The organism is Mariniluteicoccus flavus (assembly GCF_054776655.1).
On record NZ_BAAHBN010000003.1, the window covers coordinates 311661 to 369331 of the forward strand.

The 57671-nt window shown below is 70.8% G+C and carries 53 protein-coding genes (2 of these 53 cut by a window edge); 39 read left to right on the top strand and 14 right to left on the bottom strand.

The genetic code is table 11. The features are described 5' to 3' along the window. From dnaE to ACYVAG_RS07595, 4 genes are all read left to right on the top strand, one after another. Window positions 1-75, top strand: the 3' portion of a protein-coding gene (gene dnaE, locus ACYVAG_RS07580; protein WP_460768469.1) for a DNA polymerase III subunit alpha. Its footprint begins 3486 nt before the window's first position; only the last 75 of its 3561 coding nucleotides appear in the window; its start codon lies off the left edge, out of view; it ends in the stop codon at window positions 73-75. Beyond that, entirely contained in the window at window positions 63-803 is a 741-nt protein-coding gene (locus ACYVAG_RS07585; protein ID WP_460768470.1) for a hypothetical protein, read from the top strand. Before dnaE ends, ACYVAG_RS07585 begins: the two co-directional genes overlap by 13 nt. 194 nt (window positions 804-997) lie before the next feature. Then, window positions 998-2602, top strand: coding sequence for an aa3-type cytochrome oxidase subunit I (gene ctaD, locus ACYVAG_RS07590; RefSeq protein ID WP_460768656.1), 1605 nt, complete (start codon window positions 998-1000; stop codon window positions 2600-2602). 28 nt (window positions 2603-2630) lie between these two features. Continuing rightward, window positions 2631-2897 carry a hypothetical protein gene (locus tag ACYVAG_RS07595; protein ID WP_460768472.1) on the top strand — a complete coding sequence of 89 codons (267 nt, stop codon included), beginning with the start codon at window positions 2631-2633 and terminating at the stop codon, window positions 2895-2897. Between the two features lie 209 nt (window positions 2898-3106). On the opposite strand, the gene ACYVAG_RS07600 is transcribed toward ACYVAG_RS07595, so the two are convergent. The 6 genes from ACYVAG_RS07600 to ACYVAG_RS07625 all read right to left on the bottom strand — a co-directional run bounded on the left by ACYVAG_RS07600 (window position 3107) and on the right by ACYVAG_RS07625 (window position 9602). Continuing rightward, the gene (locus ACYVAG_RS07600) at window positions 3107-3322 is read right to left on the bottom strand and encodes a hypothetical protein (RefSeq protein ID WP_460768473.1); all 216 of its coding nucleotides are present in this window, start codon (window positions 3320-3322) and stop codon (window positions 3107-3109) included. A 22-nt stretch (window positions 3323-3344) separates the two neighbouring features. Further along, window positions 3345-4169 (bottom strand): DUF554 domain-containing protein, encoded by an 825-nt coding sequence (locus ACYVAG_RS07605; protein WP_460768474.1) that lies wholly within the window; start codon window positions 4167-4169, stop codon window positions 3345-3347. An 84-nt stretch (window positions 4170-4253) separates the two neighbouring features. Further along, window positions 4254-5348 (bottom strand): substrate-binding domain-containing protein, encoded by a 1095-nt coding sequence (locus ACYVAG_RS07610; protein WP_460768476.1) that lies wholly within the window; start codon window positions 5346-5348, stop codon window positions 4254-4256. Between the two features lie 58 nt (window positions 5349-5406). Further along, window positions 5407-6678, bottom strand: coding sequence for a multiple monosaccharide ABC transporter permease (mmsB, locus tag ACYVAG_RS07615; protein ID WP_460768478.1), 1272 nt, complete (start codon window positions 6676-6678; stop codon window positions 5407-5409). Next, a complete protein-coding gene (mmsA, locus tag ACYVAG_RS07620; RefSeq protein ID WP_460768479.1) occupies window positions 6675-8318 on the bottom strand; it encodes a multiple monosaccharide ABC transporter ATP-binding protein in 1644 nt (547 codons plus the stop codon). The genes mmsB and mmsA overlap by 4 nt, the downstream gene beginning before the upstream one ends. 99 nt (window positions 8319-8417) lie before the next feature. Continuing rightward, the gene (locus ACYVAG_RS07625; RefSeq protein WP_460768480.1) at window positions 8418-9602 is read right to left on the bottom strand and encodes an ROK family transcriptional regulator; all 1185 of its coding nucleotides are present in this window, start codon (window positions 9600-9602) and stop codon (window positions 8418-8420) included. A gap of 103 nt (window positions 9603-9705) precedes the next feature. Between ACYVAG_RS07625 and hisD the strand changes: the two genes are divergently transcribed. The 6 genes from hisD to ACYVAG_RS07655 all read left to right on the top strand — a co-directional run bounded on the left by hisD (window position 9706) and on the right by ACYVAG_RS07655 (window position 17137). Further along, window positions 9706-11028 carry a histidinol dehydrogenase gene (gene hisD, locus ACYVAG_RS07630; protein WP_460768482.1) on the top strand — a complete coding sequence of 441 codons (1323 nt, stop codon included), beginning with the start codon at window positions 9706-9708 and terminating at the stop codon, window positions 11026-11028. A gap of 4 nt (window positions 11029-11032) precedes the next feature. Beyond that, window positions 11033-12139, top strand: a complete 1107-nt coding sequence (locus ACYVAG_RS07635; RefSeq protein ID WP_460768658.1) for a histidinol-phosphate transaminase — start codon at window positions 11033-11035, stop codon at window positions 12137-12139. Beyond that, entirely contained in the window at window positions 12139-12777 is a 639-nt protein-coding gene (hisB, locus tag ACYVAG_RS07640; protein WP_460768483.1) for an imidazoleglycerol-phosphate dehydratase HisB, read from the top strand. Before ACYVAG_RS07635 ends, hisB begins: the two co-directional genes overlap by 1 nt. After that, the gene (hisH, locus tag ACYVAG_RS07645) at window positions 12774-13406 is read left to right on the top strand and encodes an imidazole glycerol phosphate synthase subunit HisH (RefSeq protein ID WP_460768485.1); all 633 of its coding nucleotides are present in this window, start codon (window positions 12774-12776) and stop codon (window positions 13404-13406) included. Before hisB ends, hisH begins: the two co-directional genes overlap by 4 nt. Window positions 13407-13571: 165 nt before the next feature. Then, window positions 13572-15275: a hypothetical protein gene (locus ACYVAG_RS07650; RefSeq protein WP_460768487.1), complete on the top strand. Its 1704-nt coding sequence runs from the start codon at window positions 13572-13574 to the stop codon at window positions 15273-15275. Then, on the top strand, window positions 15272-17137 hold the full coding sequence (locus ACYVAG_RS07655; RefSeq protein WP_460768489.1) for a hypothetical protein: 1866 nt from the start codon (window positions 15272-15274) through the stop codon (window positions 17135-17137). Before ACYVAG_RS07650 ends, ACYVAG_RS07655 begins: the two co-directional genes overlap by 4 nt. Here ACYVAG_RS07655 and ACYVAG_RS07660 read toward each other — a convergent pair whose 3' ends face one another. The 4 genes from ACYVAG_RS07660 to ACYVAG_RS07675 are packed head-to-tail and all read right to left on the bottom strand — an operon-like array spanning window position 17138 to window position 21024. After that, window positions 17138-17683 carry a hypothetical protein gene (locus ACYVAG_RS07660; protein ID WP_460768491.1) on the bottom strand — a complete coding sequence of 182 codons (546 nt, stop codon included), beginning with the start codon at window positions 17681-17683 and terminating at the stop codon, window positions 17138-17140. A gap of 22 nt (window positions 17684-17705) precedes the next feature. After that, entirely contained in the window at window positions 17706-19082 is a 1377-nt protein-coding gene (locus ACYVAG_RS07665) for a polysialyltransferase family glycosyltransferase (protein WP_460768493.1), read from the bottom strand. Then, entirely contained in the window at window positions 19079-20038 is a 960-nt protein-coding gene (locus ACYVAG_RS07670) for a glycosyltransferase family 2 protein (RefSeq protein WP_460768495.1), read from the bottom strand. The genes ACYVAG_RS07665 and ACYVAG_RS07670 overlap by 4 nt, the downstream gene beginning before the upstream one ends. Next, window positions 20035-21024, bottom strand: coding sequence for a glycosyltransferase family 2 protein (locus ACYVAG_RS07675; RefSeq protein WP_460768497.1), 990 nt, complete (start codon window positions 21022-21024; stop codon window positions 20035-20037). Before ACYVAG_RS07675 ends, ACYVAG_RS07670 begins: the two co-directional genes overlap by 4 nt. Window positions 21025-21284: 260 nt before the next feature. Here ACYVAG_RS07675 and ACYVAG_RS07680 point away from each other — a divergent pair, with 260 nt between their 5' ends. The 16 genes from ACYVAG_RS07680 (at window position 21285) to ACYVAG_RS07755 (ending at window position 39107) form a co-directional block, all read left to right on the top strand. Continuing rightward, entirely contained in the window at window positions 21285-22220 is a 936-nt protein-coding gene (locus ACYVAG_RS07680; RefSeq protein ID WP_460768499.1) for an N-acetylneuraminate synthase family protein, read from the top strand. Window positions 22221-22224: 4 nt separating this feature from the next. Beyond that, complete coding sequence (locus ACYVAG_RS07685) at window positions 22225-23184, top strand: hypothetical protein (protein ID WP_460768501.1); 960 nt, start codon at window positions 22225-22227, stop codon at window positions 23182-23184. A 397-nt stretch (window positions 23185-23581) separates the two neighbouring features. Continuing rightward, window positions 23582-24166 carry a GNAT family N-acetyltransferase gene (locus ACYVAG_RS07690; RefSeq protein ID WP_460768503.1) on the top strand — a complete coding sequence of 195 codons (585 nt, stop codon included), beginning with the start codon at window positions 23582-23584 and terminating at the stop codon, window positions 24164-24166. A 9-nt stretch (window positions 24167-24175) separates the two neighbouring features. Then, the gene (gene priA / locus ACYVAG_RS07695; protein ID WP_460768504.1) at window positions 24176-24907 is read left to right on the top strand and encodes a bifunctional 1-(5-phosphoribosyl)-5-((5-phosphoribosylamino)methylideneamino)imidazole-4-carboxamide isomerase/phosphoribosylanthranilate isomerase PriA; all 732 of its coding nucleotides are present in this window, start codon (window positions 24176-24178) and stop codon (window positions 24905-24907) included. A 94-nt stretch (window positions 24908-25001) separates the two neighbouring features. Beyond that, window positions 25002-27326 carry an HAD-IB family hydrolase gene (locus ACYVAG_RS07700; protein WP_460768506.1) on the top strand — a complete coding sequence of 775 codons (2325 nt, stop codon included), beginning with the start codon at window positions 25002-25004 and terminating at the stop codon, window positions 27324-27326. 5 nt (window positions 27327-27331) lie between these two features. Next, a complete protein-coding gene (locus tag ACYVAG_RS07705) occupies window positions 27332-28381 on the top strand; it encodes a GNAT family N-acetyltransferase (protein WP_460768507.1) in 1050 nt (349 codons plus the stop codon). After that, window positions 28378-29124 (top strand): YebC/PmpR family DNA-binding transcriptional regulator, encoded by a 747-nt coding sequence (locus ACYVAG_RS07710; RefSeq protein ID WP_460768508.1) that lies wholly within the window; start codon window positions 28378-28380, stop codon window positions 29122-29124. Before ACYVAG_RS07705 ends, ACYVAG_RS07710 begins: the two co-directional genes overlap by 4 nt. A gap of 74 nt (window positions 29125-29198) precedes the next feature. Then, complete coding sequence (gene ruvC / locus ACYVAG_RS07715) at window positions 29199-29825, top strand: crossover junction endodeoxyribonuclease RuvC (RefSeq protein WP_460768659.1); 627 nt, start codon at window positions 29199-29201, stop codon at window positions 29823-29825. Next, window positions 29822-30424, top strand: a complete 603-nt coding sequence (gene ruvA, locus ACYVAG_RS07720) for a Holliday junction branch migration protein RuvA (protein WP_460768510.1) — start codon at window positions 29822-29824, stop codon at window positions 30422-30424. The genes ruvC and ruvA overlap by 4 nt, the downstream gene beginning before the upstream one ends. A 19-nt stretch (window positions 30425-30443) precedes the next feature. Continuing rightward, window positions 30444-31484, top strand: a complete 1041-nt coding sequence (gene ruvB, locus ACYVAG_RS07725) for a Holliday junction branch migration DNA helicase RuvB (protein ID WP_460768511.1) — start codon at window positions 30444-30446, stop codon at window positions 31482-31484. A gap of 129 nt (window positions 31485-31613) precedes the next feature. Then, complete coding sequence (gene yajC, locus ACYVAG_RS07730; protein WP_460768513.1) at window positions 31614-32021, top strand: preprotein translocase subunit YajC; 408 nt, start codon at window positions 31614-31616, stop codon at window positions 32019-32021. Window positions 32022-32111: 90 nt separating this feature from the next. Beyond that, complete coding sequence (gene secD, locus ACYVAG_RS07735; protein WP_460768661.1) at window positions 32112-33737, top strand: protein translocase subunit SecD; 1626 nt, start codon at window positions 32112-32114, stop codon at window positions 33735-33737. Beyond that, the gene (secF, locus tag ACYVAG_RS07740; RefSeq protein ID WP_460768514.1) at window positions 33734-35005 is read left to right on the top strand and encodes a protein translocase subunit SecF; all 1272 of its coding nucleotides are present in this window, start codon (window positions 33734-33736) and stop codon (window positions 35003-35005) included. The genes secD and secF overlap by 4 nt, the downstream gene beginning before the upstream one ends. 4 nt (window positions 35006-35009) lie before the next feature. Next, window positions 35010-35564 carry an adenine phosphoribosyltransferase gene (locus tag ACYVAG_RS07745; RefSeq protein WP_460768515.1) on the top strand — a complete coding sequence of 185 codons (555 nt, stop codon included), beginning with the start codon at window positions 35010-35012 and terminating at the stop codon, window positions 35562-35564. Then, complete coding sequence (locus ACYVAG_RS07750) at window positions 35561-36694, top strand: potassium channel family protein (RefSeq protein ID WP_460768517.1); 1134 nt, start codon at window positions 35561-35563, stop codon at window positions 36692-36694. Before ACYVAG_RS07745 ends, ACYVAG_RS07750 begins: the two co-directional genes overlap by 4 nt. A gap of 172 nt (window positions 36695-36866) precedes the next feature. Continuing rightward, window positions 36867-39107, top strand: coding sequence for a RelA/SpoT family protein (locus ACYVAG_RS07755; protein ID WP_460768663.1), 2241 nt, complete (start codon window positions 36867-36869; stop codon window positions 39105-39107). 10 nt (window positions 39108-39117) lie between these two features. Here the strand turns inward: ACYVAG_RS07755 and ACYVAG_RS07760 are convergent, their stop codons facing one another. Further along, entirely contained in the window at window positions 39118-40362 is a 1245-nt protein-coding gene (locus ACYVAG_RS07760; RefSeq protein ID WP_460768518.1) for a DUF349 domain-containing protein, read from the bottom strand. A 100-nt stretch (window positions 40363-40462) separates the two neighbouring features. On the opposite strand from ACYVAG_RS07760, the gene yczE reads away from it, so the two are divergent. From yczE to aspS, 6 genes are all read left to right on the top strand, one after another. Continuing rightward, window positions 40463-41092, top strand: a complete 630-nt coding sequence (gene yczE / locus ACYVAG_RS07765; protein WP_460768520.1) for a membrane protein YczE — start codon at window positions 40463-40465, stop codon at window positions 41090-41092. A gap of 118 nt (window positions 41093-41210) precedes the next feature. Next, window positions 41211-41897 carry an MBL fold metallo-hydrolase gene (locus tag ACYVAG_RS07770; RefSeq protein ID WP_460768521.1) on the top strand — a complete coding sequence of 229 codons (687 nt, stop codon included), beginning with the start codon at window positions 41211-41213 and terminating at the stop codon, window positions 41895-41897. Then, the gene (hisS, locus tag ACYVAG_RS07775; RefSeq protein ID WP_460768522.1) at window positions 41894-43222 is read left to right on the top strand and encodes a histidine--tRNA ligase; all 1329 of its coding nucleotides are present in this window, start codon (window positions 41894-41896) and stop codon (window positions 43220-43222) included. The genes ACYVAG_RS07770 and hisS overlap by 4 nt, the downstream gene beginning before the upstream one ends. Next, window positions 43219-43782, top strand: coding sequence for a YcxB family protein (locus ACYVAG_RS07780; RefSeq protein ID WP_460768524.1), 564 nt, complete (start codon window positions 43219-43221; stop codon window positions 43780-43782). Before hisS ends, ACYVAG_RS07780 begins: the two co-directional genes overlap by 4 nt. A 22-nt stretch (window positions 43783-43804) precedes the next feature. Beyond that, window positions 43805-44401: a hypothetical protein gene (locus ACYVAG_RS07785; protein WP_460768525.1), complete on the top strand. Its 597-nt coding sequence runs from the start codon at window positions 43805-43807 to the stop codon at window positions 44399-44401. 339 nt (window positions 44402-44740) lie between these two features. Further along, window positions 44741-46543, top strand: a complete 1803-nt coding sequence (gene aspS / locus ACYVAG_RS07790) for an aspartate--tRNA ligase (RefSeq protein ID WP_460768527.1) — start codon at window positions 44741-44743, stop codon at window positions 46541-46543. 94 nt (window positions 46544-46637) lie between these two features. Here the strand turns inward: aspS and ACYVAG_RS07795 are convergent, their stop codons facing one another. Together ACYVAG_RS07795 and ACYVAG_RS07800 are read right to left on the bottom strand one after the other, a co-directional pair. Further along, complete coding sequence (locus ACYVAG_RS07795) at window positions 46638-47174, bottom strand: YbhB/YbcL family Raf kinase inhibitor-like protein (RefSeq protein ID WP_460768529.1); 537 nt, start codon at window positions 47172-47174, stop codon at window positions 46638-46640. Window positions 47175-47255: 81 nt separating this feature from the next. Next, window positions 47256-48710, bottom strand: a complete 1455-nt coding sequence (locus tag ACYVAG_RS07800) for a purine-cytosine permease family protein (protein WP_460768531.1) — start codon at window positions 48708-48710, stop codon at window positions 47256-47258. A 55-nt stretch (window positions 48711-48765) separates the two neighbouring features. Between ACYVAG_RS07800 and ACYVAG_RS07805 the strand changes: the two genes are divergently transcribed. Continuing rightward, window positions 48766-50136, top strand: coding sequence for a replication-associated recombination protein A (locus ACYVAG_RS07805; protein ID WP_460768532.1), 1371 nt, complete (start codon window positions 48766-48768; stop codon window positions 50134-50136). Here the strand turns inward: ACYVAG_RS07805 and ACYVAG_RS07810 are convergent. Continuing rightward, complete coding sequence (locus tag ACYVAG_RS07810) at window positions 50111-51856, bottom strand: hypothetical protein (RefSeq protein ID WP_460768534.1); 1746 nt, start codon at window positions 51854-51856, stop codon at window positions 50111-50113. The genes ACYVAG_RS07805 and ACYVAG_RS07810 overlap by 26 nt on opposite strands. Window positions 51857-51938: 82 nt before the next feature. Between ACYVAG_RS07810 and ACYVAG_RS07815 the strand changes: the two genes are divergently transcribed. The 6 genes from ACYVAG_RS07815 to ACYVAG_RS07840 all read left to right on the top strand — a co-directional run. Next, window positions 51939-52355: a DUF948 domain-containing protein gene (locus ACYVAG_RS07815; RefSeq protein ID WP_460768535.1), complete on the top strand. Its 417-nt coding sequence runs from the start codon at window positions 51939-51941 to the stop codon at window positions 52353-52355. Then, the gene (locus tag ACYVAG_RS07820) at window positions 52355-52633 is read left to right on the top strand and encodes a hypothetical protein (RefSeq protein ID WP_460768537.1); all 279 of its coding nucleotides are present in this window, start codon (window positions 52355-52357) and stop codon (window positions 52631-52633) included. The genes ACYVAG_RS07815 and ACYVAG_RS07820 overlap by 1 nt, the downstream gene beginning before the upstream one ends. Before the next feature lie 8 nt (window positions 52634-52641). After that, entirely contained in the window at window positions 52642-55332 is a 2691-nt protein-coding gene (gene alaS / locus ACYVAG_RS07825; protein WP_460768538.1) for an alanine--tRNA ligase, read from the top strand. 135 nt (window positions 55333-55467) lie between these two features. Next, a complete protein-coding gene (ruvX, locus tag ACYVAG_RS07830; RefSeq protein WP_460768540.1) occupies window positions 55468-55962 on the top strand; it encodes a Holliday junction resolvase RuvX in 495 nt (164 codons plus the stop codon). Further along, the gene (mltG, locus tag ACYVAG_RS07835; protein ID WP_460768541.1) at window positions 55959-57077 is read left to right on the top strand and encodes an endolytic transglycosylase MltG; all 1119 of its coding nucleotides are present in this window, start codon (window positions 55959-55961) and stop codon (window positions 57075-57077) included. Before ruvX ends, mltG begins: the two co-directional genes overlap by 4 nt. Continuing rightward, on the top strand, window positions 57071-57671 hold the 5' portion of the coding sequence (locus ACYVAG_RS07840) for a shikimate dehydrogenase (protein WP_460768542.1). The gene runs 278 nt beyond the window's last position; only the first 601 of its 879 coding nucleotides appear in the window; the start codon lies at window positions 57071-57073; the stop codon falls past the right edge of the window. The genes mltG and ACYVAG_RS07840 overlap by 7 nt, the downstream gene beginning before the upstream one ends.

Sequence of the window (57671 nt, forward strand, 5' to 3'; positions counted from 1 at the left end):
GGCCTCCGTGTCACCCCTTCGCCACCCCTGATGGCCGACCTCAAGGCATTATTGGGGCCGTCATGTCTCACCTGAACCAGTCGCCGAACGGGCCCACCGCGCAGAGCCCGTCACAGAGCCCCACGTCGGCCACCTCGGCGAACGTCCACGACGCCGCCCAGCCGTCGATCCAGCACGTCGGTGACTCGGTCACGACGGGCACGCTCCCGGTCATCACGCCGGAGCGCCGGGGGCCGATCCGCGAGCGTCCGACCAAGCAGCCGTTGGGTCTGTGGCTCGGTGTCCTCGGCGTCGTCACCGTGGTGGGCGGCGCGATCGCCGGCCTCGTCTGGAAGCTCGTCGTGCCGTTGACCACCTACGCCGTGAACTCCGATGGGGGAGCGGTGACCAGCGAGCGCGGGCTCGCGAACTATGTGGCGGGCGATGTCTGGTTCACCGGCCTCGGGCTGGTGCTCGGGCTGGGGCTCGGGCTGCTGGTGTGGCGATGGTTCGCGGGCGTGGGCTGGCCCGTGGTGGTGATCGCGGTGTTCGGCGCCACGGTGATGGCGCTGAGCTGTTGGCAGACCGGCTGGTGGCTCGGGCCGGGCGCCTTCGAGCCGCGCCTCGCGAGCGCGTCTCCCGGTGACGTGCTGCCCATCGAACTGACGGTGCGGGCCCCGGCCGCGGTCCTCGCGTGGCCCTTCGGCGCGGTGCTGCCCATCATGCTGCTGTCGTCCCTGCTGCGTGACCCCGAGGAGAGCGGTGTGCGCCCGCCACCGAAGGCCAGGAAGCCGAAGAAGCAGGTGGGTCCCGAAACCTCCTGAGCGGCCCCGGTCGGCCATGGCGTGTCGGCGGGGGGAGGCGTACGGTGGTGCCATCGGGGCGCCCACGGCGGACACGACCAGGCGTCTGGCCCCGCAGGCAGTCTCGCGCTCGCCCGCGTCAGGGAGTCAAAACCATGGCCCTCACCGCCCGTGTGGCGGTGCCCGTCGCAGCCCCGCCCCGCACGCTCGGGCGCATGCTGATGACGCTCGTCACCACCACCGACCACAAGCTCATCGGCAAGATGTATCTCGCGACGGCGTTCACCTATTTCGTCGTCGGCGGGGTGATGGCCCTGGGCATCCGCGCCGAGCTCGCCTTTCCCGGCATGCAGCTGATGCAGCCCGACACCTTCAACCAGCTGTTCACCATGCACGGCACCGTGATGTTGCTGCTGTTCGCCACGCCCCTGTTCGCCGGCTTCGCCAACTTCGTCATGCCGCTGCAGATCGGCTCGCCCGACGTGGCGTTCCCGCGGCTGAACGCGTTCTCGTACTGGATCTATGTCGTCGGTGGCCTGATCGTGATGTCGGGGTTCCTCACCCCGGACGGCGCGGCCAGCTTCGGCTGGTTCGCGTACGCGCCGCTGTCCGACGCGGTGAACTCGCCGGGGGTGGGCGGCGACCTGTGGCTGGTCGGGCTCTATCTCGTCGGCCTCTCGTCGATCCTCGGCGCGGTGAACTTCATCACCACGATCACGACGTGCCGCATGCCGGGCATGACGATGTTCCGCATGCCGATCTTCACGTGGAACACACTCGGGACGTCGCTGCTGGTGCTGATCGCCTTCCCCGTGCTGGGGGCGGCGCTGCTGACGCTGGAGGCAGATCGCCGCCTGGGGACACACGTGTTCGACGCCGCCAACGGCGGGCCCATCCTGTGGCAGCACCTGTTCTGGTTCTTCGGCCACCCCGAGGTCTATGTGGTGGCCGTGCCGTTCTTCGGGATCATCACCGAGATCATCCCGGTGTTCTCGCGCAAGCCGGTGTTCGGCTATCTCGGCCTGGTCATCGCCACGTTCGCGATCTGCGCGCTGTCGGTCACCGTCTGGGCCCACCACATGTTCGCCACCGGCGCGGTGGCGCTGCCGTTCTTCACGTTCATGAGCTATCTGATCGCCGTGCCGACCGGGGTGAAGTTCTTCAACTGGATCGGCACGATGTGGCGCGGGTCGATCAGCTTCGACACCCCGATGCTGTGGGCTGCCGGGTTCCTCACGACGTTCCTGTTCGGCGGGCTGACCGGGGTCATCCTCGCCTCGGCGCCGCTGGACTTCCAGGTCACCGACACCTATTTCGTCGTGGCGCACTTCCACTACGTGCTGTTCGGCACCGTGGTGTTCGCGATGTTCGGGGGCTTCTATTTCTGGTGGCCGAAACTCACCGGCCGCATGTTGGACGAGAAATGGGGCAAGGTCCACTTCTGGATCCTGTTCCCCGCCTTCCACATCACGTTCCTCGTGCAGCACTGGTTGGGGGTGGAGGGCATGCCGCGTCGCTATGCGGACTATCTCCCGAACGAGGGCTTCACCCTGCTGAACCAGATCTCGACGGTCGGGGCCTTCATGTTGGGCGTCTCCTTCCTGCCGTTCTTCTGGAACCTCTGGATCACGCGCCACTCCGCCCCCGTGACGGTCGACGACCCGTGGGGCTGGGGCAGGTCGCTGGAGTGGGCGACCTCGTGCCCGCCGCCGCGCCACAACTTCACCACGCTGCCGCGGGTGCGGTCGGAGTCGCCGGCGTTCGAGCTGCACCACCCCGGAATCGGGACGGACTCCCACGAGCAGGGGGCACTGGAATAGGGCAGTTCAGTCAACAGGAGCAGGAACCATGAGGAAGACCGTACAAATCACGCTGCCGCACGACGGGGGCCCGGTGATGGTCGACGCGCTGAGGGCGGAGGCCGCGCGGCGCTTCGGCCACGGGGACGCGTACGCCGTGGGTGACCCGGCGGTCACGAGTCGCGACGGGTCGCTGGTGGTCATCGCGCAGGTGTTCGGCGACACGACGCCCGACCACCCGACGCCGGAGTTCGTCCCGACGGTGACGCGGTGGGACGACGACGGGGGCGCGTACGCGGACACGGACGATCTGTAGGGGCGCGGGCCGAACGTTCTCCGAGCGAGCGCCAGCGAGACGAGGAGGGGCGCCCGAACGTTCTCCGAGCAGCGTGGGAATCAGCCAGCGTGACCCCGGGAGTGGCTTCGACTCGTTCCTCGCTCAGCCAGCGTGACCCCGGGAGTGGCTTCGACTCGTTCCTCGCTCAGCCAGCGTGACCCCGGGAGTGGCTTCGACTCGTTCCTCGCTCAGCCAGCGTGACCCCGTGGGTGGCTTCGACTCGTTCCTCGCTCAGCCAGCGTGACTCCGGGAGTGGCGTCGACGCCCAGCGCGGTCGCGGCCTCGCCACCGAAGTGGGTCTCGCCGTCGGCGTGGGCGTACGCGTGCAGGGTGTGGGCGACCCCGGCCGCGGCGAGGGCGGCGGTGGCCGGCGTACCGGCCCCTACCCTGGACTTCTTGGCCATCAGGAACCTCCGGGACGTGGGGTCAACGCAGCACGATGACGAGTTGGACCAACGCCGGCGCGACGAGCAGCGCCGGCAGCAGGTTCCCGACCGGCAGCTGGCGGATGTTCAGCAGCCGCAGCGACAGCCCGATCAACATCAGGCCGCCGGTGGCCGTGAGTGCGAGGAGGTGCGGCTCGGGCAGGAACCCGCCGAACAGCCAGCCCAGCACCGTCAGGAGCCCCTGCACGACGCCGACGATGATCGCTGACACCATCACGCCGAGGCCGAGCGACGCGGCGAAGGCGATCGCGGCGAACAGGTCGAGCACCGACTTGAGGATGAGTTGGTCGGCGCCGCGCCCCAACCCGTCGGAGAGCGCGCCGAGGATGGTGAGCGGGCCGATGCAGAAGACCAGCGACGCCGAGACAAAGCCCTGGATGAATCGTTCGCGCGGGTTGAGGTGGGCGGCCCCGGTGGCCGGATCGACTTCGTGGGCGGCCTGGGCGGTGGCTGATGCGGCGCCGGAGGCGTCGTCGTCGCCCGACCGCCGCGCCAGGCGTACGCGGAGCCAGTCGCCGAGGCACTCGAGCCGGCGTTCCAGGTCGACGAGCGAGCCGATGATGCCGCCGAGCAGCAGGGAGCCGAGCACGATGAGCACGGGTGCGCTGGGGCCGACCGCCCCCTTCAGCACCGCGCTGGTGACGTCGACGGCTGACAGCGCGCCGATCAGCAGCGTGACCAGGCCGAGGGCGTCGGTGACGGTGTCGCGGGTGCGCTGGGGGAGTCGGTGGCCCAGCAGCATGCCGATCGCGGATCCGGCGATGATCGCGACGACATTGACGACGGTGCCGAATCCGATGAACATGGCGCGATTCTGGCACGCGTACGCCGGGGACGACGCGAGGTCCGGACCGTGGCGGTCCGGACCTCGCAGGTCAACGTGCGGGGATCACTTGGCCAGCGGGGCCAGGAGTTTGTCGTCCTTGTAGACGTCCTTCGCGTTCTCCTTGGTCACGATGACCGGCTTGAGCAGGAACGCGGGCACGACCTTGACGCCGTTGTTGTAGGACTTGTCGTCGTTGACCGGCAGCGGCTTGCCGGCCTGCAGCGTGTTGACGAAGTCGATCGTCTGCTTCACGAGGGCGGTGGTGTCCTTGTAGATGGTCGAATACTGCTCACCGGCGACCATCGACTTCACCGATTCGACCTCGGAGTCCTGGCCGGTGACGACCGGGGTCTCCTTGCCGGCGGCCTTGACCGAGGTCAGCGCGGCGCGGGCCAGGGTGTCGTTCGGTGACAGGACGCCGTCGAGCTTGTCGGTCGCATAGTTGCCGGACAGCAGCGTGTCCATGCGCTTCTGGGCGTTCTCGGCCTTCCAGTCCTGGGTCGAGGCCTGGGCGAAGGACGCCTGGCCCGACTTCACCTGGAGGGTCTTGTCGTCGATCTTCGGCTTCAGAACGCTCATGGCGCCGTCGAAGAAGACCTGCGAGTTGGCGTCATCGGGGGAGCCGGCGATGAGCTCGATCTTGTAGGGGCCGCCGCCCTTGCGCGCCTTGAGGCCGTCGAGGAGCGACTGGCCCTGGAGCTGGCCGACCTTGAAGTTGTCGTACGCGACATAGTGGTCGACGGCAGGCGTGTTCTTGAGCAGGCGGTCGTACGCGATGACGGTCGCGCCGGCGTCCTTCGCACCCTTGAGCTGGGTGCCGAGCTGGGAGCCGTCGACGGCGCCGACGACGATGACCTTGGCGCCCTTGGTCGTCATGGCCTGGATCTGGTTCTGCTGCTCGGCGACACCGCCGTTGGCGAACTGGACGTCGGCGGTGTAGCCCGCCTCCTTCAGCCCGTCCTTGAACAGCTGCTCGGCGAGCACCCAGTTCTCCGAGGTCTTCTTGGGCAGGGCCACGCCGATGAGCGCGCCCTTGTCGAAGCCGGCCTTGGGGGAGGTGCCACCGGTCGTGGTGCCACCCTCGCGTCCACCGCCACAGCCGGACAGGGCCAGCACGGCGGCCAGCGCGACGGCGCCGATCGTGGTGATCTTCTTCATGGGGTTCCTTCTTTCTGAGGGTGCCACTCCCGGGCAGGAGGGGCGGTGTGCTGGCCGGTCAGGCCGTCGATGACGGCTGTGATCCGGTGTCGGAGGGTGACCCGGTTCCCGACTGCGGGGCGCCCCCGCCGCGAGGGCGGGTGAGCAGCCCGATGATGGAGGGGCGGCCCTGGGTCTTGTTGTAGACGTCGAACGCGACGGCCGCGAGGAGCACGAGGCCCTTGATCATCTGGGTCATGTCGGCCCCCACGCCCATCAGCTGGAGGCCGTTGTTGAGCACCGCCATGACGAGGCCACCGATGATCGACCCCGGCACGGTGCCGACGCCGCCCGAGACGGCCGCTCCGCCGATGAACACCGCCGCGATCGCGTCCAGCTCCCAGCCCACGCCGTCGGCGGGGCCCGAGGCGGTGGAGCGGCCGACATAGACCATGCCGGCCAGGGCGGCGAGGATCGCCATGTTCATCATCACCATGAAGTTGACTCGGCGGGTCTTGACGCCCGACAGCTCGGCGGCGAGGCGGTTGCCGCCCACGGCGTACACGTGGCGGCCGAGCACCGTGCGCTGCGACACGAAGCTGTAGAGGATGACCAGCGCGGCCAGGATCAGCCCGGGCACGGGGAACGACGTGCCGGGGCGACCGGTTGCGAACAGGTAGGTGACATAGACCGTGATCAGGCCGATCAGCGTGATGCGGACGATCGGCGCGACGATCGACGGGTTGGTGCCGCCGAGCCGGCGTACGGTGCGGCGGCGGTGGACCTCGCTGTAGACGACGCTGGCCAGCGCCAGCAGGCCCAGGATCAGCGTCGGGTTGTTGTAGCCGGTGTCGGGTCCGATCTCCGGGAGGTAGCCGGCGCCCAGCCGCTGGAACGCCTCCGGCACCGGGATGGTGTTCGACATGCCGACGAACTGGTTCGCGCCGCGGAACAGCATCATGCCGGCCAGGGTGACGATGAACGCGGGGATGCCGACGTATGCGACCCAGAACCCGTGCCACGCGCCGATGAGGGCGCCCAGCGCCAGGCCGAGCAGGACACCGGCCCACCAGGGCAGGTGCCAGTCGCGGATGGCCAGCGCGACCACGATGCCGACGAACGCCGCGATCGAGCCGACGGACAGGTCGATGTGGCCGGCGATGATCACCAGCACCATGCCGATCGCGAGGATCAGGATGTAGGAGTTGCCGTTGAGCAGGTTCATCATGTTGGTCGGGGTGAGGACCTTGCCGCGGGTCTGCACCTGGAAGAACACCAGGAGCGCGAGCAGGGCGAACAGCATGCCGAACTGGCGGAGGTCGCCTGTGAAGACGGACTTGAGGAGTTTCATGCGAGATCCCTGTTCGTGGGGCGGGCCGTGACGGGCTCGCCGGTCGGTCGGCTGGTGGGGGACTGGCGGGTCATCAGGCGCAGGAGCGATTCCTGGTCGGCGTCGACGGCGTCGAGGCAGCCGGTGATCGCGCCCTCGCAGATGGTGTAGATGCGATCGGAGATGCCGAGCAGCTCGGGCAGTTCGGAGGAGATCACCACGACGCCCTTGCCCTGGGAGGCCAGGGTGTGGATCAATCCGTAGATCTCATATTTCGCCCCGACGTCGATGCCGCGCGTCGGCTCGTCGAGGATCAGCAGGTCGGGCTGGGTGAACAGCCACTTCGCCAGGACGACCTTCTGCTGGTTGCCGCCCGACAGCTTGGCGACCCACTCGTCGACGCTCGGCGTCTTGACGTGCAGCGACCGGCGATAGTCCTCGGCCGCCGCGTGCTCCGCGTCACGATCGACGACGCCGTGCTTCGAGATGCGGCCCAGGTCGGCCGACACCGTGGTGCGCCTGATCGTGTCGAGCGCGTTGAACCCGAGCGCCTTGCGGTCCTCGGTGACGTACGCCATGCCGTGGCGGATCGCGCTCGGGACGTCGGGCACGGAGATCTCCTGGCCGTCCATCCGGATCGTGCCTGCGACGTGGGTCCCATAGGAGCGCCCGAACAGCGAGCGCGCGAGCTCGGTGCGGCCGGCGCCCATGAGCCCGGCGAAGCCCACGATCTCACCCCGGCGGACGTGGAAGCTGGATCCCTTGCAGACCAGGCGTTCGGGGACGGTGGGGTGGCGGACGGTCCAGCCCTCGACCTCGAAGAAGGTCTCCCCGATGTTCGGGGTGTACGCGGGGAACCGCGACGACAGGGGGCGGCCGACCATGCCGCGGATGATGGTGTCCTCGTCGAGGCCGTCGTCGACCTCGAGCGTACGCACGGTCTGGCCGTCGCGCAGGATCGTCGCGGAGTCGGCGATCGCGGTGACCTCGTTGAGCTTGTGGCTGATCATGATGCAGGTCACGCCCTTGGCGCGCAGGTCCCGCAGGAGGTCGAGGAGGTGGGCGGAGTCGCTCTCGTTGAGGGCCGCGGTCGGCTCGTCGAGGATCAGCAGGCGGACGTTCTTGTTCAGCGCCTTGGCGATCTCGACCAACTGTTGCTTGCCGACACCGATGTTCTTGACGGGCGTGCTCGGGTCCTCCGACAGACCGACGCGCTCGAGGAGGTCGGCTGCGCGACGCTCGGCGCCGACCCAGTCGATGACCCCGCCGCGGGCGTGCTCGTTGCCGAGGAAGATGTTCTCGGTGATCGACAGCTCGGGGATGAGCGCCAGCTCCTGGTGGATGATCACGATGCCGGTGCGCTCGGACTGGCGGATGTCGGAGAACCGGCACTCCTCGCCGTCGAAGCGGACCGTGCCTGCGTAGCTGCCGTGGGGGTAGACGCCCGAGAGCACCTTCATGAGGGTGGACTTCCCGGCACCGTTCTCGCCGCAGATCGCGTGGACCTCGCCGGGCCGGACCCGGAGGTTGACGTCGTCGAGCGCCTTGACGCCCGGGAACTCCTTGGTGATCCCCACCATCTCCAGCAGCGCGGGTCGCTCACTCATCCAGAACTCCTCGACATCGTCGTCGTCACGCCGGGCGCCGTGCTCTGCGTTCATGAAGAAAGTATGACCGCGCCACCTTGGCGTCAACTCTTGAACACGTGATGTCGACGACATCGTGTCGGGGGCTGCGTCCGTGAGGCGCGTGGGGCGGGTTCAGGACAGGGCGACGGCGTGGCGGATTGCGAGCGACGCGGCGCCGAGCAGACCGGCCCGGTCGCCGAGGTGGGACATGGTCACGGTCGTGCCGGCCATGACGACGGGGAGCGTGTGGCGCCCCATGCTCCGCACGACGGGGTCCAGCAGCGGCGCGCCGATGGGGGCCAGGGGGCCGCCGATGACGATCACCTCGGGGTTCAGCAGGTTCGCGACGGCGCCCAGCGCGGTGCCGAGTGCGGCGCCGGCGTCCTCGAGCACGCGCAGCGTCGCCAGGTCGCGGCTGCGCGACAGGCGCACGATGGCGTCGGCGTCCAGTCCCTGGCCGCTGCGGTTGCCGCGCCGGAGCGCGCGGACGATGGCGGCGGTCGAGGCGAGGGTCTCGAGGCAGCCGCGGTTGCCGCAATAGCAGTGCTCGCCGAGTTCGACGACGGGGAAGTGGCCCAGCTCGCCCGCGCCGCCGAGGTGGCCGCGATGGATGCGCCCGCCGATGAGCAGGCCCGCGCTCACCGCGCTGCCGACGTTGACGAAAGCGAGGTCCTCCACGGCGCCGAACGGCCCCCAGCTGACCTGCGCCAGGGCCCCGAGGTTGGCCGCGGTGTCGATCCGGACGGGGCAGGGGAGCCAGTCCTCCGCGAGCTGGGCCAGGCCCTCGGTGTGCCAGGCGCCGTCGAGGGGTTGGGGCCCTGCGGGCAGGGTGGCCTGACCCGTGGGGGCCGGGACCGAGAGGCCGCCCGCGGCGACGTCGTCGGGCCCCAGGCCGTGCTTGTCGAGCAAACGGTCGAGCTCACGCCGCGCCAGCGCCAGCGCCTCGGGCGGGCGGTGGCCCGCGGGCACCTCGAGGTCGGCCTCGGCGACGAGCCGATGGTCGAAGCGGGCCACGGCGAGACGAAGCCGGAGGCGGTCGACGTCGATCGCGACGACCACGCGCCGGTCGTCGCGCAGGGAGATCTCGATGGCGCGCCTGCCGCCGCTGACGACGGGGCGGAGCTCGACGCGCTGCTCCTCGTCGAGGACCTTGACGATGTTGGAGATGGTGCCGGTGCTCAGCCCGGTGATGCGGACGAGGTTGGCCTGCGTGGTGGGGCCACGGCTGGCGAGGGTGTGGAGCACCCGCTGGGTGTTCTGGCGGCGCAGGGCGGGCTGTGAGCCGATCTGGCGCGAGCCCCTCGCCGGTCCTCCCATGGCCGAATCCTCGCGTGCGGCCTCGCCGGCGTCAAGGAATGAAGTCGAGGTCACACCGCGGGAACGGCGCGGCGGGGCTCCGCACCGCCCCTAGACTCGTGCCGTGCTCCGAACCATCGACCTCCGAGGCCGGCTCGCCGCCGGCGACACCCTCGACTACGCGCGACTCGTGCCGCGCGCCGCCTTCGACGTGGACGCGGCCCTCGCCGCCGTGCGACCCGTGTGCGACGACGTGGCCGCGCGCGGCGCCGACGCGCTGCGCGACCTGTCGCAGCGGTTCGACGGCGTGGTTCCCGAGCACCTGCGCGTGCCCGCCGACGTGCTGCGGCGCTGCGAGTCCGAGCTCGACCCGCAGGTGCGGGCCGCGTTCGAGGTCGCCATCGACCGGCGACGCCGCGTGAGCCGGGCCGAACTGGGGGAGGAGTCGGTCGACGTCTCGGTCGCGCCCGGCGCCGTCGTCACACAGAAGATGATCCCGGTCAACCGCGTCGGCCTCTACGTCCCGGGCGGCCTCGCCCCGCTGGCGTCCTCGGTGATCATGAACGTCGTCCCGGCCCAGGTGGCCGGCGTACGCTCCATCGCCGTCACGTCCCCGCCCCAGAAGGAGTTCGGTGGCCTGCCCCACCCGAACATCCTGGCGCTCTGCTCGATGCTCGGCGTCGACGAGGTGTACGCGGTGGGCGGCGCCCAGGCCATCGCGATGTTCGCGTACGGGGTCGAGGGACTCTGTCGCAAGGTCGACCTCGTGACCGGGCCCGGCAACATCTATGTGGTCGCGGCCAAGCGCCTCCTCAAGGGGCGAATCGGCATCGACTCCGAGGCCGGACCGACCGAGATCGCGATCCTCGCCGACGACTCGGCGAACCCCGTCCACGTCGCCGCCGACCTGATCTCCCAGGCCGAGCACGACCCGCTCGCCGGCTCGGTGCTCGTCACCGACTCGCCAGAGCTGGCCCGGGCCGTCGACGCCGAGCTCGGGCCCCAGGTCGCGGCCACGCGCCACGCCGACCGCATCCGCGTCGCGCTCACGGGCGAACAGTCGGGCGTCGTGCTCGTCGACGACGTCGAGCAGGGCATCGACGTGGTGGACGCCTACGCGGCCGAACACCTGGAGATCCACACCCGCGACGAGGCCGAGGTCGCGTCGCGCATCACGAACGCCGGCGCGATCTTCGTCGGCACCTGGTCGCCGGTGTCGCTGGGCGACTACTGCGCGGGGTCGACGCACGTCCTGCCGACCGCGGGCTGTGCCTGCCACTCGTCGGGTCTCAACGTGAAGTCGTTCCTGAAGGCCGTCCACCTCATCCGCTATGACCAGCAGGCGCTGCGCGACGTCAAGGAGACCGTCGAGGTCTTCGCCGACGCCGAGAACCTGCCGGCCCACGGCGCGGCCGTCACGCTCAGGTTCGAGGCCGGCCGTGGCTGAGTCGATGATCACCCTCGCCGACCTGCCGCTGCGCCCCGAACTGGTGGGGGAGGAGCCCTACGGCGCGCCCCAGCTCGACGTGCCGGTGCGGCTCAACGTCAACGAGAACCCGTACGCCCCCTCCGACCGCGTGCGCGCCGACATCGCCGAGGCGGCGGCCCGTGCCGCGGCCGAGATGAACCGCTATCCCGACCGCGAGGCCGTCGCGCTCCGCAGCAGGCTGGCGGCGTACCTCGGCCATGGCCTCGGTTTCGAAGCCGTGTGGGCCGCGAACGGGTCGAACGAGGTGATGACCCAGGTGTTGCAGGCGTTCGCCGGGCCGGGGCGGTCGATGCTGACGTTCGCGCCGACCTATTCGATGTATCCGGAATATGCCCGCAACACCCACACCGCCTTCGTCACCGTGGGGCGGCGAGACGACTTCACCATCGATCCCGAGAACGCCGTCGCGGCGATCGCCCAGGAGCGTCCCGACGTCGTGGTGGTGACGACCCCCAACAACCCGACCGGCACGTCGACCGACCGGGCGACCCTCGAGGCCATCCTCGAGGCGGCGCCCGGCATGGTGGTGGTCGACGAGGCCTATCAGGAGTTCGCGCGGCCCGGAACACCGAGCGCGCTGGACCTCCTGCCCTCCCACCCCCGGCTGATCGTGTCGCGCACCATGTCGAAGGCGTTCGCGTTCGCCGGTGGGCGGCTGGGCTACGTCGCCGCGGCGCCCGCCGTGGTCGACGCGCTCCGCATCGTCCGGCTGCCGTATCACCTCAGCGGCGTCACCCAGGCCGTGGCCTGCGCCGCGCTCGACAACGCCGGGGAGATGATGGCCCACGTCGACGCCCTGCGGGCAGAACGCGACGACCTTGTGGCGTGGCTGCGGGGCCGCGGCCTCGACGTGGCCGAGTCCGACGCCAACTTCGTGTTGTTCGGTCGGTTCGCCGATCGGCACGCCGTGTGGCAGGAACTGCTCGACCACGGCGTGTTGATCCGCGAGACCGGCCCGTCCGGCATGCTCCGCGTGTCGGTCGGCACGCCGAGTGAGACTGTCGCCTTCCGCGACGCCCTGTCGCAGGTGCTCGAGCGCGAGAACGTCGTCCTAGAAGGGAAGCCCTGATGTCCATCGCCGGAAGAACCGCCACCGTCGAGCGCGCCACCTCCGAGTCGAGGGTCGCGGTCACCGTCGACCTCGACGGCACGGGGAAGGCCGATGTCGAGACCGGCGTCGGCTTCTACGACCACATGCTCACCGCGCTGGCGCGTCACTCGCTGATCGACCTCACGGTGCGCACGACCGGCGACGTCTGGATCGACGCCCACCACACCGTCGAGGACACGGCGATCGCGCTCGGCCAGGCGATCCGCGAGGCCCTTGGCGACAAGCGCGGCATCCGCAGGTTCGGCGACGCCATGGTCCCGCTCGACGAGGCGCTCGCCCAGTGCGTCGTCGACGTCTCGGGACGCCCGTACGCGGTGTGCTCCGGCGAGCCCGACGCGCAGGCGTACGCCCTGATCGGCGGGGGGCCGACTCCCGACGGCCGGCCTGGGACGGCGTACGCGGGGTCCCTCACGGTCCACGTCGTCGAGTCGCTCGCGTTCCATGCAGGCATCTGTGTCCACCTGCGCCTCCTCGCGGGACGCGATCCCCACCACATCGTCGAGGCCCAGTTCAAGGCGCTGGCGCGGGCGCTGCGCGCTGCCATCGAGCCCGACCCGCGCGTCGACGACGTGCCGTCGACGAAGGGCGCGCTGTGAGCGCTGGTGGGCCCACGGTCGCGCTGCTCGACTACGGGTCCGGCAACCTGCGGTCGGCCCACCGCGCCCTGGTGCGCGCCGGGGCCGTCGTCACGTTGACGGACGACGTCGACGAGGCGTACGCGGCGGACGGGCTCGTCGTGCCGGGCGTGGGTGCGTTCGCAGCCTGCATGGAGGGCCTTGCGGCCGTCGGCGGTGACGCCCTGGTGCGCCGCCGCGTCGACGACGGGCGTCCGGTCCTCGGCATCTGCGTCGGCCATCAGGTCATGTTCTCCCACGGCATCGAGCACGGGCTGGACGCGCCCGGCATCGGGGTGCTCGGCGGCGTCGTCGAGCGGCTCGACGCCGATCGGCTGCCGCACATGGGCTGGAACACGGTCGAGGCGCCCGCGTCGTCGGCCCTGTTCGAAGGCGTGCGTACCGAGCGGTTCTATTTCGTCCACAGCTACGGCGTACGCGAGGTGGCCGGGCTCGAGGGCGCCGAGGTCACGTGGTGTGAACACGGGGGCGACCGTTTCGTGGCCGCCGTGGAGCGCGGGTGCCTGACGTCGACCCAGTTCCACCCGGAGAAGTCCGGGGACGCCGGTGCCCGCGTCCTGACCAACTGGATAACCAGCATTTCGCGCTGAGTTCACCGACAGTTCACACCAACGGGCCGAGACGCAGGATCTGCGTGAAAAGTTCCTCACCAACGGGTGGGCGGGGTGGGATTCTGGGCCGGGCGTCGGTTAGGGTTTGACCGTTTGAGGCGGTCGAATGGGCCGCCGGACCGATGACGCAGGGGGACCGCACGCATGAGCGACCTGAACGAAGTGCCGGCTGACGAGGACCAGAAGCGCCGGGGTCTTGCCCTGTGGACGCTCTCGGGCACGACCGCGCTGGTGATGCTCATCGGTGGCGTCGTGGCTTTCAACGGCAGCCAGAAGACCGAGTCCGGCAATGCGACCGCGCAGCAGTCGGTGAAGCCGTCGACCGGCGGTAGCTCGACGACCGCCCCCGGCACGTCCACCGGCCCCAGCACCGCCCCTCCGTCGGCTCCCGGCGCCCAGCCCCCGGTGACCGAGCCGACGCAGGACCCCGGCGCGTCGGGCTCCGACTCCGGCATCCCCGCCGACCCGGGCAACGGCCAGCCCGCCGAGCAGCCGGGTGCCAACCCCGGACAGACCCCGTCGGCCGGCGCGACCGACACGACCGGCAGCATCAACGACCCGGGCCGCAACCCCGGCGACGCGACGCAGACGCCGGCGCCGGGTGACGCGGGGGCGACGTCGGCACCGACGGGTGCGGCGACGCCCGTGCCGCCGGTGCTGGACCCACCGCCTGATGTGCCGACGGCGCCATCGGGTGAGGGGACGACGGGTACGGGGACGACACTTCCGGAGTCGACGCTTCCGGAGTCGACGCTGCCGGGCACGACCGACCCGGGGACGACCGCTCCTGGGACGACGGCTCCTCCGTCGACGGCTCCTCCGACGACGGCTCCTCCGACGACGGCTCCTCCGACCAATGGCCCGACGACCAATCCCCCGACGACCAATCCCCCGACTACGCCCCCGGAGACTGATCCTGAGGGGCTCTCGTATTCAACCGCTTGGGCCACTAAGCCTAATGGCGACTTGGACTACGACGCCAACGGCAACCCGAAACTGGCGATCATCGTCACCGGGGATCCGGGCGAACATTTCATCACTCTTTTCATCAATGGTCAGCTCATTGGCGTAAGGGTCACGATCGACGACAACGGCAAAGTGACCTACTGGAAGCACTATCACGAAGAGTTCAAGGACATCATCACTTTCGAGGCGTTGGATGGTTGGGGTAGCGATGCCCCGGTCGTGAGGGTCTTCGATGGTGCGAACCCTGAACCCCTCCCAGAACCTGAAGAGTCCCTCCCGGCCCCGACCCCGTCGCCCACTCCCACTCCCACCCCGACGCCGACTCCCACCGATTCTGCGACGCCGACGCCTGACCCGACGGTCACGCCCACGGAGAAGCCCACCGTCCCCGGCCAGGGCCCCGACGGATCGCCGACCGCGACCCCCAGTGGGTCCGCCACGCCGTCGGCGACCCCGAGCGGCTCGGCCACCGCGTCCGCGTCGCCCACGACGGCCTCGGCGTCGCCCACGACGGCCACCGCGTCGCCTTCCGCGTCCACCAGCGCGTCCACGCCCCCCGCGGTCGCGAACTCGAAGAAGCCCGCGAAGCCGGTGGTGACCGTTTCCACCCAGACGGCCGCGCCCGTCGCGACCCAGGGCGCCACCCGCGCAGCCACGACGCGCGCCACCACGGCTCCCGCCACCACCACGGCGACGAAGAAGGCGACCACCGCGACCGCGACGTCGAAGCCGACGCCGCGCCCGGTCGCCATGACGACCGCGCCGACGACCGACGACGGCACCACGCCGCCCTCGCCGTCGACAGTGCAGCAGAAGCCGCTCGCCGTGCAGTCGCCCCGGCGCGTCCGCGTCACCCACAAGCGGACCAAGTCCGGTAAGTGACGACCAAACACGGAGCTGACGGCTGGTATCAGCCGGGTGAGGGGCCGGGCCGGGGGAATGATCCTCAGGCTCGGCCCGTTCCCCACCCGGACGATACGTCTCGGGGCGACACAGCCGGCCAGATCGACGACACCCGCCACGCCGACGACCTGACGCGGTTCCCCGCCCAGGATCAGGCGCGACCCCAGGGCGACGAGCAGTCGTGGCCCGCGCAGGCGCAGCCGCAGTGGCACGACCAGGCCCACCAGCAGTGGCCCGATCACCCGCAGTGGCCTGATCACCAGCAGTGGCAGGGACCTCAAACGACCCAACAGTCGTGGCCCGACCACGGTCAACAGTCGTGGCCCGACCACGGTCAGCAGCCCTGGGGTGACCAGGGCCAGGCGTACGGGCAGCAGGCGTACGAGCCGCAGTGGCAGGGCGATCAGGGGTGGGCACCGGGCCAGCAGAATCCCGCCCAGCCGCACGTCATCCCGCAACAGGCTGCGATGCCGGCCTCGGCCTCCCAGCTGTCGGCGTCGACGCACGGGAGCGCCGCCTATCCCATGTCGCAGACCTCCGCGCCCTGGGTGAACCAGCCCAGCGCCGGCTACCCGCTGTCGCAGACGTCGGCGCCCTACCCCATGTCCCAGTCGAGCGCGGGCTTCCCGGTCTCGCAGGTCAGCGCGGGCTATCCGGTGTCGCAGGCGTCGGCGTACGAGCAGGGGCGTCCGGCGGAGAGGGAGAAGTCGTTCCCGCTGAAGTGGTTGGCCGCCGGCGCCATCGTGCTGGCGCTGCTCACGGGCACCGCGCTGTTCGGCATCAGCGAGTTCAACAAGAGCAGGACCAACGTCGCCGTTGCGGCCCCCACGACCCTGACCCAGCGGCAGGCGCCGCCCTCGTGGAGCCAGACCTATGACTGGTCGATCCTCGCCGACCAGGCCAGCAGCGTCGTCGTCGGTGACAACCGTGTGGTGTTCATCGACGGCAAGGGTGCGCTCAACGTCCTCGACGCCGACACCGGCAAGCCGGTCTTCACCTCGTCCAGCCCGCGCCTGTCGGGCGGTGCGCGCACGATGCTCGCGACCGTGCAGGGCACGCCGATGATCGCGGTGGCCGACGGGACGAACCTCTATCTGTGGCCCATGCAGGGGACCCAGGGGGCCCAGCCGAAACAGATCACGCTGCCCACCAACGGCAAGACGTTCTCCCAGGGGGGCGGGCTCATGGTCCTCGCCGGCAAGGAGCAGTGGGCGGTGACGGGCGCCGCCACACTGGCGCCGGTGTCGATCCCCGGTGACCACATCGCACTCGGCGTGGCCCCCGACGGCTTCCTGGTGTCGGCCCCCCAGCGCGGCGGGTGGACGTTCCGCCCCTCAGATCCGGGCCAGGCACCCCGCGAGGTCAAGCCCGAGCGTACGCCGGAGGGGACGACCGGCGAGATGCAGGCCGGCCGCCTCTCCCGCGGAGTGATCGCGGCCTGGGGCGACACCGCCGACCCGGCACGCAAGACCATCGGGCTGTACGACGCGCCCAGCGGCAGACTGCTCGCTGGGGCAACCGTCGCCGCAGACCTGATCAAGGACGTGACGCTCACCGTCTCACCCGGAGGCACACTCGCGTCGGCCGGACCGGTCCTCGCCCGGCTGACCGACGGCAGGACCGAGCTGATGGAGCGCTGGTCGGCGCACATGTCGGACTCCAAGCACCTGTACGGGTCGCGGGACGGCGTGAAGTATGCGTGGGGCGGGGAGGGCGCGCCCCAGCAACTCGACCCGCGCGTCACGCTGCCGTGGGGCACCTCGCTGGAGAAGGGGCTGTCGATCGTGATGGAACCTGCCGACAACGGTCAGTTCGTGCTCGGCGGACTCAGGCCGAACTGATCAGCTCAGGCGTACGTCGTGGGCCTCGACCGTGAAGCGCTGGGCCAACTGGGTGTCCCCCGACCAGGTGCGGGCCAGGCGGCCCGTCCAGCGCAGGTCGAAGAGGTTCGGTCCCGTGCGGTCGAGGGTGATCTCGTGGTCGGCGACCGCCGCCGCGCCCAGGATGAAGGCCCCGAACGCCCGTTCCTCCATGACGCCATTGGCGTCGAACGAGGACGCCGGGTCGGCCCTCCACGTGCCGGTCAGGTCGACCTCGTCGAACGCCAGCTCGTCGTCGACCTTCACCGGCACGCCCGCGTTGTGCCACTTCGTCGACGAGATGATCGCCCCGGGCTGGGCCACCCAGGTCGCGGGGTCGTCCCACGCCCCGGGGGCCGCGTGGGTCACGGGCCGACCCGGTCCGTTCGCGTCGAAGGGCTCCGAGCGGACGTCGAGGTGGAGTCGCACCTCGTCGTCGTCGCCGCCGCGCAGGGTCATGGTCAGCGACTCGATCGCGTGGCCCAGCGGCCAGGGGTTGTCGGCGAACGTGATGCGTCCTGTGGTCATGCCCCGACTGTAACGAGGGCGGTCAGGCGCCTCGGATGGGCCCCATGAACCGGGCCTCCAGCCGCCGCTCCACCGCGTACGCCGAGCGGGCGGCGCGGCGCAGGGTCGGAGCCACCCGCGTACGCAGGGTCAGGCGCCCGCCGGGCAGGCCGAGCTCGCCGAGGCGCACGTCGGGGAAGAAGTGCGACTCCGTGGCGTGGTGGGCCTCGAGCCACGCGGCGACGCGGCGCCGGCGGTCGCTGAGGATCTCCGGCTGCATCACGAACCCGACGGCCTCGACGAGGTCTCGGGCCTGGTCGATGGTCAGGCGGGCAGGTTCGGTCGCCCCGGGGATGAGCGAGTCCACGAGCACCAACGGGATGCGGTTGCTGTTCTGGAAGGGCTTCAGGCGCGCCAGCAGGGGGGCGGTGCCGACCGCCGCGGCGTCGATGCCCCAGAACCGGGCGGTGACGAGGCCGGTGGAGAAGCAGCCGATGACGAGGGCGACGGGGCTGCGCTCATAGAGCGCCTCGGCGAGCACCGGCTGCGCGAACACCTCCACGCGGACGCCGAGCTCCGCGGCGCGGGCCAGGAGCGGTGCGGCCAACTCGCCGGGGGCCGACGGGTGGGGCTTGAAGACGATCGCCCGGTGGCCCCGCGCGTACGCCGCCTCGAGCATCTCGACGTGCAGCTGCTCCTCGTCGGCGACCGAGACGAGGCCCAGCGGCGACAGGTATTGGCCGAGCAGCAGCGCGTACGGTTCGTCGATCTCCGGCAGGGGGGCGCCGGCGGCGAGGTCGGCGAGCACGGCCCGGAAACGGGCGGTGTCGATGACGACCTGTTCGACGCCGAACTCCGACAGGAGCAGTGGGGCGAGCCCGGCGACGAGGTCGAGGTGGACCAGCCGCTCGATGCGGGAGCCGACCTCCGACAGGATCTTGTCGCGCGTGGGGCCGTAGGACATGAGCCCGTCGGCGTACACATCGATCGACGCCTGCGGGAACGACCACGCCAGCGCCTGGGCGGGGGAGACCTGGATCGACTCGACGACGAGGTGGACCGGTTCGTCGCCGAGCCCCCAGGTCATGCGGAAGAAGCGCTCCCAGAGCGGCTGCTCCTCCGGCGTCGGGGTCCAGGCCGACGGGTGGAGCGGCGCGATCGCGGCGTTGTAGGAGACGACCTCGTCGAACGGTCGTGCCAGCCGCGCGAACGAGGGGCTCTCGGACAGCTCGGGGACGGCCTCGGGGGTCGCGGCGTTGTTGGTGGTGACGAGGATGCGGCGGCCCTCGCGGGGGCCGAAGACACCCTGCTCGATCGCCGCGACGAGGGTGGCGAGGCCATAGAGGGTGGATGCCTCGAAGACCTGCGTACGCGGGGATCCGTGCATGGACAGGGAATCAGGGCGTTCGGTCTCGGTCATGACGCCTCCTTGGCGATCAGGCGGGTCAGGCGCTCGCGTGACGCGGGCGGCAGTGTGGGCAGGACGTCGGCGACCTCGGGGGTCGACCCGAGCGAGGCGGCGAGCAGGCCGCGGAACGTCGCCGCGACCTCCGGCGGGAAGCGGTCGAGGCGTCCGAGGTGGTGGAGCGTCAGCTCGAGATAGCGACGGACGGCCTTCGGGAGGAAGCGATCGGCGTCCCTGTCGGCGCGGACCACGTCGAGCGTGAGCTCCATCGACCGAACGAACTCCAGCTGGGTGCTCGTAGCGAGCTTGGTGAGTGACCCGGCGCGGTCGAGCCGGTAGTGGACACCGGCCCCGCGCGGGACCGTGAACGAGTCGGCGCCGAGGAAGAGGCGCCAGATCCACGGCCGGTCCTCGGCCGTACGCAGGTCGGGGAAGTCCAGCAGTCCGGCGTCGGCGAGCGAGCGGTGGTACGCGCCGGCCCAGGCGTACGGCACGTCGACGGCGGTGCGCTGGCCGACCGGCAGGATCGCATCGCGCGGGCTGCCGATGCGTCCGTCGCGGTGGCCGTCGGGGACGCGGCGCAGCAGCCGGCCGCGGCCGTCGGCCTCGACGTGGTCGGTGCGGACGAAGTCGCAGCGGGCGGCGACGAGGGCGCCGAGGAGGGTGGGATACCAGCCGCGGGACACCCAGTCGTCGCCGTCGAGGAACGTCACATAGTCGGTCTCGGCCATCCGCAGCCCGAGGTTGCGTACGCCGGCGAGCCCGAGGTTGCGGTCGGGGGTGTGGACGCGGGCGCGGCCGAGCCGGGGGAGCGCGGCGCGGATCAGGTCGGGGGTCGCGTCGGACGACTGGTCGTCGACGAACAGGAGTTCGACGCGGTCGTCGATCGCCCGCTCGAGGGAGGCGAGCGTGGTGGGGATGACGTCGGCGAGGTCGTGGCAGGCGACGATGACGGTGAGGCGGGCGGTCACCGTGCGACCCCCGCCGACGCGCGCGCGTGCGGGAGCGCGGTGAGCACCGCCGCCTGGCGCCGCAGCGCCTCGATCATCTGGCGCCGGCTCTCCGGCATCTGGGCGATGGCGTCGGTGAGCAGGTCCTGCGGCGCACTGTCGAGCAGGTCGCCGGCCTCGCGCACGAAGCGCCGCCGGAGCGCGGGCGTGAGGCGGCCGCGGTGCTCCCAGTGCCAGGCGTACAGGCCAGTCCAGGTGCGCATCACCTTCGGCAGGAACCGGTCGGACTCGGGGTCGGCCTCGACCACCGCCCGCACCTGGCGCAGCGACTCGGTGATCGCGAGCTGGCGTACGTCGGAGGTCTGGGTGAGCGAACCGGCCGTCCCGAGCCGGTAGTGGACGCCGACGGTGCGCGCCACGGTGAACTCGGGGACGGTGAGGTGGAGCCTCCAGATCGTGGGGCGGTCCTCGGCGGTCTTCAGCTCGGGCGGATAGAACAGCGTGCCGGCCTCGACGAGCGAGCGGTGATAGACGCCCGACCACGCGTGGGGGAAGTCGACCGACGTGGTCTTCGCCGACAGGATCGACGCGCGCGGCGACCCCACGCGGCCGGCGCGGTTGATGTCGGGGATGCGGACGAGCAGGCGGTGGCGGCCGGTGCAGGCGATGTGGTCGGTCCGCACCCACGGGACGCCTGCGCCGAGGACCTCGTCGAGCAGCGCCGGATAGTAGCCGCGCGACACCCAGTCGTCGCCGTCGAGGAAGGTGACCCAGTCGGTGTCGAGGCGGGCGAGGGCGGCCATGCGGGCGCCGGCGAGGCCGAGGTTCTCGGGCAGCGCGAGCAGTTCGGCGCCGGGGATCTGCGCGGCGGCCAGCGCCAGGCGCTGCGGCGTGTCGTCGGGCGACGCGTCGTCGACCAGCACGAACCTGATGCGGGGGTCGGCGTTGTGCCGCAGCGTACGCAGGCACTCGTCGGCCAGCGCCCCGAGCCGGAAGAAGTTGACCACCACCGTGAGCAGGGGCGCGGAGGTCGAACTGCGTTGGCTGAGCGAGCGCCCTTCCGTCGAACTGCGTTGGCTGAGCGAGCGCCCTTCCGTCGAACTGCGTTGGCTGAGCGAGCGCCCTCCCGTCGAACTGCGTTGGCTGAGCGAGCGCCAGCGAGTCGAAGCCATGCCCTCACCCTAGCCGCGCGAGGCCGCGTACGCGCCCGTGTAGCCTTTCGTCTGCCGTGGGCGAGGGTCGCCTCGCCCCGACACGAAAGGACGACATGACCACTCCCCTGAACTCCGGCCCCGAGCGCATGTTGGGCACGCGCCCCGTCGGACTCGGCCACCCCGTCTACGTGACCGGCGAGATCGGCATCAACCACAACGGTGACGTCGAGAACGCACTCAAGCTCATCGACGCCGCGGTCCACGCCGGCTGCGACGCCGTCAAGTTCCAGAAGCGCACCCCCGAGATCTGCACCCCCCGCGACCAGTGGGACATCGAGCGCGACACCCCGTGGGGCCGCATGACCTACATCGACTATCGCCATCGCGTGGAGTTCGGCGAGGACGAGTACGCGCAGATCGACGCGTACTGCAAGGAGAAGGGGATCGCCTGGTTCGCCTCACCGTGGGACACCGAGGCCGTGGCGTTCCTGGAGAAGTTCGACGTGCCGGCGTACAAGGTGGCGTCGGCGTCGCTGACCGACGACGAGCTGCTGCGGGCGATGCGCGAGACCGGGAAGGCCGTGATCCTGTCGACCGGCATGTCGACGCCGGCCCAGATCCGCCACGCCGTCGAGGTGCTCGGCAGCGCGAACATCATCATGTGCCACGCCACGTCGACCTATCCGGCGAAGGCCGAGGAGCTCAACCTGCGCATGATCCACACGTTGCAGCGCGAGTTCCCGAACGTGCCGATCGGCTATTCGGGTCACGAGACGGGCCTGCAGACCACGCTCGCCGCCGTCGCGCTGGGTGCGGTGTTCGTCGAGCGCCACATCACGCTCGACCGGGCGATGTGGGGCTCCGACCAGGCGGCATCGGTCGAGCCCGGCGGTCTCGAGCGGCTCGTGCGTGACATCCGCGTCATCGAGGCGTCGCTGGGCGACGGGGTGAAGAAGGTCTATGAGGGCGAGCTCGCCGCGATGAAGAAGCTGCGCCGCGTCTCCGGCGTGGTGGCGGACGCCGAGGCCTCGGAGTCCCAGGGCTCCTGACACGATGACGCGCACGCTCGCCCTGGTCGACTCGCCCGCTCAACTACTCAACGCGGTCGAGTGGGCGTACGCCACGGGCGAGCACGCGCGCATCGTCCAGGTCGGCCCGCCCGACCCGACCAACCGGCTGCAGATGCACCGGGTGGGGGAGTTGGCGCGCGCGTCGGGGTTCTCGGTCGGCTGGTGCGAGGCGCGGCTGTCGCGGGTCGGGCAGGTCCGCGCGCTGGGCTCGCTGGCACCGCTGGTGGCGTCGGCGGATCGGGTGGTTCTGGGCGACCCGTACGCGGGGATCGCCCACCTGTTGCTGCATCTTGCTCCGCGCGATGTCGAGGTCGTGGTCGTCGACGACGGCACGGCGACCCTGCACTATGCGCGGCAGTGGGCCTCATCGGCACCGCTGCAGCGCTGGCACCTCGACACGCAGCCGCGGCTGGCGCGCGTGGTCTCGGGGCGGGCACGGAAGCTGTTGGGTGATCGGTCGTCGCGGGTGTCGCTGTTCACCGCGATGCCGGTGGACGTCGACATGCCGCAGCGCAGGAACGCGTACGCCTGGGCGCGCTCGCTGTGGGGGCCGCCCGGACTGTTGGAGTCGACCGACCTGCTCGGCAGTTCGCTGGTCGAGACGGGCGTGGTGGGGGGGTCAGCCTACCTGGCAGGCGTACGCCGGCTCGTCGCCGACCGCGGCGTCGCGCGCTATCTGCCGCATCGCCGGGAGTCACGGGCGAAGCTGGCGGCGATCGCGGCGCTGGGGGTGGAGATCGTACGCCCGGACCTGCCGATGGAGTTGTGGGCGAGGCGGGGGCCGATCGGACGGACGCTGATGAGCTTCCCGTCGACGGTGCTGCACACGCTGCCGCTGGTGCTGGGGGATGCCGGGGTCACGCTGGAGGGGATCGGCGTGGAGGATGCGTGGTTCACAGATGCGGCCGATTCCGTGGCGCGGGGGTTCGTGCGGGGGATCTGATCTGGACGTTCTCCGAGCGAGCCCGAACGTTCTCCGAGCGAGCGCCAGCGAGTCGAGGAGGGGTGTGCGCGCGTCGTGCTTCGGCTGCGCGAGCTTCGGTTCGCGGCTGGGACGCCGGGTCGTGGGTTCTTTGGTCCTGCTTGTTGGCGGCGTCTTCACGCCGCTTCACCGAACTCGCGTCCACCGAGCACGCCGGGCGCCGCACGCACGGGGTCGGAAGGCCGGCCTGACTGGTCTCAGAAGAGCCTCCGCACGGAAATTTTGGGGTGAGTGGCCGCCTGACCGGTCGGGTGGCGACCTGGTGCCGCGTACTCCCGGCATGTGCTCGCCACCCGAGCGGTAAGCAGGGGCGGAATCTCGTTGACCGGCTGCCCGGGTTGCTGCTCGGATGGGACACATGAAGCTGCCTGTCGAGACTCCGCGGATCCACCATGGGCCCGTCTCCCTGCGGGGCTTCGAGGAAGGCGACGTGGATCTGGTGCGCTCGGTCGCCGACGATCCCTACATCCCTCTGGTGACGACGGTGCCGACCAGCGGGAGTGTGGAAGACGCGCTGGCGTACGTGGCTCGGCAACGCAGCCGCACCCTCGACGGGTCGGGGTTCTCGCTCGCGATCACCGACATCGAGACCGGAGCCGCGGTCGGTCAGATCGGTCTGTGGCTGCGGGACATCGGGCAGGGGCGGGCCAGCACGGGCTATTGGATCGCGCCCGAGTTCCGCGGTCATGGCTATCTCCGCGCCGCGCTCGCCGGGCTGTCCGAGATCGCGCTCCACGTCTGGGAGGTGCCGCGCCTGCAGTTGTTCGTCGAGCCCTGGAACGAGGCGTCCTGGCGGGCGGCCGAGGCGTGTGGTTTCGAGCGCGAAGTTCTGCTGCGCTCGTGGCAGGAGATCGGTGGGACTCGCCGCGACATGTACGCGTACGCGCGCCTGGCCGATTCCGCCGCGCCTGACGACCAGCCCCGGCTTCGCCCCGTCGGCTAACCTGACCGCGTGAATTCGCTCACCCTCCTCCCCGCCGTCGACGTCAAGAACGGCCAGGCCGTCCAGCTCGTGCAGGGGGTCGACGGTTCCGAGAAGGTCTTCGGCGACCCGCTCCCCGCCGCCCAGCGCTGGCAGGACGCCGGCGCCGAGTGGCTCCACCTCGTCGACCTCGACGCCGCCTTCGGCAAGGGGTCCAACGCCGAGGTCATCGCCGAGGTGGTCGCCGCCATGGACCTGAACGTCGAACTCTCCGGCGGCATCCGCGACGACGCCTCCCTCGAGCGCGCCCTCGCCACCGGCTGCCGACGGGTCAACATCGGCACGGCCGCGCTCGAGAGCCCCGAGTGGTGCGAGGAGATCATCGCCGCCCACGGCGACCGCATCGCGATCGGCCTCGACGTCAAGGGCGAGAAGCTGGCGGCCCGCGGCTGGACCCGCGAGGGCGGCAACGTGTTCGAGACCCTCGAGCGCCTCGACGCGGCGGGTTGCGCCCGCTATGTCGTCACCGATGTCGCCAGCGACGGCATGTTGTCCGGACCCAACTTCGAGCTGCTCGGCGCGATCTGCGCCCGCACCGACAAGCCCGTGATCGCGTCGGGCGGAGTCTCCACCCTCGACGACGTACGCCAGCTCCGCGGCCTGGTCCCGATCGGCGTCGAGGGCGCGATCATCGGCACCGCGCTCTATGTCGGCAACTTCGCGCTGGCCGACGCGCTCGCCACCGCGCGCGGCGACGCGTGACCCACGCGTGAGCAGCGCCACACCGACGCCCGCGTACGCGGCGGCTGGTCGACCGACCGTGTCGCCACGGTCCCGTCTCCGGTAGTCTGCGCTGGTGCTGAACCAGAGTGACGTGCCCCTGCTCGACGGGCGATTGAAGGACATCCTCGCCGGGAAGTTCGCGGTCCTCACCGGCGTGACGGGCTTCATCGGGGAGCAGATCCTCTGGAAGGTGCTGACCGAGCTGCCCGACACCACGATGGGCGTCCTCGTCCGCCGCAAGGGTGACCAGTCGGCGTACGACCGCATGGTCGAGCTGGTCAACAAGGACATCTTCCGCGACCTGCGCGAGGCCGCCGGCGGCGCCGAGCAGCTGCTCGAGCGCAGCGTCCGCGTGATCGAGGGCGACCTGCCGAACGTGCCCGACCTGCCGGGCGACCTCGATGTCCTCATCCACTGCGCGGGCGACGTCAGCTTCGACCCGCCCATCGACGCGGCGTTCAAGACCAACGTGCTCGGCACGCGGGCGCTGATGACCAAGCTCCTCGAGGCCGTGCCGCCGTCGAGCGGACGCGTGCCCCACTACGTCCACATCTCGACGGCCTACACCGCCGGCCGCCGGCGCGGGCCGATCCCCGAGTCGGCCCACGAGCACGACGTCGACTATGCCGTCGAGACCGAGTGGTCCCTCAAGCTCGCCGAGCGCATCGAGATCGACTCGCGTACGCCGGAGCGCCTCGCCCAGCTGCGTCGCGAGGCCGAGCGCGAGCACAGCCGCGCGGGCTACCTGACCACTGCGGCCGACACCGAGCGCCGCCGCCAGGAATGGGTGGCGGCCGAGCTGGTCACCGCCGGCACCGAGCGCGCCCGCAGCCTCGGGTGGACCGACGCGTACACCTTCGCGAAGGCGATGGGCGAGCGCATCGTCGCCGACCTCGGGCGCGACATCCGCGTGTCGATCGTCCGTCCGGCGATCGTCGAGTCGAGCCTGAAGCACCCCTTCCCGGGGTGGATCGAGGGCTTCAAGATGGCCGAGCCGCTGATCATGGCGTACGGCAAGGGGTCGCTGCCCGAGCTGCCGGCCACGCCCGACGCGGTCATCGACATCGTGCCGTGCGACTACGTCGTGAACGCGATCATCGCGGTGTGCGCCACCGAGCCGGCGATCGGGCGCCCGGAGTTCTTCCACATCAACTCCGGTGCGCGGAACCCGCTGACGTTCCGCGACATGTATCTCCACGTGCGCCAATACTTCACCGACCACCCCTTCGACAACGGTTCCACCAAGGAGCTCCCGCTGTGGAGCTTCCCCGGGGCTGCCCGCGTCGAGCGGGTGCTGACCTGGACCGAGCGCGCGTCCGACGCCGCCGGCCGGGCCCTGGCGATCGCCCCCCGGTCGGCGCGCACGCGCCGCGCCAGCCGTTCGCTGGAGAAGTCGCGCGAGCAGATGGGGTTCCTGCGGCGCTACCTCGCGCTCTACGGCGAATACCTCCGCTCGGAGCTCCACTTCGTCGACGACCACACCCTCGCGCTCCACCGCAGCCTGGACCGGGCCGACGTCGCGGCGTTCGGCTTCGACACCGCCGACATCGACTGGACCGAATACCTGGAGCGCGTCCACTGCCCGTCGGTCACCACCTCGACCCGCGCGCGGATCGCCGAGCGCCGGGCGCGCGGTCCCCGGAAGCCGGTCGCGCTGCCGACGCTCGCGACGGCCCCCCGCGCCCAGAGCCCCTCGACCCCCGCCCACCTGGCCGACGACCCGTCGCGCGTCGTCGCGGTGTTCGACCTCCACGGCACCGTCATGGGCGCCAACGTCATCGAGACCTACCTGTGGGCGCGCCTCGGCGAGGCGTCCGTACGCTCCCGCGCGTCCGAGGTCGTCTCGCTCGCCTCGGCGCTGCCCGACCTCTACCGCACCGAGCGCGCCGACCGCGGCTCGTTCCTGCGCGCCTCCTATCGCCGGTACGCCGGCATGCACCTCGCCGACCTCGAGAAGGCCATCGACGAGAAGCTCGGCGCGAAGCTCACCGCGCGCCTGGTGCCCGACGCCGTACGCCGCATCGAGGAACACCGCGACGCCGGCCACCGCACGATCCTGATGACCGGCGCCATCCGCCCGTTCACGCGTCCCCTGGCCCACCTCTTCGACGAGGTCGTGGCGGCCGACCTGGCCACCGACGCCAACGGTCGCTGCAACGGCTTCCTGACCGGGCCGCCGATGGTGGGGGAGTGGCGTTCGTCGTGGCTGCGCCACTGGGCCGACCGCCGCGGCGTCGACCTCGCGCAGTCGTACGCGTACGCCGACTCGCTCGCCGACCTGCCGCTGCTCTCGGCCGTGGGCCATCCCGTGGCCGTCAATGCCGACCTCGACCTCATGCGGGCGGCCACGGCGCGGAAGTGGGCGGCCGTCGAATGGCCGCGGGCGAACGGTCACTGAGCGTCATGGCACACGTGCTGGACGACGTGACCCCACTCACCTGGCGTCCCGCGAGCGACGACGACCTCGACGCCCTCGCCGACCTGGTGACCGCGACGAACTACGTCGACGAGCCGGCCCAGGTGTTCGGGCTCGAGGACATCAGGGATCACTTCGTCAGCGACGACTCGCCGGTCGCGCGCCTCGTGCTCGGCTGGGAGGCCGACGCGGTGGTCGCGTTCGCGTGGAACACCCCGGCCGCGCCGACCCTGGACCCGGTGCAGGTGAGGCTGGGCGGCGGCGTCCACCCGGCCTACCGCCACCAGGGGATCGGCCGCCAGGTGTTCGCCTGGCAGGTGCACGCGGCCCGGGAGGACTACGTGGTGGCCCACCTGCCCGGGCAGGGCGACCTGCGGCTGGTGGCGTACGCCGACGAGAAGCTGGCCTCCCGGCGCGGCCTCTACGTGCGCAACGGCCTCACGGAGCGTCGCTGGTTCCTCGACCTGCGCTGCGACCTCGCCGAGGCGTCCGACACGCTGGACGCGATTCTCGCGCAGCCGGTGCCCGACGGCATCCGCTTCGTCCCCTGGGACGACGCCTACTGCGAGTCGTGCCGGGAGGCCCACAACGCGGCGTTCGCCGAGCTGTGGCGCGCCCAGCCGGTCACCGAGGACGCCTGGCACGCCCAGACCCGGCGCGAGGCGGCGCGACCAGGCTGGTCCTGGCTCGCGGTCGACGACGACGACCAGGTTGTCGGCTATGCCCTGAACTCCGATGCGACCTCGCCCGGGGACGGGCTCGAGGGGTGGACCGACCGGCTGGGCGTACGCCCGTCCCATCGGGGCGCCGGCATCGCGACCGGCCTGCTGGCGCGCTCGCTCGACTCGTTCCGGCGCGGGGGCGCCGAAACCGGCGGCCTCGGCCTCGACACCCACGGCACCGAGGGCCTCGGCCTGTATCGTTCGGTCGGTTATGCCGCGACCGACACCATCATCGAGTACGCGGCCGACGAGGCGTACGACGACCTCGTCACACGGGAAGACCTCGCACCAGGAAGAAGGGACGGTGACCGATGAGCGGTCATTCCAAGTGGGCGACCACGAAGCACAAGAAGGCGGTCATCGACGCCAAGCGCGGCAAGCTGTTCGCGAAGCTCATCAAGAACGTGGAGGTGGCGGCCCGGCTCGGCGGCGGTGACCCCGCCGGCAACCCGACACTCTATGACGCGATCCAGAAGGCGAAGAAGTCCTCGGTCCCCAACGACAACATCGACCGCGCCGTCAAGCGCGGGTCGGGCGCCGGGGCCGACGCCGTCAACTACGAGACCCTGTTCTACGAGGCCATGGGCCCGGCCGGCGTGGGCATCCTCATCGAGTGCCTCACCGACAACCGCAACCGCTCGGCGTCGGAGGTGCGCGTGGCCGTGACCCGCAACGGCGGATCGATGGCCGACGCCGGTTCGGTGTCGCGCATCTTCCAGCGCAAGGGTGTCGTCGAGGTCGCCAAGGCCCAGAGCGGCAAGGAACTCACCGAGGATGACCTGCTCGAGGCCACCCTCGACGCGGGCGCCGAGGAGGTGCTCGACATGGGCGAGGGCTTCACGATCCAGTGCGACCCGTCCGATGTCGTCGAGGTGCGCAAGGCTGTGCAGGCCGCGGGGCTCGACTACGAGTCGGCCGAAGTGGCGTTCGTCCCCGACTACGACACCGAGGTCGACGCCGAGACCGCCGAGAAGGTCGAGCGCATCATCGACGCGCTGGAGGACTCCGACGACGTCCAGAACGTCTTCGCGAACTTCAACGCGCCGGACGAGGCCTGACACATTTTCCCTCCTCCACCGGCTATGATCCGAACGTCTGTTCGAGGTCGGTGGAGGAGGTGGCGATGCGCGTGCTGGGGATCGACCCGGGGTTGACCCGGTGTGGCTTCGGCGTCGTCGAGGGCCTGCCCGGTCGCGCGCCCGAACTGCTGGCCGTCGGCGTCATCCGCACCGACCCGAACCTCGACAACGCCCGCCGCCTCGTCACCATCGAACGCGAGATCGAGTCGCTCGTCGATCGGTGGCTGCCCGACGTGGTCGCCGTCGAGCGGGTGTTCGCCCAGAACAACCTGCCCACCGTGATGGGCACCGCCCAGGCGTCGGCCGTGGCCATGCTCGTGGGCGCGCGGCGCGGCATCCCGGTCGCCGAGCACACGCCGAGCGAGGTCAAGGCGGCGATCTCCGGCTCCGGCCGCGCCGACAAGCAACAGGTCGGCACGATGGTCGCGCGCGTGCTGCGCCTCGACGGGCCGCCCAGGCCGGCCGACGCCGCCGACGCCGTGGCCCTGGCCATCTGCCAGGTCTGGCGCGGTGGCACCCAGAACCGCCTGGCCGAGGCCGTCGCGCGCCAGTCGCGCACCGCCCACGGCGAGGCCATGGGCCGGGCCGGTGAACTCGCCGCCCGCCAGACCGCCCGCATACGCGCCGCCCAGCTGGCGGCCCAGAACTCGTCGAACGAGAAGCCCGGAAGGACCCGATGATCGCCCACCTCAAGGGGACCGTCACCGCGATCGGCCCCACGTGGGTCGTCGTCGACCTCGCCGGTTTCGGCGTGAAGGCGTCGGTCACGCCCGCCACCGCGACATCTGTACGCCTGGGCCAGCCCACCGAGCTCCAGACGAGCATGGTCGTCCGCGAGGACTCCATGACGCTCTATGGCTTCGCAACCGGTGACGAGCGCGACTGCTTCGAACTCGCGATGTCGGCGTCCGGGGTGGGCCCGAAGATTGCCTTGGCGATGATGTCGGTCCTGAGTCCTGACGAGTTCCGCGCGGCCGTCGCGACCGACGACCACAAGACCCTGACCCGTACGCCGGGCCTCGGCCCCAAGGGCGCCCAGAAGCTGATCCTCGAACTGAAGGACAAGGTCAACGCGCTGGGTCCGGTCACCACCCCGGGCCTGCCGTCGGCCACCGCCACCGAACCGTGGCGCGAACAGGTCGCCCAGGGCCTGCAGGGCCTCGGCTGGTCGGCGAAGGACGCCGAGACGGCCTGCGACCGGGTGGCCCCGTTGGCCGAGACCGAGACGAGCGTCGCGGTCCTCATGCGCGCCGCGCTGCAGTCGCTGGCGAAACGATGACACCGCGTCCGGTGGCAGGATGGCCCGCGTGAGCGAGCACTCCCAGGTCGACCCCCACCCGTTCCCCGACGAGCAGGCCGCCGAGGCCGCGCTGCGGCCGGGGTCGCTGGCCGACTTCCGCGGCCAGCCCCGCGTCGCCGACCAGCTCGGACTCGTGCTCGAAGCCGCCCGCCACCGCGGGGCCGTCGCCGACCACGTGTTGCTCTCGGGGCCCCCCGGGCTCGGCAAGACGACCCTGGCCATGATCGTGGCCTCCGAGATGGGCGCCCCGATCCGCATCTCGTCGGGCCCCGCCATCCAGCACGCCGGCGACCTCGCCGCCATCCTGTCGGGTCTCGTCGAGGGCGAGGTGTTCTTCCTCGACGAGATCCACCGCATGTCGAAGCCCGCCGAGGAAATGCTCTATCTCGCCATGGAGGACTTCCGCGTCGACGTCGTCGTCGGCAAGGGGGCCGGGGCCACCGCGATCCCGCTCGAGATCCCGCCGTTCACGATGGTCGGCGCCACGACCCGCGCGGGTCTCCTGCCCGGACCCCTGCGGGACCGGTTCGGGTTCACCGCCCAGCTCGACTTCTATGAGCCCATCGACCTCGAACGCATCATCGCCCGCTCCGCCGGGGTGCTCGGCGTCCGCATCGACCCCAGGGCGTCGGCCGAGATCGCCCGCCGCTCCCGCGGAACGCCCCGCATCGCGAACCGCCTGCTGCGCCGCGTCCGCGACTATGCCCAGGTGCGGGCCGACGGACTCGTCACGCTCGACCTCGCCAAGGCGGCCCTCGAGCTCTATGAGGTCGACGCGCGCGGCCTCGACCGGCTCGACCGCGGCGTGCTCGACGCACTCTGCCGCAAGTTCGGCGGTGGCCCGGTCGGCCTGTCGACCATTGCGATCTCGGTGGGGGAGGAGCCCGAGACGGTCGAGGAGGTCGCCGAGCCGTTCCTCGTGCGCCAGGGCTTCCTCATGCGTACGCAGCGCGGCCGCGTCGCCACCGAGGCCGGCTGGCGTCACATCGGTCTCACCCCGCCCGCGTCGGCGGCGGGGCCCGACCTGTTCGGCGCCTGACCCGCGTACGACGGGTCCGATCGGCCGCGCGACACCCGGTGCCCGCGGCTTTCTGGGTTTTCGACCTTTCGTAGGTAGACTCCCGCAGTCAGCCCTTCCGGGGACGCCCACGCACGGACATCTGGAGCCATGGATCCCACACCCATCATCTTCATCCTCATCATGGCCGTGGGGATGTGGTTCCTGGTCATCCGCCCCCAGAAGAAGCGCCAGACCGAACACCGCAAGACGGTCGAGTCGGTGCAGCCTGGCGCGCGGGTGATGCTGGCCAGCGGCGTGTACGCGACGATCACGTCGGTGGGGGACACGACCATCCGCGCGGAGATCGCGCCCGGCGTCGAGATCGAGGTCCTCAAGCAGGCGATCGCGGAGATCGTCCCGGCGACCGAGCCGATCACGCCGGCGACCGACGATTCCTTCCCCACCTATTCGGAGTCCGACACCCACCGTCCCGACGCGATCGACGGAGTGACCCGCACCGATCCGGGTGCGGACGGTGCGGGCCGCACCGACAACCCCAAGCCCCCCACGGCGTGAGCGAGAAGGTACGAAGTGGCAAGTAGACATGGAAAGCCGCTGCGCACACTGCTGTTGACGTTCGCCCTCCTGGCGGTCCTCTTCGGCACGATGGCGTGGACCAAGGCCTGGACCCCGAAGCTCGGCCTCGACCTGCGCGGCGGCACGACGATCACCCTCACGGCCGGCAACATGACCGGCGGCGGTGCGCCCACCAAGGAGAGCCTCGACCAGGCGCGCGCGATCATCCAGCAGCGTGTCGACAGCCTCGGCGTCGGCGAGACCGAGGTGACCACGTCGGGCGACCGCCAAGTCATCGTCACCGTGCCGAACGTGCAGCAGGACGAGCTCGTCCGGCTCGTCGGCCAGACCGCCGTCCTGACCTTCCGCGCCGTCGCGATGGTCGATGACGCGGCCCCCATGCCGGCCCCGACCGGCACGCCGCAGGCCAACGCCACGCCGCAGGCCAACGCCACGCCCCAGGCCAGCGGTTCACCGCAGGCCAACCCGACCCAGCCCTCCGCGGCGCCGAGCGGCAACCCGCGTCCGGCCCCGCAGCTGCCGACGGCGCCGCCGAAGCCGCGCGCGACCGCGCCCGGCCAGGGCCTCACCCCCGACAAGGCCCTCACCTGGCAGCCGAGCGAGCAGGACCTCCAGGAGTTCCAGGACTTCACGTGTGACAAGAAATTCCTCGAGATCTCCGACCAGCCGTTGATCGCGTGCGATCGCTCCGGCACACAGAAGCTGCTGCTCGGCCCGGCGCTCATCGAGGGCAAGCAGTTGACGAACGCGTCGGCGGGCGTGCCGCAGAACCAGCTCAACTGGGTCGTCGACCTCGAGTTCAACAGCGAGGGTGCGGCGGCCTTCGAGAAGGCGACCGGCCAGATCGCGACCAAGCAGGAGCCCCAGAACCGCTTCGCGATCGTGCTCGACGGCAAGTCGATCTCGGCGCCGTCGGTCGCGCAGGCCATCGGCGGCGGCCGCGCCCAGATCTCCGGCGGGTTCACCCAACAGTCGGCGACCGAGCTCGCGAACGTGCTGAAATATGGCGCCCTGCCGCTCGCCTTCGAGGTCTCGTCAGTCGACAACGTGTCGGCGACGCTGGGCGGCGAGCAGCTCCGTGCCGGCATCATTGCCGGCATCGTGGGCCTCGGGCTCGTGATCCTCTACAGCTTCCTCTACTACCGGGGCCTCGGCATCGTCGTGGTCGCATCGCTCGCCATCGCCGCCGCGTTCACGTACGCCCTGATGGTGCTGCTCGGCAAGTCGATGGGCTTCGCCCTGAACCTGCCCGGCATCGCCGGCGCCATCGTCGCCATCGGTGTGACCGCAGACTCGTTCATCATCTATTTCGAACGCGTCCGTGACGAGGTCCGCGAGGGCCGCTCGCTGAGGTCGGCGGTCGAGACGGGCTGGCAGAAGGCTCGCTCCACGATCCTCATCGCCGATGCGGTCTCCCTGCTGTCAGCCCTGGTGCTGTTCATCCTCGCCATCGGCGCGGTGAAGGGCTTCGCCTTCACGCTGGGCCTCACCACGCTCATCGACATCGCGATCGTCTTCTGGTTCACCAAGCCGCTGATGTCGCTGCTCGTCCGCACGAAGTTCTTCGGCCAGGGCCACAAGCTGTCCGGCCTCGACGCCGAACACTTCGGCGTGAAGTCGGTGCAGGGCCGCACGGTCCGGCGCGGTGCCACGAGGGCGAGCGCCACGACGGACGCCAAGGAGGCCAAGGCATGAGCAGCACGAAGACCACGGGAGCCACGAAGACCCCGGGATCCGCGGGCTCCAGGCCGTCCTCCACCAAGAAGGACAGCCTGACCCATCGCCTCTACACCGGCCAGATCGCGTACGACTTCGTCAACCGACGCAAGCGCTGGTACGCGATCTCGGCCGCGCTCCTCGCGTTGTCGCTGCTCTCGCTCCTCGTCCGCGGTCTCGACCTCGGCATCGAGTTCAAGGGCGGTGCCGACTTCCAGGCCCCGACGCAGGTCAACTCCCAGACCGTCGACGAGATGCGCTCGGCCGTGGAGAAGGCTGGCGTGCCCAACCTGCACGAGGCCGCCGTCACGACCATCGGCGACCGGACCGTACGCGTCCAGACGCGCACGCTGAACGCCGAGACCGAGGTGCCGAAGCTGCGCCAGGCGATCGCCGAGCAGGTCAACACGACGCCCGACAAGGTCGCCTACAACCTGATCGGCGCCTCGTGGGGCCAACAGATCACCCAGCAGGCCGGCATCGCGCTGGTGGTGTTCCTCGGCCTGGTCATGATCATGATCTGGGCCTACTTCCGCGACCTCAAGATGTCGATCGCCGCCATCGTCGCGCTGCTGCACGACCTGATCATCACCGTCGGCATCTATGCGCTGGTCGGGTTCACAGTGACGCCCGCGACCCTGATCGGCATGCTGACGATCCTCGGCTATTCGCTCTATGACACCGTCGTCGTGTTCGACAAGGTGCGCGAGAACGTCAAGGACCTCACCAAGACCCGCCGCACCTATTCGGAGGCGGCCAACGACGCCGTCAACCAGGTGCTCGTGCGTTCGCTGAACACGACCATCATCGGCGTGCTCCCGGTCGCCGCGCTGCTGGTTGCGGGCTGGTTCATCCTCGGCACGGGTCCGCTGAAGGACCTCGGGCTCGCCCTGTTCGTCGGCATGATCGCGGGCGCATACTCGTCGGTCTTCATCGCGACCCCGCTGCTGGTCGACATGAAGGAGCGGGAGCCCGCGATGCGCGAGCACCGCGAGCGCATCCAGCGCAGGCAGACCCGCCGTCGCCGCACGGGGGACGCGACGACCGAGGACGTCTCGGAGCCGACCAACGAGGAGCTGGCCGCGGCCGACGACGAAGCGAGGGGCGGCGACGCCGAGGAGACGACGCGCTCCCGCACCGTCGTCACCACCGCGCGCGTCACGCCGACCCGCACCGTCGCCACGACCGACGACGACACCCCGCGTACGCAGCCCCGCAACCAGACGCGCAGCCAGCGGAGGAAGTGAGTCGATGCCCCAGCAGACCCGTTCCGAGGTCAACCGCGAGCTCGTCGCCGGCCTGATCCGCGACGTCCCCGACTTCCCGAAGCCGGGGGTGGTGTTCAAGGACATCACGCCGCTGCTGTCGCACCCCCGCGGGTTCGCCGCGTCGATCGTCGAGCTGACGCGCGTCTCGCCGCCCGACATCGACATCGTGGTCGGCATGGAGGCGCGCGGGTTCATCTTCGCCGCCCCCGTCGCGCTCGCGCTGCACGCGGGCTTCGTGCCCGTGCGCAAGCCCGGCAAGCTGCCCGGGAAGGTCCACGAGCAGTCGTTCTCGCTCGAATACGGCCACGAGACGCTCACGGTCCACACCGACGCGGTCGTGCCCGGAGCCCGGGTGCTCGTGGTGGACGACGTGCTCGCCACGGGTGGCACGATCGCGGCCACCGCCGGCCTGCTGCAGAAGCTTGGCGCGGAGCTCGTCCACGTGTCGGTGCTGATGGAGCTTGAGTTCCTGGGCGCCCGCAAACTCCTGGCCGACCAGGGCATCGACTCGGTCGCCTCGGTGCTGCAGGTGTCGTGAGCACCCTGCTGCCCGAACCGGGCCGGAAGAAGGAACACTCGAGCGTCCTCGTGTCGCTGCCGACGGCGCGCACGACGGCCGCGAGCGAACTCCTGCTCCGCGCCATGGTCGGGGTCGGCCTGCTGGCCATCACCACCCTGATCGTCTGGCTCGACGGGGACGCATACGTCGACAACGTCAACAAGGACGGCATCAGCCTGATCGATGCCATCTACTACTCGACGGTGACGGTCACGACGACGGGCTACGGCGACATCACCCCGCAGGCCCAGCACGCCCGCATCATCAACGCCCTGGTCATCACGCCGCTCCGCATCATCTTCCTGGTCCTGTTGGTCGGCACGACCCTCGAGGTCCTCGCCAACGAGGGCCGCCGCGCGCTGCTCGACAACCGATGGAGGAAACGCATGCGCAACCACGTCGTCGTCGTGGGCTATGGGACGAAGGGCCGCAGCGCCGTCTCGACCCTGATGCGCCACGACCAGAACATGGAGAAGATGGTCGTCATCGACGGCCGTTCCTCCGCCGTGGCCGACGCCAATGCCGACGGGGTCGCCGCCATCGAGGGTGACGCGACCCGCCGCGACGTGCTGCGACGCGCCGAGATCGCCAAGGCACGCGAGGTGATCATCACCCTCGACCGCGACGACTCCGCGATCCTGACGACGCTGACAGTGCGCCAGCTGAACCCGACCGCCCACGTCGTGGTCGCCGTCCGCGAGCACGAGAACGCCCCGCTGCTGCGCCAGTCGGGCGCCGACTCCGTCGTCACCTCGTCCGACGCGGTGGGTCGCCTGCTCGGCCTGTCGGCGGTCTCGCCGAACATCGGCACCGCCATCGAGGACCTGCTGACCTCCGGCGAGGGCCTGGAGGTCGCCGAGCGCCAGGTCACCGCCGCCGAGGTGGGCAACGGGCCCGGCGACATCGTGGGGGAGCGCGTCATCGCCGTCGTGCGCAACAAGACCATGCGCCGCTACTACGACCCCACCGTCGCGCGCCTGGAGACCGGCGACGACATCGTCGTGGTCCGCCGCAGCGAGGTCGAGCGCGGCGGACGCGAGACCTCCGAACGCGCCCAGCAGCCGATGCGTACGCATGGCCGCGGCGTACGCCTCGACGACGGCGACTGAGCGCCGTTTCCCCGGCTAGACTGGTCCGTACGCCCGGATTCGCCATGATCCGACGTTTCGCCACGACCGACCCCGGCGTACCGATCCGAGAGGTGACCACGTGACCGACGCGAGGCAGCCGATTCCGCCCGCCAGCCTCGACCGGTTCGCCAGCGGGCCGGAGCAGCCGCGCATGTCCATGCGCCACCGCCTCGCGCGCATCGGCGCCCCTCGCCAGCCCCAGGCCGTCGTCCTCGACCCGCTGTTCAAGGTCGTCCGCGCGAACCACCCGAAGGCCGACACCGCCGTCATCGAGCGGGCCTATCGCACCGCGGAGCACTACCACCGCGGCCAGTTGCGCAAGTCGGGCGATCCCTACATCACCCACCCGCTGGCCGTCACCACGATCCTGGCCGAGCTCGGCATGACCGAGACGACGCTGTGCGCGGCACTGCTCCACGACACCGTGGAGGACACCTCCTACACGCTGGAGCAGCTGACGGCCGACTTCGGGCCCGAGGTCGCCGGCATGGTCGACGGCGTCACCAAGCTCGACAAGCTGACCTACGGTGAGTCGGCCCAGGCCGAGACCATCCGCAAGATGGTCATCGCGATGGCGCGCGACATCCGGGTGCTCGTCATCAAGCTCGCCGACCGGCTCCACAACATGCGTACGCTGCACTTCCTGCGTCCCGACAAGCAGAGCCGCATCGCGCGCGAGACCATCGACATCTTCGCGCCGCTGGCCCACCGCCTCGGCATGAACGCGGTGAAGTGGGAACTCGAAGACCTGTCCTTCTCGATCCTCGAGCCGAAGATCTATGACGAGATCGTCCAGCTGGTGGCCGAACGCGCGCCGTCGCGCGAGGCCTTCCTGCGCAAGGTGACGGAGCAGGTCAACGCCGACCTCAAGGCGGCCCGCATCCGCGCGACCGTCCACGGGCGGCCGAAGCACTACTACTCGATCTATCAGAAGATGGTCGTCCGCGGCCGCGACTTCTCCGACATCTACGACCTCGTGGCGTTGCGCATCCTCGTCGACACGCCGCGCGACTGCTACGCCGCGCTCGGCGTGATGCACGTCCGCTGGAATCCCCTGCCGGGGCGGTTCAAGGACTACATCGCGATGCCGAAGTTCAACATGTACCAGTCGCTCCACACCACCGTGCTCGGCCCCGAGGGCAAGCCGGTGGAGCTGCAGATCCGCACCTTCGACATGCACCGGCGGGCCGAGTACGGCGTCGCGGCCCACTGGAAATACAAGGAGCAGCAGAAGGGCCAGCCGCCGGCGATGGGCGACGGGCCGGTCAACGCCGACGGCTCCGACCTGTCGTGGGTGCGCTCGCTGACGGAATGGCAGAAGGAGACCTCCGATCCCGGGGAGTTCCTCGACTCGCTGCGCTACGAGATCAACAGCGGTGAGGTGTTCGTCTTCACGCCGAAGGGCGACGTCGTGGCGCTCCCGCAGGGCTCGACGCCGGTCGACTTCGCGTACGCGATCCACACCGAGGTGGGCCAGCGCTGCATCGGCGCGCGCGTCAACGGCCGCCTCATCCCGCTCGAGTCGGCGCTGAGCAACGGCGACATGGTGGACGTGCTGACCTCGAAGGCCGAAGGCGCCGGCCCGTCACGCGACTGGCTGAACTTCGTGAAGTCGCCGCGAGCGCGCAACAAGATCAAGCAATACTTCACGCGCGAGCGCCGCGAGGAGTCGATCGAGCACGGCAAGGAGCAGCTCGCGAAGCAGGTCCGCAAGGCCGGGCTGCCGATGCAGCGCTTCCTCACCCTCGAACACCTGACCGCGGTCGCCAACCATTTCCACGTGGCCGACGTCGCCGGCCTGTACGCGGCCGTGGGCGAGGGCGCCGTCAGCGCCCAGGCCGTCGTGGCGCGCCTCATCACGATCGAGGGCGGGGAGGAGCAGGCGGTCGAGACCGCCGCCGAGGACCGCCCCCTGACCCACCGGCGTCCTTCGGCCGGGGCGAACGGCACCGGCGTGGCTGTGCACGGCGACGCCGACCTGTGGGTCAAGCTGGCGCGCTGCTGTACGCCGGTCCCCGGCGACGAGATCCTGGGCTTCATCACGCGCGGTTCGGGGGTGTCGGTGCACCGCACCGACTGCACGAACGCGTCGTCGCTGGAGGCGACGCCCGAGCGGCTCGTCGACGTCGAATGGGCGCCGACGGCGGCCTCGACGTTCCTGGTCAACATCCAGGTCGAGGGGCTCGACCGCCAGGCGTTGCTGTCCGACGTGACGCGCGCGGTCTCCGACCACCACGTCAACATCCTGTCGGCCAGCATGACTACGGGTCGCAACCGGGTGTTCAAGGCCCAACTGACGTTCGAGACGCCCGACCCGAAGCACCTCGACGCGCTGCTGCGCGCGGTGCTCCGGGTGCCGGGCGTCTATGACGCCTATCGGGTGAAGGGCTGAGGCGAGGCGGTCAGCCGCTGAACTCCGCCGCCGCCTTCTGCGCGGTCTCCAGCCAGGTGCGGTAGGTCTCGGCCGCCTCGCGGTGCTTCTTCGCGTCGCGCTCCTTGCCCGCGGCCTCGGCCTTGGCGGCCTTCTCCTCGAGCTGGGCGATCTGGGCCTCGAGCTTCGACACCGTGTCGTTGGCGCGCTCGCGGGCCTGCGGGTCGGTGCGGCGCCACTGCTCGTCCTCGGCCCCGCGTACGGCCTGTTCGAGTTTCTTCACGCGGGCGTCGATCGTGCGGATCGCGTCGCGGGGCACCTTGCCGAGCTCGCCGAACTTCTCGAGGAACTCGCGGAACGCCTGCTTCGAGGCCTCGATGTCGGTGACCGGGATGATCTTCGGCTCGTACTCGTCGAGGAGGGCCTCCTTCGCGTCCTGGTTGCCCTTGAACTCGGCGTCCTGCTCGTTCATCGCGGCCGAGCGGGCGGCGAAGAACTCGTCCTGGATGCCGCGGAACTGCTGCCACAGCTTCTCGTCGACGTCCCGCGGCGCCGGGCCGGCGTCCTTCCAGCGGGCCATCAGGTCGCGGTAGGCGCCCGCGGTCGGGCCCCACTCGGTCGAGGTCTTGAGCGCCTCGGCCTCGGCGATGATCTTCTCCTTGACCGACTTCGCGCCCTCGCGCTGCGTCGCCTGCTCGGCGAACTGGGACTTGCGGCGTCGCGTGTACTGCGTCCGAGCCGTGGAGAACCGGTGCCACAGGGCGTCGTCGGTCTGGCGGTCGATGCGGGGGAGCGCCTTCCACTCGTCCAGCAGCGCGCGGAACCGGTTCACGCCGCCGCGCCAGTCGTTGCCGGCGGCGAGCTTCTCGGCCTCGGCGACCATCTTCTCCTTGGTCGCCTTCGTCTCCTCGTTCTGCTGCGCGCGGGCGGCCCGGCGTGCCTCGGTCTGCTCGGCGATGGCGGGCGCGAGGGCCTCGAGCCGCGCCTCGAGGCCGGCGAGGTCGCCGACGGCGTTGGCCTCGGGCAGCGTGCCCTTCAGGTGGGCGACCGCCTTGCGGGCCTCGTCCGGCGAGGCGGTGCCGGCCTTGATGCGGGCCTCCAGCAGGGTCACCTCCGTCGCTAGGTTCTCGAAGCGGCGGACATAGAAGGCCAGGGCCTCCTCGGGCGTCGCGTCGGGCACCTGGCCCACCGCGCGCTCGGCGTCTGCGGTCTTCACATAGACGGTGCCGTCCTCTGCGACCCGCCCGAAGGATGCGGGACCTGCTGCGTCAGTCATGCGCCCCATCTTGCCCCATGGCGGGCAACCGTGTCGCATGGTGGACGACCGAGGCGTGGTCGAACCGAGGTGGGTGTCCGTTGTCGGGTTGACTGACCGCATGATCCGCCGCCTCACCCAGCTCTATGTCGGACTCGTCGGCTATGGCCTTTCCCTGGCCATGATCGTGCGCGCCCGGCTGGGGCTGGACCCGTGGGACGTGCTCCATCAGGGCATCTCCCACCACACCGGCCAGCGGATCGGCACCGTCCTCATCGTCGTGTCGATCGTGGTCCTGCTTGCCTGGATCCCCCTGCGGCAGCGGCCCGGGCTCGGCACCATCTCGAACGCGCTGCTCGTCGGGGTGTTCATGAACATCGCGCTGGATTGGATGCCCGAGGTGACGGGCCGCGACGCCGGCACCTGGGTCCTGCGCGGGCTGCTGCTGGTCGGCGGGGTCGTCCTCAACGGGATCGCGACCGCCGCCTACATCGGTGCGCGCTTCGGCCCGGGCCCGCGGGACGGGCTGATGACCGGCCTGCATCACCGCACGGGGCGCTCGATCCGCACGGTGCGGACAGCGATCGAGCTGATCGTGCTGGCGGCCGGGTGGGCGCTGGGCGGCAGCATCGGGGTCGGCACGGTCGCCTACGCGCTCGGGATCGGGCCGGTCGCCCACGCGTTCATGCCGCTGCTGCACATCACGGATCCGGGCGCTGCCGACGGCGAGGCCGCTCCGGATCCGGCGTGAGTGCGACTTTTCGCTCATCAGTGCCGACCTCGCGGCCTGAAATCGGTTCGAGATCGTCACTGGCGAGCGAAAAGTCGCATCCACCGCCTGATCAGCGCGCCCGGTAGACTCACCACCCGTGCTCATCGCCTCATTTCCCGCCGGCCCCTGGCAGACCAACTGCTATGTCGTCGCGCCGCGTCCCGGGGGCGAGTGCGTCATCATCGACCCCGGCGTGGGCGCCACCGAGGGCGTCGTCGCGATCTGCGACGAGCAGGGCCTGACCCCGGTCGGCGTCGTCGCGACGCACGGCCACATCGACCACGTCTACGCCGCCTCGCGCCTGTGCGGCCGCTATGACGTCCCGATCTGGATCCACGAGGCCGACCGCCACCTCCTCACCGATCCGCTGGCCGGGGTGCGTCCGATGGCGAAGGACCTCCTGCTCCAGCTCCACGGCTCGACGAGCCTCGACGAGCCGGCCGACGTGCGCGAACTCGTCGACGCGGGAGCACTGTCGCTGGCGGGCCTCGACTTCGACCTCGTGCTCGCCCCGGGCCACACGCAGGGGTCGGTGCTGCTGACGACGCCCTACGTCGCCGCGGAGGGCATCGACCGCTTGGTCTTCACCGGCGACGTGCTGTTCGCCGGTTCGATCGGCCGCACGGACCTGCCGGGCGGCGACCACGACCAGATGCTCGAGACCCTGCGTACGCGGGTGCTCCCCATCCCCGACACAGCCGCCCTCCTGCCGGGCCACGGCGGCCAGACCACCATGGCCCGCGAGCGGGCCACCAATCCCTATCTCCAGAAGGAATCCCTGTGAGCCGACCCAAGCCGATCTCCGGCTATCCCGAGTTCCTGCCGACCGGCCGGATCGTCGAGCAGCGCGTGCTCGACATCCTGCGCGAGACGTTCGAGCTGCACGGGTTCGGCTCGATCGAGACCCGTGCCGTCGAGCCGATGGACGTGCTGACCCGCAAGGGCGAGATCACCAAGGAGGTGTTCGTCGTCCGCCGGCTGCACGCCGACGAGTCGGACGCGAAGGCCGGCGACATGGGCCTTCACTTCGACGTGACGGTCCCGTTCGCCCGCTACGTGCTCGAGAATGCCGGCCACCTCGCGTTCCCGTTCCGGCGCTACCAGATCCAGAAGGTGTGGCGCGGCGAGCGCCCCCAGGAGGGCCGCTATCGCGAGTTCTGCCAGGCCGACATCGACATCGTCGGCTCCGAGGCGCTGGCCGCCCACCACGACATCGAGATCCCGCTGGTGGCGCTCGAGGCGTTCGAGCGCCTCCACACCGAGCTCGGCCTGCCCGCGGTCGTCATGCACGTCAACAACCGCAAGCTGTCGCAGGGCTTCTACGAGGGCCTCGGCATCGACGACACCGCCGCCGTCCTGCAGCGCGTCGACAAGTTCGACAAGATCGGCGCCGACGGCGTACGCGGCCTCCTGGTCGACGAGCTCGGCCTGTCCGACGAGGTCGCGGCGAAGTGCGTCGCGCTGGCTGAGATCCGGTCCGGTGACGAGTCGTTCGTCGACCAGGTCAGGGCGCTCGGCGTCTCCACGCCGCTGCTCGAGGAGGGCCTGGCCGAGCTGGCCGCGGTCGTCCGCCATGCGGCCGAGGCCGTCCCGGGCAGGCTGGTCGCTGACCTGAAGATCGCGCGCGGGCTCGACTACTACACCGGCACGGTCTATGAGACCGAGCTCGTCGGCTTCGAGAAGCTCGGGTCGGTGGCGTCGGGCGGACGCTATGACTCGCTGGCCTCGGACGGGAAGACCACCTTCCCGGGCGTGGGCTATTCGTTCGGCGTGACCCGCATTCTGGTTCCCCTGGTCAACAAGGGTGTAGTGACGGCGACGCGCTCGGTGCCCACCTGCGTACTCGTCGCCCTCGACGCCGAGGAGTCGCGCCCCCACGCGATCGCGACCGCGCAGAAGCTGCGCTCCCGCGGCATTCCGTGTGAGGTCGCGCCGAAGGCCGATCGGTTCGGCAAGCAGATCAAGTACGCCGACCGCCGCGGCATCCCGTTCGTCTGGTTCGAGTCGGGCGAGGTCAAGGACATCCGCTCGGGCGAGCAGGTCGCCGCCGACGCCGACAACTGGACGCCCCCGGCCGAGGACCTGCACCCGCGGGTCGTGGCCCCGTGATCGCGTCCGACGGCCGGCTGGTCTTCGACATCGCGCCCCGGCCCGACCGGGTGTTCGGCGCGACCATGCGCTGGGTGGTCCACCCCGTGCGCGGGATCGTCTGCGGGCTGGTGGGCCTGGCTGCGCTGTTCGTGCTGGCGGTGGAGGTGCTGCTCGGGGTCGGCCCGGGCGTCATCCCGCTGGTGATGCTGGCGGGGTCGGTCCTCCTGTACGCGGTCTGGGTCCTGCGCGCCCGCGCCGAGGCGGCGAAGGTGGGGGAGTCGCGGCTCGTGCTCGACGAGCGCGGCATCGCCGAGCACGGCGCCCGCGGCGACCGCGCCCTGGCCTGGGGGCGCTTCGAGCGCTGGCTCGAGAACGACCACGAGTTCCTCGTCCTGTCGCGGGTCGACAAGCGGCGCGGCGTGACGCTGCTGCCCAAGGACTCGGTCCCCGGCGACGAGGAAGAGGCCGTACGCGTGCTCCTGGACACCCACATCGACCCCGACGCGGAGTCGCTCGACGACGCGTTCGTGGAGGAGGAGTGGGACGAGGACTGGGACGGCGAGGAGGCCCAGCCCTGATGCCCCGCCTACGCTGGCTGACATGACTCCCGAGCGTCCCCAGCGGCCCGTCGTCCGCGACCCCGCGGCGCTGGAGGCGTTGGGCGCGACCTCCGACCCCGTCGCCCAGCTCCACGCCGCCCACGAGACCGCCGCGGTCCTGGTGCACGAGGGCCGCGCGAGCACCGATCCCGTGGTGGTCGAGCGGCTCGTCGCGATCGTCGACGAGATCGGACTGCCGACCCTGGCCGACCTGTGGTCGCAGCGCCCCGCCCGCTCGCTGCCCGGCGCCCTGTGGCGCCTGTACGCGCTGCGCGAGTGGGTCGCCGACAACCCGTACTCGGCCGCCCGCGAATACGAGGCCGGCATCCGCTTCACCGAGCCCAACCACGTCGTCGCCGGCGTCGACCCGACCGGTCCCGACGAGATCCGCCGGGTGGCCGACCAGATCCTGCGGGGCGCGTTCACCGGCGACTTCGGTGTGGCGCTGGAGCGGGCGGCGGCGTTCTGCCATGTGGTGTCTGCGGGGCGCTCCGACGTCGGACGCGGGACCGAGCTCGAGAGCGCCAGCCGGCTGCAGCAGGCCGGGCGTGACCTCACCGCGTGCGCCCGCGCGTGGCGTTCGGGCGAGCTGCACTGAAGCGATCTCGAACCCGTTCGCCCGATCGCTTGGCTCCCGGGCGATGAGCGCCTATCGTCGGGGGTGCGTCGAGCTGCGGTAGCCCCGGGCTCCACTTATAGCCGCTACGAGCGGCCACTCGCCGAGAGGCGCTCCCGGCTCGACGCCCCACTCCTCGTCTCGGCCGCGGGCGGCCTCGCTCGGAGAGCGTGAGGTCGAGCGCCGCGGGCGGCCTCGCGCGGAGAGCATGCGGGTCGGGGGCCGCGTACGCCTATCCGTTCGACGCCTCGCGTACGCGCCTCTAGGATCGGAGGTCCGGACCCGCACCGTCTATGCGGGCCGCCTACGAGAGGAATAGTTGTGCTCCGCACCCATGAAGCAGGATCGCTCCGCGCGTCCCACATCGGCGAGACCGTCACCCTGGCCGGGTGGGTCGCCAAGCGCCGCGACCACGGCGGCGTCGCCTTCATCGACCTGCGCGACGCGTCCGGCATCTGCCAGGTGGTCGTCCGCGACGAATACCTGGAGTCGGCCGGCGTCGCCGACCTCCGCAACGAGTTCTGCATCACCGTCACCGGCGTCGTCGACGGCCGCTCCGCCGAGAACGTCAACCCCAAGATCCCCACGGGCGAGGTCGAGGTCGCCATCCGCCACCTCGAGGTCCTCAACCGCGCGGCCCCGCTGCCGTTCCAGATCGACGAGCACACGACCGTCGGCGAGGACGCGCGGCTGAAATACCGCTACCTCGACCTGCGCCGGCCCCGTCAGCACGAGGCCATGGTGCTGCGATCGAAGGTGACCCAGACGATCCGCGACACGCTGGCGAAGCGCGACTTCTACGACATCGAGACGCCGACGCTGACGCGCTCGACGCCGGAGGGTGCCCGCGACTTCGTCGTGCCGGCGCGCCTCCACCCGGGGTCCTGGTACGCGCTGCCCCAGTCGCCCCAGCTGTTCAAGCAGCTGCTCATGGTGGGCGGCATGGAGCGCTACTACCAGATCGCGCGCTGCTATCGCGACGAGGACTTCCGCGCCGACCGCCAGCCCGAGTTCACCCAGCTCGACGTCGAGATGAGCTTCGTCGACCAGGACGACGTGATGGAGCTGGCCGAGGAGGTCATGGCCGCGTGCTGGAAGCTCGTCGGCGTCGATCTGCCGCGCCCGATGCCGCGCATGACGTGGCACGACGCCATGAACGACTACGGCTCCGACAAGCCCGACCTGCGCTTCGACCTGAAGATCCGCGAGGTCACGGAGCTGTTCGCCAACACGCCGTTCCGGGTGTTCCAGGCGCCGTACGTCGGCTGCGTCGTCATGCCGGGCGGCGCCTCGCTGCCGCGCCGCCAGTTCGACGCGTGGCAGGAGTGGGCGAAGCAGCGCGGGGCGAAGGGCCTGGCGTACATCACCGTTGGCGACGACGGCACGCTCGGCGGCCCGGTGGCCAAGAACATCTCCGAGGACGAGAAGGCCCAGATCGCCGAGGCCGCGGGCGCGAAGCCGGGCGACGCGATCTTCTTCGGCGCGGGCGAGCGCGAGACGTCGCAGGAGCTCCTCGGCGCCGCGCGCCTGGAGATCGGCCGCCGCACCGGCCTGATCGACGAGGACGCGTGGTCGTTCGTGTGGGTCGTCGACGCGCCGATGTTCAAGTCGACCAAGCAGGCGCAGGCCGAGGGCGACGTCGCCGTGGGCTCGGGCCAGTGGACCGCGGTGCACCACGCGTTCACCTCGCCCACGCCGGAATCGCTCGACACGTTCGACACCGACCCGGGGTCGGCGCTGTCGTACGGCTATGACTTCGTCTGCAACGGCAACGAGGTCGGCGGCGGCTCGATCCGTATCCACCGCCGCGACGTCCAGGAGCGCGTGTTCAAGGTCATGGGCCTGTCGGACGAGGAGGCGCAGGAGAAGTTCGGCTTCCTGCTCGACGCGTTCCAGTTCGGCGCGCCGCCCCACGGCGGCATCGCGTTCGGCCTCGACCGGCTCGTGATGTTGCTCGGCGGGTTCGACACGATCCGCGACGTGATCGCCTTCCCGAAGTCGGGCGGCGGGTTCGACCCGCTGACGGCGGCGCCGGCGCCGATCACGCCGCAGCAGCGCAAGGAGGCCGGGGTCGACTTCAAGCCGGAGCCGAAGAAGGACGAGGCCCCGGCCGACCAGAGCTGACCCGGCGTACCACCTGTATTAGCGACCCGAAAACACACTCAGCACACCGTAGACGGTGTGCTGAGTGTGTTTTACGGTCGCTAATACGCGGGGCTCAGTGGCCGAACGTGCACTCGATCCAGCCGCGGCCGATCACGTGCGGGAACGCCTGGAACCCCACCAGCGCCGGCGAGCTCTTCTCGTCGACGTCGAGGCGGTCGGTGTCGAGCGCCTGCACCACGAAGAAATAGCGGTGGTCGCCGTGGCCCTGCGGCGGCGCGGCGCCCAGATAGCCCGCGAAGCCCGCGTCGTTCAGCACCATCACGGCGCCGTCCGGCAGCCGGTCGGCGTCACCGTCGCCCGCCCCCGTCGCCAACTCGGTGACCGACGACGGCAGGTTCGCGACCGCCCAGTGCCACCAGCCGGACTGGGTGGGGGCGTCGGGGTCATACATGGTGACGAGGAACGACTTCGTCTCGGCCGGGAATCCCGACCACGCGAGGTGGGGCGACACGTCCTCGCCGCCGGGCACCTGCATCTTGCCGGAGCGGTGCCTGGCCGCAAGCTCGGTGCCGTCGGCGATGTCGGTGCTCGTCACCTCGAAGCGGGGGACGTCCTTCAGTGCCGCGAACGGCGCGTTGGTCGTGGGCATGGTTCCTCCTTCGACTCGATTCCCGCCGGCGGCGGGCTCGTGGCCGAGTCTAGGAACTGCCCCGTACGCAGGACCCGCGGGTCAGCGCACCGGCCGGAACCGGCGTACGCCGAGCCCCGCCAGCAGGGTCAGCACCAGCGTCACCGGCAGGCCGAGCGACGCGTACGCCCACTGGCCCTCGCGCCCGCCGAGGCCCAGGGGCCCGAGCAGATAGCCCTGCCAGGACAGCCAGCCCGTGCCGGTGTTGGTGACCAGGCCGAAGCCGATGGCGCAGCCCAGCACCATGATCGCGATCGCCGACCAGCGCACCGACCCATAGCCGGACGCGGTGGCGTCGAACAGCTTCGCCTCGTCATAGCCCGCCCGCCAACGCAGGATCACGTCGGCGCCGAACACGCCCGTCCACGCGGCCAGCGGCACGCCGAGGGTGATGAGGAACGCCTGGAACGGGGTGAGGAAGTCGGGGGCGAACCAGACGACATAGAGGGTGCCGAGCGTCGCGAGCAGCCCGTCGAGGCCGACCGCCTGCCAGCGCTTCACGGGCAGGCCCATCGCCACCAGCGCGAGCCCCGACGAATAGATGTCCAGGACCGCGCCGGCGATCAGCGCCGCGATCGTCACCAGCCAGAACGGGATCACGAACCAGCCCGGCAGGAGCCCGAGCAGCGCGCCGAGCGGGTCCTTCACCACGGCCGCCGACAGCTCGGGCGACGACCCGCACAGCAGCAGCCCGTGGCCCAGCAGGATCACCAGCGGCAGCGAGCCGCCGAGCGTCGTCCAGCCCACCACGCCACCCGGCCGCACCGAACGCGGGAGATAGCGGGAATAGTCCGCGGCGGCCGACGTCCAGCCCAGCCCGAACCCCGCCAGCACCATCGTCGTGGCCCCGATGACCGCCGGCGCCGATCCCGCCGGGTGGGCCAGCACGTTGGCCCAGTTCACGTCGTCAAGGGTCAGCACCACGAAACCGATCGTCGCCACGAGGATCGCCACGGTCAGCCACCGCTGCGCCCGCATCACGGCCTCGAACCCGAGGATGCCGAGCGCCATCACGATCGCGATCACCGCGGCCAGGACGACGCCCTTCGTGGCCGGACCCAGAGTCCACCCCATCCGCGCCGCGACCGAGTCGGTCGTCATGACCGCCAGCGAGCAGAGCACGATCTCCCAGCCGATGAGCAGGAGATAGGACACCAGCCCCGGGAGCACGTTCCCGCGTACGCCGAAGGCCGCGCGCGACAGGACCATCGTCGGCGCCGAGCCCCGCTGGCCCACGAGCGACACGAGGCCCACCAGCAGGAAGGACCCGACTGACCCGACCAGCACGACGAGAACCGCCTGCCACAGCGACAGGCCGAAGTCGAAGAGGTAGCCGCCCCAGGCGACGTTGAACACCGACAGCTGGCCCGCGGCCCACGGCCAGAACAGCGACCGCGGCCGGCCGCGGCGCTCGGACTCGTCGATGACGTCGATGCCGTGGGTCTCGACGGCGAGGGCGCGGGGCGCGGGTGCGGGAGGTGCTGCGGAGGTCGACACAATAAGTCATCCTGACGCAAAACACGCATCGCCGCACGCCGGTATCATCCCTTCGGTGACGGAGGACCTGTTCGGCAACGTGACCCCGGAGGCGAGCGGCGCCACCGGCGGCGGCTCCCTCGCCGACACCGACCGCTCCGGCGCCCCGCTGGCCGTCCGCCTGCGCCCGCGTACGGTCGACGAGATCGTCGGCCAGCAGCACCTGCTGGCCGCCGGGTCGCCGCTGCGCCGCCTCGCGGCCGGCTCGGCCTCGATGTCGGTGTTCCTGTGGGGCCCGCCCGGCGTCGGCAAGACCACGATCGCCTCGGTCGTCTCCCGCTCCAACGACGCGAAGTTCGTCGAGATCTCGGCGGTCACCGCCGGCGTCAAGGACGTACGCCAGGTCCTCGACACCGCGCGGAAGGACCTCGCCAGGGGCGTCCACACCGTGCTGTTCGTCGACGAAGTCCACCGCTTCTCGAAGGCCCAGCAGGACGTGCTGCTGCCCGCCGTCGAGAACCGCATCGTCACCCTCATCGCCGCCACCACCGAGAACCCGAGCTTCTCGGTGATCTCGCCGCTGCTCTCCCGGTCGTTGCTCCTCACGCTGAGGCCCCTCACCGACGAGGACATCGACGCGCTGATCGACCGCGCGCTGACCGACGAGCGCGGCGTACGCACCGCCGCGGGCGACCCCATCACCCTCACCGACGAGGCGCGTCAGACCCTTCGTCGCATGGCCGGCGGCGACGCGCGCCGCGTGCTGACCTACCTGGAGGAGGCCGCCGCGGGCGCCGACGCGAACGGCGCCTCCGAGATCGACCTGGCCACCATCGAGCGCGCGGTCGACCGCGCGGCAGTGCGCTATGACAAGGACGGCGACCAGCACTACGACGTGATCTCGGCGTTCATCAAGTCGATGCGCGGCTCCGACGTCGACGCGAGCCTCCACTACCTCGCCCGCATGATCGCGGCGGGGGAGGACCCACGCTTCATCGCCCGCCGCCTGGTGATCCTCGCCAGCGAGGACATCGGCATGGCCGACTCGTCGGTCCTCCAGACCTGCGTCGCCGCCGCCCAGGCCGTGCAGCTCATCGGCATGCCGGAGGCCCGCATCAACCTCGCCCACGCCGTCGTCGCGTGTGCCACCGCGCCGAAGTCGAACGCCGCGTACATGGGGTTGAACGAGGCCGCCGCCGACGTTCAGGCCGGCCGCATCGGGCAGGTCCCGGCCCACCTGCGCGACGGCCACTATCCCGGCGCGAAGGCGCTGGGCCACGGGGTCGGCTATGTCTATGCGCACGACGCCGACCACGGCATCGCCCGCCAGCAGTACCTCCCCGACGAGCTCGCCGACTCGCGCTACTACCAGCCCACCGAGCACGGCCACGAGGCCGCGATCGCGCGCCGGCTGGAACGCATCAACGAGATCCTGGGGAAGGACTGACCCCGCGTACGCGGGCCTCCCGGCGCCGCGCAGCCCCCGGCAGCACCGCCGGCGGCGGGGGAGCCTCGGGGTCGGGGTCGACGTGGAACCGCGCGATCTCGATCAGACCTACGACCACGGCGACGATGGTGAACCGCCCCATCACGAGGCTGCCGACGACCGCCTGTCGTTCGAGGTCGTACGCCGAGTTCTGTTGGCCGTAGACCACCACACACGCGGCCGTGGTGGCGATGAGGACGTGGGCGGCGAACATCAGCGCGCGGGCGTCGATGGGAAACCGGGCGGTGCCCTCGCGCGTGAACCGCGCGTCGGTCAGCACGCGCCAGACCAGGCCGAACAGCAGCGCGCCCGCCCCGCCCTGCACGACGATGTTGATGGGTTCGGCGATCTCGGTGCGCCACGGGAACACCAGGGTCGTCGCCAGGCCCACGGCGACGATCAGCCAGTGGGACGGGGTCAGCTGGCCGCGTACGCCCCACCACGCGAGCGCGACCAGCAGCACCAGCGCGAGCAGGGGGTGGGTGATCACGTCGCGCGCGACCGCACGGTCGCCGAGGGCCCACGCGTTCTGGGCATAGCCGACAGTGAACACCGCATAGAGCAGCGACGGCACCGTCTGGGCCCGCCGCACCGCGCGCACCGTCAGCGCGAGGCAGAGGGCCGCGAGCACGCCGGCCCAGATCTTCTGGATCGTGACGATCGGCAGGCCGAACGGAACGAGCAGCGCCCAGCCGATCGAAGCCACGCCGAGCAGCAGGGCGACGCCCGGGAGACCGTCGGCGATGTCGCCCGGCCGTGGCGCGTCCACCGGCCCCCGCGACCGCGCGAGTTGGAGGGCGAACCATCCGGCCCCGAGCGCGATCAGTGCGGTGGCGGCGGCCACCCCGATCGCGCCGATCGTCGCGCGGTCGACGGTCACGTTGCGCGAGAAGAGGTACGCGTGGCCGCCGGCCAGCAGCGCCACGGCGACCATCCAGAACGGGGTCGACACGTGGGGTCGGAGCGCGATCATCGACCACGACATCGCCCGCACCGTGATCTCCGCGAACGCCACCCCCGACGCGATCGCCAACGGCATGCCGGCGAACGTCAGGATCGTGACGGTCAGGAAGGTCATGGTCTGGCTGCTCGGCGACGTCCCGTCGTCGACGATGAGGGCGATCACGTGGGGGAAGACGTACGCCAGCCCGAACGCCAGCCCCGCGGCGGCGAACCACGTGCCGGTCAGCGGACGACGGCGTTGGCGCAGGCCGAGCACGATCATCGCCGCCCACGAGGCCAGCTGGATCGGCAGGATGACGAGGAAGAACAGCATCGGCCCCGGGCCGCCGAGCGCGTTGGCCAACATGAACGAGGCTCCGACGCTGACGAGGATCGGCCCCGCGAGCAGCACGCCCACGAGCACCTGCAGCGGCAGGGGCAGGTGGACCGAGCCCACGTAGGCGAAATAGAGCACCGCGCTCGTCCCCAGCGCCACGAGCCAACGCCCGGGCTGGGACAGGAGCAGGTTGCCGGAGGGCCTGTCGGGCACGAATCCTGACACGAGCGCGGCGACCATGAGCGTGACATAGATGAGCAGGCCGACCCCCATCGCGACGCGCACGGGTCGCGACCACCCCATCGGCCGGGGCCCGCCCTCGCGCACCGGGTCGAGCAACACGTGGGTCAGCAGGACGCGCAGGGCGTACCAGCCGACCAGCAGGGGATTCACGCGCGCCATGACCGGCACAGTAATGGGTGGGACCGACACCCGCGCGCTGCACTAGGCTGGGCGGGTACGCCGACCGACACCCAGGAGAACCATGACCGCAGGAGAGATCGCCGGGCTCATCGCCGCGGGCGCGTTCCTGGTGCTCGTCGGGTTCTGCGCGGTGCCGCTGCTGAAGCTCGGCCGGGTGCTCGACGAGCTGCGGCTGGCCGTGCGCGGGGTGGGGGACAGCTCGGTGCCGATCCTCCACGAGCTGCGCGGCACGGTCGCGGCGACCAACGTCGAGCTCGAGAAGCTCGCGGTGGTGACCGAGGACGCCGCGAAGGTGTCCGGCCACGCCACCGTCGTGTCGGAGAACGCCGCCCAGGTCGCGTCGCTGTTCACCGCCACGGTGTCGGCGCCGCTGCGGCGGACCGCCGCCGTGGGACGCCGCGTACGCCGTGCCCTCGACCCGACTGCAGACCCCAGCACCACACCACCCGCACCACACCAAGTGAGAGAGCGAGACTGATGTTCCGCAACCTGTTCTTCTTCGTCCTCGGCCTCGGCACCGGCGTGTACGCCACGCTCCAGGGCCAGAAGAAGGCCCGCGAGGTCACGCCCGAGAACATCGGGCGCAAGGTGGGCCGCCAGGCCGCCGACCGGGGCGTCGACGTCGCCAAGCAGGTGTTCTCGTTCGTCGCCGCGGCGGCCGACGCCGCCCAGAAGCGCACCTCCGAGCACCTCGACGAGGCCAACGCGCGCCAGGCCACCACCACCACGACGTCCACCCCCACCAGCAAGAACTGAGGACCCCGATGAAGACCGCCGACATCCGGCGTCGGTTCCTCGATTTCTTCGAGGACCGCGGCCACACGATCGTCCCCTCGGCGCCGTTGCTCCACAACGACCCGACCCTGCTGTTCGTCAACGCCGGCATGGTGCCGTTCAAGCCCTATTTCTCCGGCGCCGAGGACGCGCCCTTCAAGCGCGCCGTCAGCGTGCAGAAGTGCGTCCGCACCCTCGACATCGAGGAAGTCGGCAAGACCACGCGCCACGGCACGTTCTTCCAGATGAACGGCAACTTCGCGTTCGGCGACTACTTCAAGGCCGACGCCATCGCGTACGCATGGGAGCTCGTCACGGGCTCCCAGCGCGACGGCGGCCTCGGCTTCGACCCGGACAAGGTCTGGGTGACCGTGCTCGGACCGGGCCACCACCCCGACTACCCCGAGGGCGACACCAAGGCCATCAAGCTGTGGCGCAAGGTCGGCGTGCCGGCCGAGCACATCCAGATGCGCGGGCTGAAGGACAACTACTGGCACATGGGTGTGCCGGGCCCCGGCGGCCCGTGCTCGGAGATCTACATCGACCGCGGTCCCGAATACGGTCCCGACGGCGGCCCCGAGGCCGACGAGGACCGCTTCCTCGAGATCTGGAACCTCGTGTTCCAGACCGAGGAGCTGTCGGCGGTCCGGGCGAAGGACGACTTCGACATCCTCGGCCCGTTGCCGAGCAAGAACATCGACACCGGCATGGGCCTGGAGCGCGTCGCCTACCTGCTGCAGGGCGTCGACAACCTCTATGAGATCGACGAGGTCTATCCGGTCATCGAGCGCGCGTCCGAGCTGTCGGGCCGCAGGTACGGCCGCAACGAGGACGACGACGTGCGCCTCCGCGTGGTCGCCGACCACGTCCGCAGCTCGCTGATGCTGATGACCGACGGCGTGACGCCAGGCAACGAGGCGCGGGGCTATGTGCTGCGCCGCCTGCTGCGCCGCTCGGTGCGCGCCATGCGCCTGCTGGGCGTCGACGCGCCCGTGCTGCCGGAGCTGCTGCCGATCAGCAAGGAGCTGATGGAGGAGTCCTACCCCGAGGTCGCCCAGAACTGGGAGCGCGTCTCGCAGGTCGCGTACGCCGAGGAGGAGGCCTTCCGCCGCACGCTCCAGTCCGGTACGCAGATCTTCGACCTCGCGGTCGCCGACGTGAAGAAGTCCGGCGCGGCCTCGCTGTCGGGCGAGCGTGCGTTCCAGCTCCACGACACGTACGGCTTCCCGATCGACCTGACGCTCGAGATGGCGTCGGAGCAGGGCCTCGCGGTCGACCGCGACGGCTTCACCGCCCTCATGCAGGAGCAGCGCGACCGCGCCAAGGCCGACGCGAAGTCCAAGAAGGGCGGCACCGTCGCGGTGGAGGCCTACCGCACGCTGCGCGGCCACGGCGAGACCCAGTTCCTGGGCTACACCGACCTTTCGGCCGACTCGCGCGTGCTCGGCCTCGTCCGTGACGGCCAGCTCGTCGACAGCGCCCGCGCGGGCGAGACCGTCGAGGTCGTGCTCGCCGAGACGCCGTTCTATGCGGAGTCGGGCGGCCAGGACGCCGACACCGGCACCATCTCGGCGAACGGCGTCGAGCTGAACGTCGTCGACGTCCAGCGCCCGGTCCAGGGCCTGGTCGTCCACCGCGTGGAGGTCGGGAGCGGCGAGCTCGCCACCGGCCAGGAGGTCACCGCCGCGGTCGACGCGTTCGCGCGCATGGGCGCGTGCCAGGCCCACTCAGCCACCCACGTCGTCCACGCCGTGCTGCGCCAGCAGCTCGGACCCACGGCGGTGCAGGCGGGCTCCTACAACAAGCCCGGCTACCTGCGCTTCGACTTCAACGCGACGGCCGGCCTCAGCGCCGACCAGCGCGCCGAGATCGAGGGCCTGTGCAACGAGGCCATCCGCGACGACCTGCAGGTCACGTCCCAGCAGCTCCCCCTGGCCAAGGCCAAGGAGATGGGCGCGATGGCGATGTTCGGGGAGAAATATCCCGAGATCGTCCGCATGGTCGAGATGGGCGGCCCGTGGTCGCGCGAGCTGTGCGGCGGCACCCACGTCCAGCACGCTTCGCAGATCGGCCTGCTGACCCTGCTGGGCGAGCAGTCGGTCGGGTCGGGCGTACGCCGCGTCGAGGCCCTGGTCTCGACCGACGCGTTCCGCCACATGGCGGCCGAGCGCGCCATCGTCAGCAACCTCGCGACCGTCCTGAAGGTCCAGCCCGACCAAGTCACCGACCGCGTCGAGCGCATCATGGCGCAGCTCAAGGACGCCGAGAAGCAGATCGCGGCCCACCGCTCGAAGGAGGTCCTCGGCAACGCCCAGGCCCTCGTTGACGCGGGCAAGGACATGTGGGGCGTCCAGTTCGTCGGCCGCCACGTCGAGGGCGTCGCGGGCGGCGACCTGCGTACGCTCGCGATGGAGGTGCGCCAGCGCTTCGGCGACCGCCCGGCGGTCGTGGCGCTGGTCGGCGGCACGTCCGACAAGCCCGCCGTGGTCGTCGCGACCACCGAGGCCGCGCGCGGTCGCGGGCTGAAGGCCGGCGAGCTCGTGCGCACGGCGTGCGAGAAGCTCGGCGGCAAGGGGGGCGGCAAGGACGACCTGGCCCAGGGCGGCGGCTCCGACGGCTCCGCGGTGCCCGCGGCGCTGACGGCGGTCGAGCACGCCGTGGGCCACGTGGCCCAGTCGTGAGGCGCGGGGCGAACGTTCTCCGAGCGAGGCCGCCTGCGGCCCTTCTGGTGAACGTTCTCCGAGCGAGGCCGCCTGCGGCCCTTCTGGTGAACGTTCTCCGAGCGAGGCCGCCTGCGGCCGAGTCGAGGAGCGCCCATGTCTGACCTGCGACCCGGCGTACGCCTCGGGCTCGACTGGGGCGAGGCCCGCATCGGCGTCGCCGCGTGCGACGCCATGGGTGTCCTGGCCTATCCGGTCGAGACCGTGCAGGCCGGGCCGCGGGCGATGGCCCGGCTCGCGGCGCTGACCGAGGAATACGGGCCGGTCGAGGTCGTCGTCGGCCTGCCCCGCAACATGAACGGCAGCGAGGGCCCCCCCGCTGCCCGCATCCGCGAACACGCGGCCGCGTACGCGAGGGCGGTTTCGCCGGTTCGGGTACGCTTGCTCGACGAGAGGCTGACCACCGTGACGGCCTCGCGCATGTTGACGGGCCAGGGCCGCAAGGCCCGCAACCAGCGGTCGGTGATCGACCAGGTCGCCGCCGTGACGATCCTCGAGCACGCGCTCGAGGCCGAACGGCGCACCGGTCGGCCGCCCGGCGAACAGGTCGCCGGCGCCGAGCCCGGTGGCGAGGAAAGGGACGAACGTTGAGCAGTCTGCTGGATCCGGACAAGGGGCCGCGCGACTGGAATGACATCGCGCGCATCGCGAAGAGCGCGTTCGCGGTGATCCTGTCGCTGTCCATCCTCGTGGGCGGCGGGCTGTACGCCTACTCCAAGACGTCCGCCGCGATCACCGGCCTGTTCACCGCCGAGGACTACCCGGGCCCGGGTGAGGCCGAGGTCTCGATCGACATCCCCGACGGTTCGACGGTCGACGAGATCGGCGGCATCCTCCACGACTCCGACGTCATCGCCTCCACCGACGCCTTCGACAAGGCCAAGGAGGAGTTCCCGAACGTCAACGACCTCCAGGCCGGCACCTACGCGCTGAAGACGAAGATGAAGGCGCGCGACGCGATCGACCAGATGCTCAAGGCCGGCCTCAAGGGCGGCAAGACGTTCACCGTCATCGAGGGACTGCGGCTCGCCGAGCAATACAAGGCGATCTCCCAGAAGACCGGCATCCCCGAGGACAAGCTCGCCGAGGCCGGCAAGAAGGGCAAGGAGTACGGCCTGTCGGAGTGGGCGAACGACAATCCCGAGGGATTCCTGTTCCCCGACACCTACCAGATCGCGGGCGACGACCCCAAGGCGCCGCTGAAGGTGATGGCCGGCAACTTCAACCGCAAGGCCCGCGAGATCAACCTCGAGGAACGCGCCAAGGCGCTCGGCAAGAGCCCCCGCGAGCTCGTCATCGTCGCCTCGATCATCGAGGCGGAAGCCCGCCGCGACGAGGACCGCCCGAAGATCGCGCGTGTCCTCTACAACCGCCTGGCGATCGGCATGCCGCTGCAGCTCGACACCACCGTCGACTATGCGAACAACCGCGCCCGCGGCACCGGCGCCGAGACGACGGCCGAGATGCGCGCCAACCCGTCGCCCTACAACACCTATGTCCACAAGGGCCTGCCGCCGGGCCCGATCGACGCGCCCGGCCTGAAGTCGCTGCAGGCGGCGGCCAACCCGGCCGAGGGCAGCTGGAAGTTCTTCGTGGCGATCAACCTCGACAACGGCGAGACGGCGTACGCGGACGACCTCAACGGTCACCAGACCAACGTGAACAAGTGGCGCCAGTGGTGCAGCGCCAACCCGGGGAAGTGCTGAGCACGGAGACAGGCGGGGCAGGGACCGGGCGGCGGTGCGCCGTCCTGGGCTCCCCGATCGCCCATTCGCTGTCGCCGGTGCTCCACCGGGCGGCGTACGCGGAGCTGGGCCTGGACTGGACCTATGAGGCGATCGAGATCGGGTCGGCGGCGGAGCTGAACGCGTTCGTGGCCGGTCTCGGACCACAGTGGCGCGGGCTGAGCCTGACGATGCCCCTCAAGGAGGTCGCGGTGAACCGGGCGTCGTTCGACGACCTGGTCATGCAGGCCGGCTGCGCGAACACGCTGGTCGTCCATCACCCCGATGGGAGGCCGCCGGCGTGCGAGATGACGAACACCGACGTGCTGGGGCTCGAGGACGTGCTGCGGCCGTGGTCGGGATCGTTGGCGCAGGGAGCGACGCCGGTCGAGGCCCACGCCGTCATCCTCGGCGGCGGCGCGACCGCCCGCGCGGCGTTCGTCGCGCTGGGCCGGCTGGGCGTACGCCGGGTCACGGTCGTCGCGCGTACGCCCGACCGCGTACGCCCGTGGCAGCCGGTCGCGAAGAAACTCGGCGTCGAGCTCGAGGTGGTGCCGTGGGGGACGCCGCCGCGCA

Excerpts from the sequence above, each read along its gene's own strand:
- ACYVAG_RS07810 (WP_460768534.1), bottom strand. The coding sequence starts at position 51,856 with ATGGCGCGCGTGAATCCCCTGCTGGTCGGCTGGTACGCCCTGCGCGTC.
- ACYVAG_RS07785 (WP_460768525.1), top strand. The coding sequence starts at position 43,805 with ATGACTCCCGAGCGTCCCCAGCGGCCCGTCGTCCGCGACCCCGCGGCG.
- ACYVAG_RS07760 (WP_460768518.1), bottom strand. The coding sequence starts at position 40,362 with ATGACTGACGCAGCAGGTCCCGCATCCTTCGGGCGGGTCGCAGAGGAC.
- ACYVAG_RS07795 (WP_460768529.1), bottom strand. The coding sequence starts at position 47,174 with ATGCCCACGACCAACGCGCCGTTCGCGGCACTGAAGGACGTCCCCCGC.
- ruvX (WP_460768540.1), top strand. The coding sequence starts at position 55,468 with ATGTCTGACCTGCGACCCGGCGTACGCCTCGGGCTCGACTGGGGCGAG.
- ACYVAG_RS07680 (WP_460768499.1), top strand. The coding sequence starts at position 21,285 with ATGACCACTCCCCTGAACTCCGGCCCCGAGCGCATGTTGGGCACGCGC.
- alaS (WP_460768538.1), top strand. The coding sequence starts at position 52,642 with ATGAAGACCGCCGACATCCGGCGTCGGTTCCTCGATTTCTTCGAGGAC.
- ctaD (WP_460768656.1), top strand. The coding sequence starts at position 998 with ATGCTGATGACGCTCGTCACCACCACCGACCACAAGCTCATCGGCAAG.
- ACYVAG_RS07755 (WP_460768663.1), top strand. The coding sequence starts at position 36,867 with ATGTCCATGCGCCACCGCCTCGCGCGCATCGGCGCCCCTCGCCAGCCC.
- ACYVAG_RS07745 (WP_460768515.1), top strand. The coding sequence starts at position 35,010 with ATGCCCCAGCAGACCCGTTCCGAGGTCAACCGCGAGCTCGTCGCCGGC.
- secD (WP_460768661.1), top strand. The coding sequence starts at position 32,112 with ATGGCGTGGACCAAGGCCTGGACCCCGAAGCTCGGCCTCGACCTGCGC.
- ACYVAG_RS07665 (WP_460768493.1), bottom strand. The coding sequence starts at position 19,082 with ATGACCGAGACCGAACGCCCTGATTCCCTGTCCATGCACGGATCCCCG.
- ACYVAG_RS07705 (WP_460768507.1), top strand. The coding sequence starts at position 27,332 with ATGGCACACGTGCTGGACGACGTGACCCCACTCACCTGGCGTCCCGCG.
- hisB (WP_460768483.1), top strand. The coding sequence starts at position 12,139 with ATGTCCATCGCCGGAAGAACCGCCACCGTCGAGCGCGCCACCTCCGAG.
- ACYVAG_RS07820 (WP_460768537.1), top strand. The coding sequence starts at position 52,355 with ATGTTCCGCAACCTGTTCTTCTTCGTCCTCGGCCTCGGCACCGGCGTG.
- ACYVAG_RS07690 (WP_460768503.1), top strand. The coding sequence starts at position 23,582 with ATGAAGCTGCCTGTCGAGACTCCGCGGATCCACCATGGGCCCGTCTCC.
- ACYVAG_RS07650 (WP_460768487.1), top strand. The coding sequence starts at position 13,572 with ATGAGCGACCTGAACGAAGTGCCGGCTGACGAGGACCAGAAGCGCCGG.
- ACYVAG_RS07585 (WP_460768470.1), top strand. The coding sequence starts at position 63 with ATGTCTCACCTGAACCAGTCGCCGAACGGGCCCACCGCGCAGAGCCCG.
- ACYVAG_RS07710 (WP_460768508.1), top strand. The coding sequence starts at position 28,378 with ATGAGCGGTCATTCCAAGTGGGCGACCACGAAGCACAAGAAGGCGGTC.
- ACYVAG_RS07685 (WP_460768501.1), top strand. The coding sequence starts at position 22,225 with ATGACGCGCACGCTCGCCCTGGTCGACTCGCCCGCTCAACTACTCAAC.
- secF (WP_460768514.1), top strand. The coding sequence starts at position 33,734 with ATGAGCAGCACGAAGACCACGGGAGCCACGAAGACCCCGGGATCCGCG.
- ACYVAG_RS07660 (WP_460768491.1), bottom strand. The coding sequence starts at position 17,683 with ATGACCACAGGACGCATCACGTTCGCCGACAACCCCTGGCCGCTGGGC.
- ruvA (WP_460768510.1), top strand. The coding sequence starts at position 29,822 with ATGATCGCCCACCTCAAGGGGACCGTCACCGCGATCGGCCCCACGTGG.
- ACYVAG_RS07635 (WP_460768658.1), top strand. The coding sequence starts at position 11,033 with ATGATCACCCTCGCCGACCTGCCGCTGCGCCCCGAACTGGTGGGGGAG.
- ACYVAG_RS07600 (WP_460768473.1), bottom strand. The coding sequence starts at position 3,322 with ATGGCCAAGAAGTCCAGGGTAGGGGCCGGTACGCCGGCCACCGCCGCC.
- ACYVAG_RS07625 (WP_460768480.1), bottom strand. The coding sequence starts at position 9,602 with ATGGGAGGACCGGCGAGGGGCTCGCGCCAGATCGGCTCACAGCCCGCC.
- ACYVAG_RS07595 (WP_460768472.1), top strand. The coding sequence starts at position 2,631 with ATGAGGAAGACCGTACAAATCACGCTGCCGCACGACGGGGGCCCGGTG.
- ACYVAG_RS07610 (WP_460768476.1), bottom strand. The coding sequence starts at position 5,348 with ATGAAGAAGATCACCACGATCGGCGCCGTCGCGCTGGCCGCCGTGCTG.
- ACYVAG_RS07815 (WP_460768535.1), top strand. The coding sequence starts at position 51,939 with ATGACCGCAGGAGAGATCGCCGGGCTCATCGCCGCGGGCGCGTTCCTG.
- ruvB (WP_460768511.1), top strand. The coding sequence starts at position 30,444 with ATGGCCCGCGTGAGCGAGCACTCCCAGGTCGACCCCCACCCGTTCCCC.
- ACYVAG_RS07605 (WP_460768474.1), bottom strand. The coding sequence starts at position 4,169 with ATGTTCATCGGATTCGGCACCGTCGTCAATGTCGTCGCGATCATCGCC.
- mmsB (WP_460768478.1), bottom strand. The coding sequence starts at position 6,678 with ATGAAACTCCTCAAGTCCGTCTTCACAGGCGACCTCCGCCAGTTCGGC.
- mmsA (WP_460768479.1), bottom strand. The coding sequence starts at position 8,318 with ATGAACGCAGAGCACGGCGCCCGGCGTGACGACGACGATGTCGAGGAG.
- yczE (WP_460768520.1), top strand. The coding sequence starts at position 40,463 with ATGATCCGCCGCCTCACCCAGCTCTATGTCGGACTCGTCGGCTATGGC.
- yajC (WP_460768513.1), top strand. The coding sequence starts at position 31,614 with ATGGATCCCACACCCATCATCTTCATCCTCATCATGGCCGTGGGGATG.